This window comes from Streptomyces sp. PA03-5A (assembly GCF_033792725.1).
Classification (GTDB): Bacteria; Actinomycetota; Actinomycetes; order Streptomycetales; family Streptomycetaceae; genus Actinacidiphila.
In genome coordinates this window covers 1-55,162 of record NZ_JARAVL010000048.1, presented here as the reverse complement: position 1 = coordinate 55,162, position 55,162 = coordinate 1, and the positions used below count along the sequence as shown (strand labels likewise).

Annotated in this window: 59 protein-coding genes; 31 read left to right on the top strand and 28 right to left on the bottom strand. The window is 72.9% G+C overall.

Features of this window, described 5'->3' with window-relative positions:
- The first annotated feature begins 149 nt into the window (after positions 1 to 149).
- The gene (locus PV410_RS39315; protein ID WP_500331171.1) at positions 150 to 863 is read left to right on the top strand and encodes a hypothetical protein; all 714 of its coding nucleotides are present in this window, start codon (positions 150 to 152) and stop codon (positions 861 to 863) included.
- A 15-nt stretch (positions 864 to 878) separates the two neighbouring features.
- Here PV410_RS39315 and PV410_RS39310 read toward each other — a convergent pair whose 3' ends face one another.
- The 3 genes from PV410_RS39310 to PV410_RS39300 all read right to left on the bottom strand — a co-directional run bounded on the left by PV410_RS39310 (position 879) and on the right by PV410_RS39300 (position 6,335).
- Positions 879 to 3,767, bottom strand: coding sequence for a helix-turn-helix transcriptional regulator (locus PV410_RS39310; RefSeq protein ID WP_500331170.1), 2,889 nt, complete (start codon positions 3,765 to 3,767; stop codon positions 879 to 881).
- 224 nt (positions 3,768 to 3,991) lie between these two features.
- Complete coding sequence (locus tag PV410_RS39305; RefSeq protein ID WP_500331168.1) at positions 3,992 to 4,954, bottom strand: zinc-binding dehydrogenase; 963 nt, start codon at positions 4,952 to 4,954, stop codon at positions 3,992 to 3,994.
- A gap of 133 nt (positions 4,955 to 5,087) precedes the next feature.
- On the bottom strand, positions 5,088 to 6,335 hold the full coding sequence (locus PV410_RS39300; RefSeq protein ID WP_500331167.1) for an NAD(P)-dependent malic enzyme: 1,248 nt from the start codon (positions 6,333 to 6,335) through the stop codon (positions 5,088 to 5,090).
- A gap of 499 nt (positions 6,336 to 6,834) precedes the next feature.
- On the opposite strand from PV410_RS39300, the gene PV410_RS39295 reads away from it, so the two are divergent.
- From PV410_RS39295 to PV410_RS39285, 3 genes are read left to right on the top strand one after another with little or no spacing between them, the layout of a single operon-like run.
- Positions 6,835 to 7,776: an ABC transporter substrate-binding protein gene (locus PV410_RS39295; protein WP_500331165.1), complete on the top strand. Its 942-nt coding sequence runs from the start codon at positions 6,835 to 6,837 to the stop codon at positions 7,774 to 7,776.
- A gap of 26 nt (positions 7,777 to 7,802) precedes the next feature.
- Complete coding sequence (locus PV410_RS39290) at positions 7,803 to 8,753, top strand: amino acid ABC transporter permease (protein ID WP_500331163.1); 951 nt, start codon at positions 7,803 to 7,805, stop codon at positions 8,751 to 8,753.
- Positions 8,750 to 9,538 carry an amino acid ABC transporter ATP-binding protein gene (locus PV410_RS39285; RefSeq protein ID WP_500331162.1) on the top strand — a complete coding sequence of 263 codons (789 nt, stop codon included), beginning with the start codon at positions 8,750 to 8,752 and terminating at the stop codon, positions 9,536 to 9,538. Before PV410_RS39290 ends, PV410_RS39285 begins: the two co-directional genes overlap by 4 nt.
- 69 nt (positions 9,539 to 9,607) lie before the next feature.
- Here PV410_RS39285 and PV410_RS39280 read toward each other — a convergent pair whose 3' ends face one another.
- Positions 9,608 to 10,372, bottom strand: coding sequence for a methyltransferase domain-containing protein (locus tag PV410_RS39280; RefSeq protein WP_500331160.1), 765 nt, complete (start codon positions 10,370 to 10,372; stop codon positions 9,608 to 9,610).
- A 79-nt stretch (positions 10,373 to 10,451) separates the two neighbouring features.
- Between PV410_RS39280 and PV410_RS39275 the strand changes: the two genes are divergently transcribed.
- Positions 10,452 to 11,081: a CGNR zinc finger domain-containing protein gene (locus PV410_RS39275; protein ID WP_500331158.1), complete on the top strand. Its 630-nt coding sequence runs from the start codon at positions 10,452 to 10,454 to the stop codon at positions 11,079 to 11,081.
- Here PV410_RS39275 and sodX read toward each other — a convergent pair.
- The gene (gene sodX / locus PV410_RS39270; RefSeq protein WP_500331157.1) at positions 10,985 to 11,419 is read right to left on the bottom strand and encodes a nickel-type superoxide dismutase maturation protease; all 435 of its coding nucleotides are present in this window, start codon (positions 11,417 to 11,419) and stop codon (positions 10,985 to 10,987) included. The two genes, PV410_RS39275 and sodX, sit on opposite strands and share 97 nt — an antisense overlap.
- Before the next feature lie 138 nt (positions 11,420 to 11,557).
- Here sodX and sodN point away from each other — a divergent pair, with 138 nt between their 5' ends.
- From sodN to PV410_RS39255, 3 genes are all read left to right on the top strand, one after another.
- Positions 11,558 to 11,953 (top strand): superoxide dismutase, Ni, encoded by a 396-nt coding sequence (sodN, locus tag PV410_RS39265; RefSeq protein ID WP_018563636.1) that lies wholly within the window; start codon positions 11,558 to 11,560, stop codon positions 11,951 to 11,953.
- Between the two features lie 133 nt (positions 11,954 to 12,086).
- Positions 12,087 to 12,305 carry a hypothetical protein gene (locus tag PV410_RS39260; RefSeq protein WP_500331156.1) on the top strand — a complete coding sequence of 73 codons (219 nt, stop codon included), beginning with the start codon at positions 12,087 to 12,089 and terminating at the stop codon, positions 12,303 to 12,305.
- 290 nt (positions 12,306 to 12,595) lie between these two features.
- Positions 12,596 to 12,970 (top strand): helix-turn-helix domain-containing protein, encoded by a 375-nt coding sequence (locus PV410_RS39255; RefSeq protein ID WP_500331154.1) that lies wholly within the window; start codon positions 12,596 to 12,598, stop codon positions 12,968 to 12,970.
- Here PV410_RS39255 and PV410_RS39250 read toward each other — a convergent pair.
- The 8 genes from PV410_RS39250 to PV410_RS39215 all read right to left on the bottom strand — a co-directional run bounded on the left by PV410_RS39250 (position 12,965) and on the right by PV410_RS39215 (position 17,666).
- A complete protein-coding gene (locus PV410_RS39250) occupies positions 12,965 to 13,189 on the bottom strand; it encodes a hypothetical protein (RefSeq protein ID WP_500331153.1) in 225 nt (74 codons plus the stop codon). The two genes, PV410_RS39255 and PV410_RS39250, sit on opposite strands and share 6 nt — an antisense overlap.
- A 1-nt stretch (position 13,190) precedes the next feature.
- On the bottom strand, positions 13,191 to 13,436 hold the full coding sequence (locus tag PV410_RS39245) for a hypothetical protein (RefSeq protein WP_500331151.1): 246 nt from the start codon (positions 13,434 to 13,436) through the stop codon (positions 13,191 to 13,193).
- The gene (locus PV410_RS39240) at positions 13,433 to 14,116 is read right to left on the bottom strand and encodes an IS3 family transposase (protein ID WP_500331149.1); all 684 of its coding nucleotides are present in this window, start codon (positions 14,114 to 14,116) and stop codon (positions 13,433 to 13,435) included. The genes PV410_RS39245 and PV410_RS39240 overlap by 4 nt, the downstream gene beginning before the upstream one ends.
- The gene (locus PV410_RS39235) at positions 14,116 to 14,415 is read right to left on the bottom strand and encodes a transposase (protein ID WP_499513905.1); all 300 of its coding nucleotides are present in this window, start codon (positions 14,413 to 14,415) and stop codon (positions 14,116 to 14,118) included. The genes PV410_RS39240 and PV410_RS39235 overlap by 1 nt, the downstream gene beginning before the upstream one ends.
- 99 nt (positions 14,416 to 14,514) lie before the next feature.
- Positions 14,515 to 15,201, bottom strand: a complete 687-nt coding sequence (locus tag PV410_RS39230) for a hypothetical protein (protein ID WP_500331147.1) — start codon at positions 15,199 to 15,201, stop codon at positions 14,515 to 14,517.
- Between the two features lie 83 nt (positions 15,202 to 15,284).
- Complete coding sequence (locus tag PV410_RS39225; protein ID WP_500331186.1) at positions 15,285 to 17,057, bottom strand: zinc metalloprotease; 1,773 nt, start codon at positions 17,055 to 17,057, stop codon at positions 15,285 to 15,287.
- Between the two features lie 133 nt (positions 17,058 to 17,190).
- Entirely contained in the window at positions 17,191 to 17,403 is a 213-nt protein-coding gene (locus tag PV410_RS39220) for a hypothetical protein (RefSeq protein ID WP_431969350.1), read from the bottom strand.
- Positions 17,404 to 17,450: 47 nt separating this feature from the next.
- Positions 17,451 to 17,666: a hypothetical protein gene (locus PV410_RS39215; RefSeq protein WP_179280271.1), complete on the bottom strand. Its 216-nt coding sequence runs from the start codon at positions 17,664 to 17,666 to the stop codon at positions 17,451 to 17,453.
- 361 nt (positions 17,667 to 18,027) lie between these two features.
- Between PV410_RS39215 and PV410_RS39210 the strand changes: the two genes are divergently transcribed.
- Both PV410_RS39210 and PV410_RS39205 read left to right on the top strand, forming a co-directional pair.
- Positions 18,028 to 18,288 carry a hypothetical protein gene (locus tag PV410_RS39210; RefSeq protein WP_499513901.1) on the top strand — a complete coding sequence of 87 codons (261 nt, stop codon included), beginning with the start codon at positions 18,028 to 18,030 and terminating at the stop codon, positions 18,286 to 18,288.
- 295 nt (positions 18,289 to 18,583) lie between these two features.
- On the top strand, positions 18,584 to 18,910 hold the full coding sequence (locus PV410_RS39205) for a hypothetical protein (protein ID WP_500331145.1): 327 nt from the start codon (positions 18,584 to 18,586) through the stop codon (positions 18,908 to 18,910).
- Between the two features lie 87 nt (positions 18,911 to 18,997).
- On the opposite strand, the gene PV410_RS39200 is transcribed toward PV410_RS39205, so the two are convergent.
- Positions 18,998 to 19,258, bottom strand: coding sequence for a hypothetical protein (locus PV410_RS39200; protein WP_499513901.1), 261 nt, complete (start codon positions 19,256 to 19,258; stop codon positions 18,998 to 19,000).
- Positions 19,259 to 19,545: 287 nt separating this feature from the next.
- Positions 19,546 to 19,947 carry a helix-turn-helix domain-containing protein gene (locus tag PV410_RS39195; RefSeq protein ID WP_500331143.1) on the bottom strand — a complete coding sequence of 134 codons (402 nt, stop codon included), beginning with the start codon at positions 19,945 to 19,947 and terminating at the stop codon, positions 19,546 to 19,548.
- 618 nt (positions 19,948 to 20,565) lie between these two features.
- Here PV410_RS39195 and PV410_RS39190 point away from each other — a divergent pair.
- Positions 20,566 to 21,042 carry a hypothetical protein gene (locus PV410_RS39190; RefSeq protein ID WP_500331142.1) on the top strand — a complete coding sequence of 159 codons (477 nt, stop codon included), beginning with the start codon at positions 20,566 to 20,568 and terminating at the stop codon, positions 21,040 to 21,042.
- A 16-nt stretch (positions 21,043 to 21,058) separates the two neighbouring features.
- On the opposite strand, the gene PV410_RS39185 is transcribed toward PV410_RS39190, so the two are convergent.
- Positions 21,059 to 22,495, bottom strand: a complete 1,437-nt coding sequence (locus tag PV410_RS39185) for a polysialyltransferase family glycosyltransferase (RefSeq protein ID WP_500331184.1) — start codon at positions 22,493 to 22,495, stop codon at positions 21,059 to 21,061.
- A 205-nt stretch (positions 22,496 to 22,700) separates the two neighbouring features.
- On the opposite strand from PV410_RS39185, the gene PV410_RS39180 reads away from it, so the two are divergent.
- Positions 22,701 to 23,066, top strand: coding sequence for a YciI family protein (locus PV410_RS39180; protein WP_499513898.1), 366 nt, complete (start codon positions 22,701 to 22,703; stop codon positions 23,064 to 23,066).
- A gap of 51 nt (positions 23,067 to 23,117) precedes the next feature.
- Positions 23,118 to 24,419, top strand: coding sequence for an RNA polymerase sigma factor (locus PV410_RS39175; protein ID WP_500331140.1), 1,302 nt, complete (start codon positions 23,118 to 23,120; stop codon positions 24,417 to 24,419).
- Here PV410_RS39175 and PV410_RS39170 read toward each other — a convergent pair.
- Positions 24,409 to 24,675: a hypothetical protein gene (locus PV410_RS39170; protein WP_500331138.1), complete on the bottom strand. Its 267-nt coding sequence runs from the start codon at positions 24,673 to 24,675 to the stop codon at positions 24,409 to 24,411. The two genes, PV410_RS39175 and PV410_RS39170, sit on opposite strands and share 11 nt — an antisense overlap.
- Positions 24,676 to 24,971: 296 nt before the next feature.
- Here PV410_RS39170 and PV410_RS39165 point away from each other — a divergent pair, with 296 nt between their 5' ends.
- Together PV410_RS39165 and PV410_RS39160 are read left to right on the top strand one after the other, a co-directional pair.
- Positions 24,972 to 25,598 (top strand): histidine phosphatase family protein, encoded by a 627-nt coding sequence (locus PV410_RS39165; protein ID WP_500331137.1) that lies wholly within the window; start codon positions 24,972 to 24,974, stop codon positions 25,596 to 25,598.
- 175 nt (positions 25,599 to 25,773) lie between these two features.
- On the top strand, positions 25,774 to 28,491 hold the full coding sequence (locus PV410_RS39160; protein WP_500331135.1) for a SpoIIE family protein phosphatase: 2,718 nt from the start codon (positions 25,774 to 25,776) through the stop codon (positions 28,489 to 28,491).
- Between the two features lie 12 nt (positions 28,492 to 28,503).
- On the opposite strand, the gene PV410_RS39155 is transcribed toward PV410_RS39160, so the two are convergent.
- A complete protein-coding gene (locus tag PV410_RS39155) occupies positions 28,504 to 29,484 on the bottom strand; it encodes an acyl-CoA dehydrogenase family protein (RefSeq protein WP_500331133.1) in 981 nt (326 codons plus the stop codon).
- 187 nt (positions 29,485 to 29,671) lie between these two features.
- Entirely contained in the window at positions 29,672 to 30,823 is a 1,152-nt protein-coding gene (locus tag PV410_RS39150; protein WP_500331131.1) for an acyl-CoA dehydrogenase family protein, read from the bottom strand.
- A 47-nt stretch (positions 30,824 to 30,870) separates the two neighbouring features.
- On the opposite strand from PV410_RS39150, the gene PV410_RS39145 reads away from it, so the two are divergent.
- From PV410_RS39145 to PV410_RS39135, 3 genes are read left to right on the top strand one after another with little or no spacing between them, the layout of a single operon-like run.
- Entirely contained in the window at positions 30,871 to 31,656 is a 786-nt protein-coding gene (locus tag PV410_RS39145) for an SDR family oxidoreductase (protein WP_500331130.1), read from the top strand.
- A gap of 16 nt (positions 31,657 to 31,672) precedes the next feature.
- A complete protein-coding gene (locus PV410_RS39140) occupies positions 31,673 to 32,320 on the top strand; it encodes a TetR/AcrR family transcriptional regulator (RefSeq protein WP_500331129.1) in 648 nt (215 codons plus the stop codon).
- Between the two features lie 46 nt (positions 32,321 to 32,366).
- Positions 32,367 to 33,524 carry an acetyl-CoA C-acetyltransferase gene (locus PV410_RS39135; protein ID WP_500331127.1) on the top strand — a complete coding sequence of 386 codons (1,158 nt, stop codon included), beginning with the start codon at positions 32,367 to 32,369 and terminating at the stop codon, positions 33,522 to 33,524.
- An 84-nt stretch (positions 33,525 to 33,608) separates the two neighbouring features.
- On the opposite strand, the gene PV410_RS39130 is transcribed toward PV410_RS39135, so the two are convergent.
- Both PV410_RS39130 and PV410_RS39125 read right to left on the bottom strand, forming a co-directional pair.
- Positions 33,609 to 34,553 carry an SDR family oxidoreductase gene (locus PV410_RS39130; protein ID WP_500331182.1) on the bottom strand — a complete coding sequence of 315 codons (945 nt, stop codon included), beginning with the start codon at positions 34,551 to 34,553 and terminating at the stop codon, positions 33,609 to 33,611.
- Positions 34,550 to 35,335 carry an SDR family oxidoreductase gene (locus tag PV410_RS39125; RefSeq protein ID WP_500331125.1) on the bottom strand — a complete coding sequence of 262 codons (786 nt, stop codon included), beginning with the start codon at positions 35,333 to 35,335 and terminating at the stop codon, positions 34,550 to 34,552. The genes PV410_RS39130 and PV410_RS39125 overlap by 4 nt, the downstream gene beginning before the upstream one ends.
- 54 nt (positions 35,336 to 35,389) lie before the next feature.
- On the opposite strand from PV410_RS39125, the gene PV410_RS39120 reads away from it, so the two are divergent.
- The 9 genes from PV410_RS39120 (at position 35,390) to PV410_RS39080 (ending at position 43,933) form a co-directional block, all read left to right on the top strand.
- Positions 35,390 to 36,169, top strand: a complete 780-nt coding sequence (locus PV410_RS39120) for an enoyl-CoA hydratase family protein (protein WP_500331123.1) — start codon at positions 35,390 to 35,392, stop codon at positions 36,167 to 36,169.
- A complete protein-coding gene (locus PV410_RS39115; protein WP_500331121.1) occupies positions 36,166 to 36,996 on the top strand; it encodes a CoA transferase subunit A in 831 nt (276 codons plus the stop codon). The genes PV410_RS39120 and PV410_RS39115 overlap by 4 nt, the downstream gene beginning before the upstream one ends.
- Positions 36,993 to 37,724, top strand: coding sequence for a CoA-transferase subunit beta (locus PV410_RS39110; RefSeq protein WP_500331119.1), 732 nt, complete (start codon positions 36,993 to 36,995; stop codon positions 37,722 to 37,724). Before PV410_RS39115 ends, PV410_RS39110 begins: the two co-directional genes overlap by 4 nt.
- Positions 37,724 to 38,785: an NAD(P)H-dependent flavin oxidoreductase gene (locus PV410_RS39105; RefSeq protein ID WP_500331118.1), complete on the top strand. Its 1,062-nt coding sequence runs from the start codon at positions 37,724 to 37,726 to the stop codon at positions 38,783 to 38,785. Before PV410_RS39110 ends, PV410_RS39105 begins: the two co-directional genes overlap by 1 nt.
- 592 nt (positions 38,786 to 39,377) lie before the next feature.
- Positions 39,378 to 40,895 carry an ArnT family glycosyltransferase gene (locus PV410_RS39100; protein ID WP_500331116.1) on the top strand — a complete coding sequence of 506 codons (1,518 nt, stop codon included), beginning with the start codon at positions 39,378 to 39,380 and terminating at the stop codon, positions 40,893 to 40,895.
- A 16-nt stretch (positions 40,896 to 40,911) separates the two neighbouring features.
- Positions 40,912 to 41,802 carry a 1-aminocyclopropane-1-carboxylate deaminase/D-cysteine desulfhydrase gene (locus tag PV410_RS39095; protein ID WP_500331115.1) on the top strand — a complete coding sequence of 297 codons (891 nt, stop codon included), beginning with the start codon at positions 40,912 to 40,914 and terminating at the stop codon, positions 41,800 to 41,802.
- Between the two features lie 10 nt (positions 41,803 to 41,812).
- Positions 41,813 to 42,322: a GNAT family N-acetyltransferase gene (locus PV410_RS39090; RefSeq protein WP_500331113.1), complete on the top strand. Its 510-nt coding sequence runs from the start codon at positions 41,813 to 41,815 to the stop codon at positions 42,320 to 42,322.
- Between the two features lie 206 nt (positions 42,323 to 42,528).
- The gene (locus PV410_RS39085; protein ID WP_319138557.1) at positions 42,529 to 42,942 is read left to right on the top strand and encodes an ATP-binding protein; all 414 of its coding nucleotides are present in this window, start codon (positions 42,529 to 42,531) and stop codon (positions 42,940 to 42,942) included.
- A 22-nt stretch (positions 42,943 to 42,964) separates the two neighbouring features.
- Entirely contained in the window at positions 42,965 to 43,933 is a 969-nt protein-coding gene (locus PV410_RS39080; RefSeq protein WP_500331180.1) for an RNA polymerase sigma factor SigF, read from the top strand.
- Positions 43,934 to 43,975: 42 nt separating this feature from the next.
- On the opposite strand, the gene PV410_RS39075 is transcribed toward PV410_RS39080, so the two are convergent.
- Positions 43,976 to 44,398: a hypothetical protein gene (locus tag PV410_RS39075; protein ID WP_500331111.1), complete on the bottom strand. Its 423-nt coding sequence runs from the start codon at positions 44,396 to 44,398 to the stop codon at positions 43,976 to 43,978.
- Between the two features lie 74 nt (positions 44,399 to 44,472).
- On the opposite strand from PV410_RS39075, the gene PV410_RS39070 reads away from it, so the two are divergent.
- Positions 44,473 to 45,441: a diacylglycerol/lipid kinase family protein gene (locus PV410_RS39070; RefSeq protein ID WP_500331110.1), complete on the top strand. Its 969-nt coding sequence runs from the start codon at positions 44,473 to 44,475 to the stop codon at positions 45,439 to 45,441.
- Positions 45,442 to 45,758: 317 nt separating this feature from the next.
- Positions 45,759 to 46,016 (top strand): WhiB family transcriptional regulator, encoded by a 258-nt coding sequence (locus PV410_RS39065; protein WP_018563321.1) that lies wholly within the window; start codon positions 45,759 to 45,761, stop codon positions 46,014 to 46,016.
- 164 nt (positions 46,017 to 46,180) lie between these two features.
- Here the strand turns inward: PV410_RS39065 and PV410_RS39060 are convergent, their stop codons facing one another.
- From PV410_RS39060 to PV410_RS39035, 6 genes are all read right to left on the bottom strand, one after another.
- A complete protein-coding gene (locus PV410_RS39060) occupies positions 46,181 to 47,629 on the bottom strand; it encodes a sensor histidine kinase (RefSeq protein ID WP_500331109.1) in 1,449 nt (482 codons plus the stop codon).
- Positions 47,630 to 47,995: 366 nt separating this feature from the next.
- A complete protein-coding gene (locus tag PV410_RS39055; RefSeq protein WP_500331107.1) occupies positions 47,996 to 49,066 on the bottom strand; it encodes an SIS domain-containing protein in 1,071 nt (356 codons plus the stop codon).
- Between the two features lie 47 nt (positions 49,067 to 49,113).
- A complete protein-coding gene (locus tag PV410_RS39050; RefSeq protein WP_500331105.1) occupies positions 49,114 to 50,637 on the bottom strand; it encodes a glycoside hydrolase family 3 protein in 1,524 nt (507 codons plus the stop codon).
- Entirely contained in the window at positions 50,634 to 51,521 is an 888-nt protein-coding gene (locus tag PV410_RS39045; protein ID WP_499513874.1) for a carbohydrate ABC transporter permease, read from the bottom strand. The genes PV410_RS39050 and PV410_RS39045 overlap by 4 nt, the downstream gene beginning before the upstream one ends.
- 5 nt (positions 51,522 to 51,526) lie before the next feature.
- A complete protein-coding gene (locus PV410_RS39040) occupies positions 51,527 to 52,492 on the bottom strand; it encodes a carbohydrate ABC transporter permease (protein WP_499513873.1) in 966 nt (321 codons plus the stop codon).
- Between the two features lie 98 nt (positions 52,493 to 52,590).
- Positions 52,591 to 53,868, bottom strand: a complete 1,278-nt coding sequence (locus PV410_RS39035; RefSeq protein ID WP_500331103.1) for an extracellular solute-binding protein — start codon at positions 53,866 to 53,868, stop codon at positions 52,591 to 52,593.
- 225 nt (positions 53,869 to 54,093) lie between these two features.
- On the opposite strand from PV410_RS39035, the gene PV410_RS39030 reads away from it, so the two are divergent.
- Together PV410_RS39030 and PV410_RS39025 are read left to right on the top strand one after the other, a co-directional pair.
- Positions 54,094 to 54,873 carry a GntR family transcriptional regulator gene (locus tag PV410_RS39030; RefSeq protein ID WP_500331179.1) on the top strand — a complete coding sequence of 260 codons (780 nt, stop codon included), beginning with the start codon at positions 54,094 to 54,096 and terminating at the stop codon, positions 54,871 to 54,873.
- A 132-nt stretch (positions 54,874 to 55,005) separates the two neighbouring features.
- Positions 55,006 to 55,162: DUF3311 domain-containing protein (locus PV410_RS39025; protein ID WP_500331178.1), on the top strand; the 157-nt coding region annotated here is incomplete at its 3' end.

Here is a 55,162-nt window from a genome sequence, read left to right as displayed (position 1 = left end):
GCCCGGCGGCGGCCCGGCCGGTCGACTTCCCGGTGGCCACAGTGCCGGGGGCGGTGTCCGAGCGGCGGGAATCCCGGTGACCCGATGACGACGGCCGTCCCGCACGGTGCGGGGCGCAGTTCCTGCCCGATCGGACGGAGGCGGTGCCCGTGACGCTCAGGAACGCCCATGAACCCCGGAGGACCCAGGGCGGCGCCCGGAACGGCGGACGCGAGACGGCCACCGCCGGAACCGGCTCGGGCACGCTCCGCGGGACCGTCGTCCGGCTCGTCGGCATGGTCGCCGAAAGCCTCAGGGGCACGGCAGCCGAGGCACCCGAGGTCGTCGACCTCGACCGGCCGCCCCGCTCCCGCTCGGAGGTCGCCTTGCGCAGGTCCGCCGTCGAGGAATCCCCCCGGGGCAGGATCGCCGGGCGCATGGTGACTCCCCCGACACTCCCCCGGCGGGGCGCACCCGCGGCCCCGCCCGTGCCCCCGCCCGTGCCCCCGAAGGCGACCGGGACGCACGTCCCCCTCCCCGACGGCATACGCCTGACGGCGTGGGTCACCGGCGACGGGCACGGGGTCACGGTGATCATCCGCAATCCCCACCCGGCCCGTTCCCTGGCCGGGGCCGCGTGGCGGTCCGCCTTCACCGCGGACGGGTCCGCGTCACCGGTGCTCCGCGTCACCGTCCACGGGGTGCCGTACGCCTGGAAGCCGTCCGCCGGGGAGAGCGCCTTCCCCGAGGACGCCGAACTGGCGTGCCGCGCGCAGGGCGGCGACCCCGTCCCGGGGCCCCCCGAGGCCGGGCAGCCGGTGGAGGTCACGCTGCGGGAGGGGCGGCCACCGGTCACCAAGACGCTGTGGACACCGCTGAGCTGACCGCCCGGAGCCTGCTCACCGCACCATGCCGGCCGCCGCCAGCGTACGGGCGAGGTCGGAGCGCGACCGGATGCCGAGCTTGCGGTACACCCGCGTGAGGTGCGCCTCCACGGTCTTGCGGGACAGGAACAGGGTCGAGGCGGTCTCCAGGTTGCTCAGCCCCCCGGCGACGGCGCGGGCTATCTGGAGTTCCTGGGCGGTCAGCAGGTCGGCGAGGGAGACCTGCGCCCGCTGCGGCGCGACGCGGTGTCCGGCCGCCGCCAGTTCGGCCTCCGCCCTCGCGGCCCAGGGACGCGCGCCCAGCGCGCTGAAGGTGGTGAGGGCCGCGAGCAGCGGGACGCGGGCCTCCGCGGGGCGGCGCAACCGCCGCATCACCTCCCCGTGCACCAGAGCCGTCCGCGCCTGGTCGAAGGGCATCTCCCGGCGGGCGTGCGCCCGGTCCGCCGCGGCGAACAGCCGTACCGCCTCGTCCGCGTCGGTCGCCAGCAGACCGCGGCAGCGTGCCGTCGCCGCCTCGGGCCAGGCCAGGCCGGTGGCCCGGGCCCGCTCGTCGAGCCAGTCGGCCAGGCCGGCCGCCCGGTCGCGGTTCCCGCCGCGGACGTGCGCCTCCGCCAGGTCGGCCACGAAGGTCAGCATGTTGGGATTGCCCAGCCCGCAGTCCTCGGCGAGCGCGAAGGCCCGCTCCAGATGGCGAACGCACTCGTCCGGGTCACCCGCGGTGAGTGCCGCCGAGCCGAGGGCCCCGAGAGCCAGGACTTCCAGGCCGTGCGTCACCGGCCAGCCGTTCCGCTCCCGATAGGCCGCGATGTGCCGCTCGCAGCCCTGGCGGTCGCCGCGGCGCCCGTCGATACGGGCGAGCAGGATGGCGGCGTAGCTGCCCATGGTGACCTGGCCCAGCTCGCGTGCCCAGCGGACGGCCTCGACGGCGTCGGCCCTCGCCGCCGCCCAGTTCCGCCAGCTCTCGGCCTCGCACCGGCCGGCCAGGGCGTAGGCGAGCAGTCCCACCGAGGCGCCGCGCCGGATCCGCTCGACGACCTCGCCGAGCAGGGAGGCCGCGGCAGCGTCCTCGTCGGCCCAGGAGAGGGCCTCGCCTATCTGCACCGTCAGTTGCTGCAGCTCGGGGGTGACGGCCTCGGGAAGGGCCGCCCGCTCCCGCAGCAGCAGTTCCCTGCCTTCCCGCACCTGGCCGGCCAGCGCCATGGTGGCACCGAGCAGGGCACCGCCCAGTCGTGGCCGCCGTCCCGGTGCGCCGTGCCCGTCACCGCCGGTTCCGGAGGGGGCCGTCCCGGCCGTCCCCTCGGTGAACTCCGCGCAGCGGCGGGCGAGATCGAGCGCGAGGCCGGTCTGCCCGGACATGGCGGTGGGCAAGGTGGCTGCGCCGTACAGCACACCGGCGCGGTGCGGGTCGACGGCGCGCACGCTCTCGGCGGCCGACACCAGGACGCGGTGCGCGCGCCCGGGATCGCCCAGCCAGGCGTGCGCCTGTCCGCGGACCAGGTCGATGTCCGCGGTGAGGCGGAGGTCCGGACTCCACCGCAGCGCCTCCTCGCACCAGTGGACGGTCTTGCGCGCGGCGCCGCTGTGGAAACCGTCGACCGCCGCGTTGAGCAGGCGCACCGCCCGGTCGGACGGCGCCGGAGACAGCTCGGCGGCCCGGTGCCAGGTCTCCGCGGCGCTGCCCGGCGCACCACGCCGCCTCGCCTGTTCGGCCGCGTCCGCCAGTGCCCTGGCCACCTGTTCGTCGGGCCCCGTGGCGGCCGCCGCGAGATACCAGGCCCGGAGCTCGGGAGGAGCGCAGTCGGCCAGGACCCGGTACATCCGCAGCCGTCGCGCCGGCGGGCATCCGTGCAGCACCAGCCCCCGCAGCACGGGGTGGCGCAGCCGGTACCCGGATCCCGGTTCGAGGACGACGAGGCCGGCGACCTCGGCCGGCTGCAGCGCTGCCGTCGACAGACCCACCGAGGCCAGCACCGTCTCGAAGACGGTGCCGTCCCCCGAGCGGCTCGCCGCCAGGTAGGTCAGCGCCTCCCGGGCGGCCGGGGGCAGTGCCCGCAAGGGTCCCCGCCAGGCGCGTTCGACCAGCGGGCGGGGGCTGGACCAGGCACCGGCCAAGGGGTCCTCTGCCTCGTCCGCCGACGGATCCGGAGCGTGCCTCCTGTCCCGCAGCAACGCGGCGTACTCGACCAGTACGAGGGGGTTCCCGAGGCTCAGCTCCACCAGCCGGGCCACGGCGGCGTCCTCCGGATCGAGCCCCATGCCCAGGAGCAGCTCCGCGCAGGCGGCGCCGTCCAGGCCGGACAGGGCCAGCCCGGGCACGCCGGCCCAGCCCGTCTCCGGTTCGGCGCCGTGCCGGGTCGCCATGGCCAGCAGCACGCGCTCCCGCTCGAGCCGGCGGGCCACGAACTGCAGCACGTGCCGGGAGGACGAGTCCGCCCACTGCAGGTCGTCCACGAGGACGAGCAGCGGTTCGGCATCCCCGGCCGCGGCCAGGACGCCGAGGGCACCCGAGCACACCGCGTACAGGGTGGGCTCCGCCGGCTCCGACAGCGCCAGGCAGCCTTCGAGCGCGCGCCGCTGAGGCGGCGGCAGCTCCGCGAAGTGTGCGCGCAGTGGGAGCAGGACGTCGGCGAGTACGGAGTACGGAAGCACCGCCTCGGACTCCACGCCGCGCGCCCGCAGGACCCGCCCCGCGTGACCGCGCGCCGCGTAGGCCAGCAACTCGCTCTTGCCGACCCCCGGCTCGCCGGTCAGCAGGACGGCCCCGCCCCGTTCCGGGAGCCCGGCCAGCAGACCGTCCAGCTCCGCGCGCTCCCGCGCCCGGCCGAACAGCCGCAGTCCACCCGGTGCGTCATCCCCACCGGTCCCCCCGGCACTTCCGGTCCCCACCGCGTTCTCCGTGTCCATCGCCCCACCCCGAAGTCTCCGGCCACCACGTCGCGGACCAGATTGCCGCAGTCCTTGTGATGCCGCAGCCACCGGGATGGTGGGCCCTGGCATGCGGTGACGATCGGGGACGTCCCGGGCGGCGCCGCGCCGGTGTGGCTGCCGGCGCACGTACTGCTCTCCCGGCGTTCCCAACGGCCTTGGGCCCGGGGCCCGCTGAGGCCCGCGGACCCACGCGCCGGGCCTCAGACCGTCAGGACGACCTTCCCGAACAGGTCCCCGCCCGCCATCTTCTCGAAGCCCTCGCGGGCCCGGTCCAGCGGCAGCACGGTGTCGATGACCGGGCGCACCCCGGTGACGGCGCAGAAGCTCAGCAGATCCTCCAGCTCGTCCTTGGTGCCCATGGTCGAGCCGACGACCTTGAGTTCCAGGAAGAAGATCCGGTTGAGCTCGGCGGCCTTCGGGTTGGGCCCGGAGGTCGCGCCGGAGATCACCAGCGTGCCGCCGGGGCGCAGGGACTTGACCGAGTGGGACCAGGTCGCGGCGCCGACGGTCTCGATGACCGCGTCCACGCGCTGCGGCAGCCGGGCGCCCGGCTCGAAGGCGGCGTCGGCGCCGAGGTCCTCGGCGCGCCCCCGCTTGGCCTCGTCGCGGCTGGTGGCGAAGACCCGCAGGCCCGCGGCCTTGGCCAGCACGATCGCGGCCGTGGCGACGCCGCCGCCCGCGCCCTGGACCAGGACCGAGTCACCGGGGCGCACCCCCGCGTTGGTGAAGAGCATCCGGTAGGCGGTCAGCCAGGCCGTGGGCAGGCAGGCGGCCTCCTCGAAGGAGAGCTCCTTCGGCTTGGGCAGCAGGTTCCAGGTGGGCACGGAGACCTTCTCGGCGAAGGTGCCCTGGTACTTCTCGGTGAGGATGCTGCGCGGCTCGTCGGGGCCCACCCCGTGCCCGCTCAGGCCGACGACGGGGTAGACGACGACTTCGTTGCCGTGCTCGTCGATCCCGGCGGCGTCGCAGCCGAGGATCATCGGCAGGCTCTCCTCGCCGAGCCCCACCCCGCGCAGCGACCACAGGTCGTGGTGGTTCAGGGAGGCGGCCTTGACGGTGACGGTGCTCCAGCCGGGCCGTGCCTCCGGCTCGGGGCGCTCCCCGAGTTCGAGGCCGCTCAGCGGCTGGTCGCGGTCGATTCGGGCGGCGTAGGCAGCGAACATGACCTTGACGCTAGCGCCGCGCGGTGCCCCGGCGTAACCGCACGGGGATGTGACACGCGCCGCGCGGTGCGGTGCCCCCGACCGGCGGGCACCGCGCCGCGCGGGCGGCGTGGTCTGCGGGCGTACGGCGCGCTCAGCGCCGGGCGACGCCCTCGGCGCGTGCGGCCGCGGCCACGGCGGCGGAGACCGCGGGGGCCACGCGCTCGTCGAAGGGCGAGGGGATCACGCAGTCGGCGGACAGTTGGCCGTCCACGACGGCGGCCAGCGCCTCGGCGGCGGCGATCTTCATGCCCTCGGTGATCCGGGAGGCCCGCACCTGCAGCGCGCCCGCGAAGATGCCGGGGAAGGCGAGCACGTTGTTGATCTGGTTCGGGAAGTCGCTGCGCCCGGTGGCGACGACGGCCGCGTACCTGTGCGCCACGTCGGGGTGGATCTCCGGCGTGGGGTTGGCCATCGCGAAGATGAAGCAGCCCTTCGCCATGGTGGCCACGGCCTCCTCCGCCACGGTGCCGCCGGAGACGCCGATGAAGACGTCCGCACCCGCGAGCGCCTCCTCCAGGGTCCCGGTGAGCCCGGCCCGGTTGGTGTACGTGGTGAGCTCGCGCTTGGCGGAGTTCAGGTCCTCGCGGCCCGCGTGCACCACGCCCTTGCGGTCGGTGACGGCGACGTCCCCGATGCCGGCCTCGACGAGGATCTTGGCGATGGCGACGCCCGCGGCACCGGCCCCGGAGATCACCGCGCGCAGTTCGCCCAGCGCGCGCCCGGTCAGCCGGGTGGCGTTGCGGAGCGCGGCGAGCGTGACGACGGCCGTGCCGTGCTGGTCGTCGTGGAAGACCGGGATGTCCAGGCGCTCCTGCAGCTTGCGCTCGATCTCGAAGCAGCGGGGGGCGGAGATGTCCTCCAGGTTCACCCCGCCGAAGGAGGGTGCGAGGCGCACGACGGTGTCGACGATCTCGTCCACGTCGGTGGTGGCGAGCGCGATCGGGACCGCGTCCACGCCGCCGAACTGCTTGAAGAGGATCGCCTTGCCCTCCATCACCGGCAGGGACGCCTCCGGGCCGATGTCACCGAGGCCCAGCACCGCCGTACCGTCCGTGACCACGGCCACGACCTGGGACTTCCACGTGTAGTCGTGGACCAGCTCGGGCTGCTCGGCGATGGCGGTGCACACCCGGGCCACGCCCGGCGTGTAGGCGAGCGACAGGTCGTCGGCGTTCCGCACCGGGACGGTGGCGGTCACCTCCATCTTGCCGCCGCGGTGGAGGGCGAACACCGGGTCCACGGGGCTTTCCGGGCCGTCGCTGTCGGCGCTCTCCGCGTGATCGGTGCTGTCGGTGCTGTCCGTGCCGTCGGTGCGAGGATTGACAATCTCCGCTGCCACTGTTGACCCCTTTGTCCGAATTGTCTATGAGGGTACTACCCCCTACAACAGGGGATAGGTGGGCTCGGCTTCCGTACACCCGGACTCGAGTGGTCCCGGGCGCGACGGAGGCCAGGCGCGCCGCACGCACGCCGAGGGGCCCCCGGTGAGGGGTAAGGGTCTGTTGTACCGGAAGACGGTTTCCGCTGACGAGTCTGTGCGCCGCACCACGGTGTCGCACATCGGGAACTTCTGCGCACAACGCAACAAGTCGTCCGAATAGCGGGACAAGGAAAGTGATGCACGCAACTTCGCAGCACGGCCCCATCACGGTCCGGCCTTGGTGTACCGGCCTGGTGGGGGGCCAGGGGATCGCCCGTTATGCGATTTTGACACATCCGGACACCCAAGAGGACGTGTCCGGATGGCAAGATGCGGAGATCACACGCGTTCACGACACCCGAACGTGTGTACCCGGAAGATCGGCTGCTCCCAGGATTCCCCGCAGGAGGAACCAGCAATGACCGCACGTACCACCCGTCGCTCGACCGTGACGAGCCGCTTCGCCGCGGTCGGAGCGATCGCGGTCGCCGGCGCCCTCGTCCTCACCGGTTGCGGCGACCAGACGGACAAGGGCGGCTCCTCGTCCGCGTCGAGCGACGCGTCCAAGGCGCCCCTCTTCGACAAGCTGCCGAAGTCGGTGCAGTCGGCGGGCGTGCTCAAGGTCGGCTCGGACATCGCGTACCCGCCGGTGGAGTTCGTCAAGGACGGCAAGAACGTCGGCATCGACCCGGACCTGGCCGACGCGATGGCCAAGCAGCTCGGCGTGAAGGTCGAGTTCAACAACGGCACCTTCGACACCCTGCTCACCGGTCTGCGCGCCAAGCGCTACGACATGGTGATGTCCGCGATGAGCGACACCAAGGACCGCCAGGAGGGTGTCGACTCCTCCACGGGCAAGAAGGTCGGCGAGGGCGTCGACTTCGTGGACTACTTCACCGCGGGCTCCTCGATCATCGTGAAGAAGGGCAACCCGGAGGGCGTCAAGTCGCTCGCCGACCTGTGCGGCAAGAAGGTGGCCGTGCAGCGCGGCACCACTTCCCAGGACCTGCTCAAGGCCCAGAAGTGCGACAAGCCGATGTCGATCCAGGCCTTCGACACCGACACCGAGGCGCAGACCCGCCTGAAGGCCGGCGGCGTCGTCGCCGACGTCTCCGACTTCCCGGTCGCCGCGTACGCCGTGAAGACCTCCGGCGGCGGCAACGACTTCGAGCTCGCCGGCGAGCAGGTCGAGGCCGGCCCGTACGGCATCGCGGTCGCCAAGACCAACACCGAGCTGCGCGACGCGCTGCAGGCCGCGCTGACCGCCGTCATCAAGGACGGCTCCTACACCAAGGTCCTGGAGAAGTGGGGCGTCACCGACGGCGCCGTCACCGAGGCCAAGATCAACGGCGGCTCCTGAGTCACGACAGCAAGAGGCTTCCCTCCATGTCCGAAGCGAATGACAAGGTCCCGGCCGGCACCCCGGCCGGGACCCCGCCCGCCGAGGCCTCCCGCCCGGAGGCCATCAAGGCGATCCCCGTACGGCACTACGGCCGCTGGATCTCGGCGATCCTGGTGCTCGCCGTGCTCGGGCTGCTGGTCAACGCGTTCGCCAACGCGAACGTGAACTACGGGGCGATCCCGGACTTCCTGTTCGATTCCGCGGTGCTCAAGGGCCTGCGGAACACGGTCGTCATCACCGTGGTCTCGATGGCGCTGGGCCTGGTCCTGGGCATCGTGCTCGCGGTGATGCGGCTGTCGAAGAACCCCGTGACCTCCTCGGTGGCCTGGGGCTACATCTGGTTCTTCCGCGGCACCCCGGTCTACGTCCAGCTGCTCATCTGGTTCAACCTGGCGCTGATCTTCCCGGTCATCAATCTCGGCTTCTACAAGGACGAGATGAACCAGTTCATGACCCCCTTCATGGCCGCGCTGCTCGGCCTGGGTCTGAACGAGGCCGCGTACATGTCCGAGATCGTGCGGGCCGGCATCCAGTCCGTCGACGAGGGCCAGACCGAGGCGTCGCACGCGCTGGGCATGACCCAGGGCCAGAACCTGCGCCGTGTGGTGCTGCCGCAGGCGATGCGGGTGATCGTCCCGCCGACCGGCAACGAGTTCATCAACATGCTGAAGACCTCGTCGCTGGCCGCGCAGGCCGCCCAGTACGCCGAACTGCTGCGCTCCACCACCGACATCGGCAACACCACCGGTGCCACCGTGGAGATGCTCTTCCTCGCCGCGGTCTGGTACCTCGTCCTCACCTCGGTGTTCTCGGTGGGCCAGTACTACCTGGAGCGCCGTTACGCCCGCGGGACGACCCGCAACCTGCCGCCCACCCCGTGGCAGCGGGTCAAGGCCAACCTGGGCACCTTCCGCCGCCCGGAGGTGGCACGATGACCGACTTCAGCAAGGGCACCGGCGCCCACCCGATGGTCAAGGCCGAGGCGGTGCACAAGCACTTCGGCCTGGCCCACATCCTCAAGGGCATCGACCTGGAGGTCGCCCCGCGTGAGGTGTTCTGCCTGATCGGCCCGTCGGGCTCGGGCAAGTCCACCTTCCTGCGGTGCATCAACCACCTGGAGAAGATCAGCGGCGGCCGGCTCTCGGTCGACGGCGAGCTGGTCGGCTACCGGCAGAAGGGCGACAAGCTCTACGAGCTCAAGGACCGCGAGGTCGCCGCGAAGCGCCGCGACATCGGCATGGTCTTCCAGCGCTTCAACCTCTTCCCCCACATGACCGCGATCGAGAACGTGATCGAGGCTCCGGTGCGGGTGAAGAAGGAGGCCAAGGCCGTCGCCCGCGAGCGCGCGCTGGCCCTGCTGGACCGGGTCGGCCTGCGCGACAAGGCCGGGCACTACCCCGCCCAGCTCTCCGGTGGTCAGCAGCAGCGGGTGGCCATCGCCCGCGCGCTGGCGATGGAGCCGAAGCTGATGCTCTTCGACGAGCCCACCTCCGCGCTCGACCCGGAGCTGGTCGGCGACGTCCTGGACGTCATGCGGGGCCTCGCCGAGGACGGCATGACGATGATCGTGGTCACCCATGAGATGGGCTTCGCCCGCGAGGTCGGCGACGCCCTGGTCTTCATGGACGACGGCGTCGTCGTCGAGTCCGGCCACCCGCGCGACGTGCTCACCGACCCGCAGCACGACCGCACCAAGGCCTTCCTCTCCAAGGTCCTCTGACCGCGCGTGCGTGAGGGGCGGCGCCGATCGGCGCCGCCCCTCACGCGTTCCCCCGCTGCGGGGTACGGATCACTTCAGCCCGAGGACGATCGCATCCGACACCGAACGCCAGACCTCCCGGGCCTCGCCGAAGCCGGCCTCCCGCAGGGCCGCGGCGTGCCAGGCCGGGGGCAGCTCGTCGCCGTCGGCGTGGGAACCGTAGATCACGAACCGCTCCTCGGTGGGACCGGCCAGCACGGGGTCGGCCTTGGCAGTGGCCCACCACTGCTCCCAGTCCAGCACGCCCTCCGCCCTCCGCCGCTCGCGGCGGGCCCGGTCCAGCTCGCGCACGGCCGCGTTGAGCCGCGGCGTCGAGGCGTCGGGCATGTGGTCGGCGTTGAGGAACACCCCGCCGTCGAGCAGCAGGCCGGCCAGCGTCCCGTACAGGGCCTCGAGCGGCCCGGGCTTCAGCCAGTGCAGGGCGGTCGCGGTGAGCACGGCGTCGTAGGTGTCGTACGGCAGGGCCTGCGGCCAGTGCGGGTCGCGCAGGTCGGCGGTGACGAACTCGATCCTGCGCTCGCCGGCGAAGTGGCCGCGGGCGATCGCCAGCAGCGCCGGGTCGAGGTCCACGCCGGTCGACACGGCGTCCGGGAAGCGCCGCAGCAGCCGGTCGGAGATGCTGCCCGTGCCGCAGGCCAGGTCCAGCACCCGGGGTGCGGGGCCGATCAGCGCCTCCACCATGTCGAGCATGACCCGGAACCGCTCCTCGCGGTTCGGCAGGTACCACTCCTGCTGCCGGTCCCAGCTGTCCTGCCAGGCCTGCCAGTCGGTCACCGCCGCAGTGGTGTCGGACATACGGTTCCCCTCCAGTCGTAATACCCTTAGAGCAAGAGCAGTCATTACCGACCTTAGAGCGCACGCGTAAGGACTACAAGTGGAACTCGCCTATTACTCCGACTACGCCGTGCGCCTGGTGAACAGCGAGGAGCCCGAGCGCGGCATCGACCATCTGACCTCGGTCGATGCCGTGCGCGAGCTGTTCGGTCCGGCCAGCCAGGCGGCGGGCCGCGTGGGCGACGCCGACGTACAGCGGCTGCGCACCGTCCGGACCCGGCTGCGCGGCGTCTTCGAGGCCGCCTCCGAGGGCGACGAGGTGCGCGCCGTGGACCTGCTGAACGCACTGCTGCTGGAGTTCCCGGTCAGCCCGCAGATCTCCGGCCACGAGTACCTCGACGAGAGCGGCCGGCCGGACTGGCACATGCACCTCGCCGAGCACGCGGCCACGGCGACCGCCTCCTACGCCGCGACCGCCTGCATGGGCCTGGCCTTCCAGCTCACCGACCTCGGTGTGGACCGGCTCGGCATCTGCCAGGCCACCACGTGCCGCAACGCCTACATCGACACCTCGACCAACCGGTCCCGCCGCTACTGCTCGGACCGCTGCGCGACCCGCGCCAACGTCGCGGCCTACCGCGCCCGCAAGCGCCTGGAGAACGAGCGGTCCGCCCTGAGCGGCCTGACGCAGGTCACCAGCCAGCCCGCCACGCCGGCCGCCGACCGCTGAACCTCGCGCGGCGGCCGGAAGCGCCCGCGTCCCCGGGCGAGCACCAGCTCGTCCGGGACGGTGCCGAACTCCCTGCTGTCGTTCTCCACGAAGGTGTTGTCGCCCAGCACCCACCAGCCGCCCTCGCGCCGCTCCACGGCGCGTTTGACGATCAGCAGGTCCTGCTGGAGCGGATGGCGCAGCACCACCACGTCACCCTCGCGGACCTCCGCGGCACTCCTGACGTGCTGCACCAGCAGCCAGTCGCCGTGCTGCAGCGTCGGCACCATCGACGGACCTGTCACCTCGACCAGCTGGTACGGCACTCTCCTCCTCTGCCCAAGCCCGGGCTCACGCATGCTCAGCCTCCTCCTCCATGCTCCACCAGCCCAGGGTGACACCAGACTTTTGTCCTAAGCACCAAGGGGCACCCGAGAAAACCACTCGACAGGGGAGTAATCTCCCTGGTGGAAAGACGATCACGAGGAAGGACAGTCATGCTCGCTCGCCTGTTCGCGCCCAAGGTCAAGGTCAGCGCCCACTGCGACCTGCCCTGCGGTGTCTACGACCCGGCCCAGGCCCGCATCGAGGCGCAGTCCGTCAAGGCGGTCCAGGAGAAGTACCAGGCCAACGAGGACCCGCACTTCCGGGCCCGCGCCATCGTCATCAAGGAGCAGCGCGCGGAGCTCGTCAAGCACCACCTGTCGGTGCTGTGGAGCGACTACTTCAAGGCGCCGCACTTCGAGAAGTACCCGCAGCTGCACCAGCTCTTCAACGACGCGCTGAAGGCGGGCAGCGCCGCCAAGGCCTCGACCGACCCGGCGACCGGCCAGAAGCTGCTCGACCTGATCGACCAGATCGACGCCATCTTCCAGGAGACGAAGAAGGCCTGACCTGGCGTCGGCGCACCGCGCCCGGTCCGGGCGGCCCCGCAGGGGCCCGCGCGGACCGGGCGCGGTCGTACGCGCCCCCCGATCGGACCGTGACCTCAGGACAGCGCTTCCCGGCGCGCTTTGAATGGGCGCCATGCCGCTGCGCTCCCCCCGGACCTCACGCCCCCGCGCCCTGGCCGCACTCGGCCTGGTGGCCGCGCTGACCGCCGGTGGTCTCGCCGACGCGGTCGCCCTGGCACCCTCCGCGCACGGGGCGGACCCGCCCCTCCCCCTCCGGCGGCGCCGGCACGCTCCCGGACGCACCGCCCGCCCAGCCGCCGCCGTACGGACCCCCCGGGCCGGAGGCAAGTGACGGCCCGGGGGGGCGCTTCCGCGGGGTACCGGCGCGCCACCCCCGAGCCGTCACTCGCGCTCCCGCGTGCGCGAAGGCACGCGCTCCGGAAGGGCGGGGCAATACCGCGGAAGTCCGTGTGCGGGGGGACCGGGCTTTGATGGACTCGCCCCCGTGGCGGTTCCGCTCCCGAGGCCCGGGGTGAAGGTGCAGGTGAGGGGGTGTGGGTCCGGGTCGGGTGGGTGGGGCCGCTGTAGACTCGATCTCACTCGTACGGGTCAACCGACGTGCTAGCAGGAAGAATCCATCCCGTGGTGAACGCACTGCAGGAACTGATCAAGCGCCGGCTGGAGCAGCGGGGCTGGTCGTACGGTGAGGTGGCGCGGCGCGGTGGCGTCCCGCGGTCGACGGTGCATCACCTGGCGACGACCGCGCGGGTGGCCCGGATGCCGCAGCAGTCCACGCTGGAGGGCCTGTCGCGGGGGCTGGAACTGCCGCTGGAGGCGGTACGCCGCGCCGCGGCCGAGGCCTGCGGGATCCACCTGTACGTCGAGGACGGCACCGGCACCACCCCCGACCCCGAGGTGGCCACCCTCATCGCCAGCGTCCAGCAACTGTCCGAAGCCGACCGCCGCCACGTCGCCGCCCTCGTCGAATCCCTCCTCCGCAGCCCCACCCGGTCATAGTCCGCCCGCCGCCGAGCCGTCCGGCGCCGCGCCGTCCGGTGGTCCTGCGCCGCGTGCGGAGCGGCAGCGGTACAGGAAGTCGTCCTGGTCGAGGCCGCACAGCGCCGCCATCGGTTCGACGGGCGGTGGCTCGAAGCGGTACGCCGTCAGCGCGCCGAGCAGCGCGCGGCCGTACGCCGGGCGCGGTGTCCTGCGCTCCGGAGGGGCGGTCCGGAACACGTCAGCACGCCGCCGGTCTGACGACGCGCAGCCAGCCGATGACCGCGTTGACAGTGGCGTAGTCGAGTTCGGCGATCCTGGCGACGGCGTCCGCGTCGTCCCGGCGGACCGGGACCCCGGCGGCGTCGAGGGCGCAGTGCAGCATGACCTGGTGCGCCTGCGTGGGCGGCAGGGTCTGGCCCGCACGGATCTGGGTGCGCAGCAGGTAGGAGATCGGCAACGGGGGCGTCGGTCTGTCCACGGTCATGCTCGGGTTCCCTCGAAGTAGTCGGACAGGGCTGTGGTGAGGTCGAGCCGGCTGTGCCATGTGCGGTGGTCGAGGAGCTCGGTCTGTGTCCGGGCCCAGAAGGCGCCGACCACGGCGTGGTCGTTCCGGTCGGCGACCAGGCCGGTGGGGGGCGCCAGTCCGCGGGCGTGGGCGCGTTCGGTGAAGACGAGGGTGGTGAAGCGCCCCTCGGGCCGGGGCCCGGGGTGGACGGAGTGCCGCAGCACGGCCCTGCTCAGGGCGTCCGCCGCCACGGCGGCGGCCGGCGCGGAACCCGTGCTCCAGCCCATCAGCCGGCGGGCGTGGGCGTCGAGCACGATCACGCAGAGCAGCTCGCCCTGGCGGGTGGCGAGTTCGACGGCGTCGGTCACCCAGAGCCGGTCGGGCACGCCGGGGCGGCCCTGGAGCCCGGCACGCCGCATGAGCAGTTCTACGGTGCCGTGGCTGATGGGGATGCCGTGCCGCAGGGTGAGCTCCTCGTGGATGCGCCGGTACCCGAAGGTGCCGCGCGAGGCGGCGTGGATGGAGCTGATGAGGTCCGTCAGCCACAGGTGCCGGGTGGAGCGGGGCGAGGGAGGCCGGCCGCGCCAGGTGAAGTACCCCGATTCGGAGATGCCGAGGACGCGCGTGGCGGTCCGGATCGGGAGCCCCTCACCGGCCATCACCTGCACGGCCTCAAATCGCCTTTTGGGGACACCACATCGCGCAGCAGCTCGGTGACCCGCCGGTGGACGGCGAGTTCGGTCTCCAGTTCGGTGATGCGCCTGCGGGCCGCGGTCAGCTCTGCGGTGCCCATCGGTGCGCGCCGCGGCCTGCCCAGATGCGGCAGGTGCGTGCGCCGCCATTGGTAGATCGTCTGGTCGCCGAGGCCGAGGTCCAGGGCGACCTTCTTCACCGGCTCGCCCGCGACCAGCAGGTCGAGGGCCTTGCGGCGCAGCTCGGGCGGGTATCGCTTGGGCACTTCGTCCTCCGGAAGGCCGGTCGTGGTCCCGGGCCGGGGACCCGTCTGGGGGTTTGGGGAGGTGAGGGACGTGCCCCCGGCCCGGAAGCGGTGGGGGCGTCAGCTGACGTGGCGGTGCATGGTCACGGTGGGCCGGAACTCCCGCAGCGTGCTCGTTCCGGCTCCGGCCGGGACGGCGGCCGCCGCGCGGTCGAGGACGGCCCTGACCTCGGCGGCGAGGGCGTCCGCGCGGCGCTCGATCTCGGAGATCGGGTCGCCGCACCGCCTCAGCTCGGCCACCCGGCGCCGGATGTCGGCGAGCCGGTCCCGGTCGCGGGCGCTCAGGGAGAGCGGCCGCGGGGTCGCCACGATGAACTGGTAGGCGCCCGCGAAGGTCTGGCATCCGCTGCAGTGCTGGTTGACGGCACGGCTGATGTTCGTCGCGTTGATCCGCCGGAGGTCGACACCGGAGGTGGTGACGATCTGGAAGGAGAGGGCGATCGAACGGCACGGACGGGAGAGCGAGCAGCCGACGGAGGCGGCGACCGCCCGGTTGTGCGCCGCGGCGGCGACGAGCGGCCCGAACTGGTGGATCGAGAACTCCTCGTCGTACTGGACGGGGTGCGCCCGGTTGGCGAGGGTGTGCGCCTCGTCCACGGCGGCGCCGACGCTGCGGGGGATGTGCGACCCCGATGCCGCGCCGGCCGGGGCCGCGGTGGCGAGGGCGACGAGGCCGGCGGTGGTCAGCATGCCCAGCCGGACGGCCTTGCGGCCCACCGTGCTGGTGTGGGGCTTTCGGTGCGTCACGGACTTCTCCTGTACCGATGGAAGGGATGTCGGGGGAAGGGGGAAGGGGAAGGGGAAGGGAAAAGAGGGAGGGCCGGCCCGCGTCAGGTCGGCAGGGGCGCGGGGAAGGACACGGTGAAGCTCGGGATGGGGGGCTCCGAGGGCGTCGCGGAGTCCGACGGTGTGGCGGAGGGCGAGCCGTCGGACGGGCTCGGCCCTGCCGTGGCCGTGGTCCGGGTGCTGCTCGGTTGCGGTTCGCTGCGCGAGGCCCGCGGGCTGGGCGAGCTCGACGGCGAGGGGCTGCCGCTCGCCGAGGCGGAGGCGTCGGCCGAGCCGGACTCCGAGGGTGCGGCCGAGGACGCGGTCGCCGACGGCTCGCCCACCGCCACGGTCACCGGGGGTGTGGTGACGCTGGGCAGCGGTGCGGGGGCGACCGGGCGCAGGGGCCTGATCTCGGGCACTCCGGGCTGCAGGATGGGCGCGATCGGCGGCTGCGGCGGCAGCGGCTTGGGGGTCACCCCGCCCACCCACGCGGCGCACAGCGCCGCAGCTCCGGCCAGTGCGGCCCCGCCGATGAGGAGCCTCAGCCGGAGATTCCCCTCCGTGGCGCGGACGACGTAGCGGACGAGCCGGCCCCCGAGGCGCACCGACAGGTACGCCGCCCCCGCCAGGGGGAAGATCAGCATCAGGCTGCCGATGACCCCGACCGTCCCGGCGGCGAACTGGCCCTCGGCGAAGGCGCAACCGGTCCCGCTCAGCTGCTCGACCAGGGACCGCAGGCTCGTCTCGAGCAGGCGCGGCAGGTTCCACAGCACGTAGCCGAGCTCGGCCAGCAGCAGGGGCACCATCGTCAGCACCCAGGTGGTGACGATGATCCGGGCGGAGCGCTTGAGGTCGGAGACCTCGGGGGGCACCGGACGGCCCGGCAGCATGCTGCGCAGGATCGGCTTGATCTTGCCGAAGAGGTCCGGGACGCCGGCGAGGTCACCGAGGATGTAGTAGCCGTCCAGCCGGACGGCCGGCATCAGCTGCTCGATGATCTCGAAGTGGGCCAGGTAGATGGCGGCGAGGAAGAAGGACTGCCCGGTGGCGAAGTAGCCGCCGGCCAGGGCCAGTATGAAGACGACGTTGAAGTAGACGCCGCCCAGGTCGGTGCGCATGCGCCCGCCCCGGCCGATCCGGTAGACGTCGGTGACGTCGGTGTACATCGACGGCCAGATGAGGAAGATGCCGCAGCCGATGGCCCCCGGGCGGGCCCCGCCGTAGCGGCACGCGGAAGCGTGCCCGAACTCGTGGAAGACGAGCGAGGCCACGGTCAGCGCGAACACCACGAGCATCAGCACCGGCTGCTCCAGCACCTGGAGCACCGGGGTCATCGCCCCGTGGACGGCGAACAGCCAGATCTCCATGGCGACCGCCGTCGCGAGCACCAGCGTCACCGCCAGCGGACGATGCAGCCAGGCCAGGGAGCGGGCGATCCGGGCGACCTGCCGCTCGCGGAAGATGACCCGGTGGCCCTTCAGGACGAGCAGGAGGTCCGCGGTGGGCCCGGTGACCTCGTCGTCCTCCTGCCCGAAAGGGACGGTGACGCCCAGCGGCTGGAGCTTGTTCTCGATCAGGTAGTGCACGTTCTCGGCGCTGACCTCACGGCCGAAGCGCCCGCTCACCCGGTGCGAGATGGCCTCGGTGTCGCGCCGTCCGTCGATGGCGCGGGCGACCAGGTACAGCAGCCGGCTCAGCTGGACGACCTGCCCGTCCCCCCGGCGGACGATGTACCGGGGTTCGGTGGTCCCCGAGCCCTTGTACTCGCCCAGGAGTTGCAGGCCCGCGCCGAGCCGCGGGACGGGGAAGCCCGTGTCGTGGAAGGGAGGTTCCATCACGTCCGCGCCGTACACCGCCGTTCCCGTGGGGCCGGGGCCGTGAGCAATGTGACTTTCCGTCACCGTCCTGCTCTTCCTCCCGAGACGGACCGCGCCACGACGGGCGCGGTCCGCACACGTACGGGTGTTGTTACTGGCGGATGTTGATGGCCTGGACGGCCTCGGACTGGGCGACCGCGAACGGGGAGAACTGGTTCGCCGCGAGCGACTCGTTGTGGGCGTCGACGTGCGCGATGTTCTTGGTCACGTGCGTGGTCTTGACGAAGCTGAACTTCAGCTTGCCCAGGGCCTCGCGGCCGGGCAGCAGCTCCGCGGACTCGGCGTCGAGCTGGTCCATGTTCATGGGAGGGGGATACCTTTCTCGGTATGCGGAAGGAGGTGGAACGCCGACTACTGCTTGATGTTGATGGCCTGGGTGGCCTGCGACTGGGCGACCGCGTACGGCGACCACTCGTTGGCCGCGAGCGACTCGTTGTGGGCGTCGACGTGGGCCACGTGCTTGGTCACGTGCGTGGTCTTGACGAAGCTGAACTTGAGCTTGCCCAGGGCCTCGCGGCCGGGCAGCAGCTCCGCGGACTCGGTGTCCAGCTCACGCATGTCGAGCATGGGGGATCCTTCGTACGAGGGGTGCGGACGGGGGCCGGGTCCCAGAACCCGTCCATCCACACCGGACGATCTGTCTGACGGCGTTGGACAGTAGTCGGGCGCCACGGGCCCGGCAAGCGATTCGGATCCATGACTGTCCGTCAACGCGGCGGCTGCACAAGGGAAACGACAGGTGGGAGCACCGGCGAGGGCACCTCGGGCACCCGGCCCCACCCCCCGGATATCACTCGAACGGGTCAATCCGCCCCCTGCCCGATGTGGGGAAGTCCCGGCAGAGGGGGCGAAGCACGACGAACCGGTGGCTATCCTCTCGATCCCCGAGGCGCTTGGGCCGACCAAGCCTCCGGTGAGAGGGGTGCACGTGCTTGTCGTTCAAGGGGCGACCGCCACCGCCGTCGTCCGCCACCGGACCGGAGAGCCGGTGGTCCTGCTTTCCGGCGAACTCCCCGCGGTCCTCACGCCGGCCGCCCTGAACGAACTGCTGAATCTGGCCGCGGCCGTCCTCACGGCCGAGGAGATGACCCTCTTCCGCAGTTGCCTGACCGCACTGCGCTGCGGGGAGAAACTCCAGGAACGCCGTATCGAGGTCAGCGGCGCCGTCCTCACCGTCTACAGCAGCTGACCGGAACCGAATTCCACCCTTTTTGGATTGCATTTCCCGGGGCATTTTCAATACGTCCCGAGTGGGCGACATGCCGAATGCAGATCACCCTGGAGGGTGTTTCCCCGGCCTCTCCCGAGGGATACCCGAGCATCAACTCCCGAAGCTCAGGAGCGGTTTTTCCCCGGAAGCGAGGGCAAGCCGAAGGGTCGCCCGTTCGGCCGCGCGTCACCGATCGGCGGAATGAATGCGGCACAAGTCCCGAGTAACGTCTGGCGGGCCATCCGGCAATTCACCGAGTTTGAGGAGAAATGCGGTGAGAAAATTCGTTCGCGCTGCCGCAACGGCGGCACTGGCCACGGTCGCCCTGGCGGTCCCCATGACGGCGACGGCCTCCGCAACCCCGTCCCACTCCGCGTCCGGCCACTACCGGAACGCCGGGCACGGCAACTGGGGCGGGGACTACGGCCGCTGCGGGCCACGCCAGTGGGGGTACGGCAGGTGGGACGATCGCTGGGACCGCGGCCGGGGCCACGGCCACGGTCGCGGCCACGGTCGCGGCTTCGCCCACCAGCGGTACGACCGCTTCGGGTTCGGCCGGTACTGGCAGGACCGCGACTGCGACTGCCGCTACCGCTACTGAACCCGCCGGCCATGACGTGGGCCCCCGGGAAGGGGACTTTCCCGGGGGCCCACCCCTGTGCGCATTCCGTTCCGCCCGCCCCGCCGCTCAGCTGCTGTAGACGGTGAGGACGGCGCCGCTGACCTCGATACGGCGTTCCTGGAGTTTCTCCCCGCAGCGCAGTGCGGTCAGGCAACTGCGGAAGAGGGTCATCTCCTCGGCCGTGAGGACGGCCGCGGCCAGATTCAGCAGTTCGTTCAGGGCGGCCGGCGTGAGGACCGCGGGGAGTTCGCCGGAAAGCAGGACCACCGGCTCTCCGGTCCGGTGGCGGACGACGGCGGTGGCGGTCGCCCCTTGAACGACAAGCACGTGCACCCCTCTCACCGGAGGCCCCGGGTCCACGAACTCGTCGTCCCGAGACTGGAGAGAATATCCCCGTGCTCCCCACTCTTTGTCCGTTCTGGGTTACTTCACCACCACACGCCCCGTCAGGCACGGCATGGGCATGGCCAATCGAACGGCGGGTACCGGTCAGCGGACAGCAGCAAGGGCCAAATCAGCACGCTGCTGCACCAGATGGACCGGGCCGTCCGCAGTAGACGCCGAGCGGCGTTTGGCGTTGCGATGTTCCCTGCGCCGGCGCGCGCCCCCAAGGGTCAGCCGGACTCCGGACCGGACGCCGACCGGGGCTCGGTGGGGCTGCGGAGGAGGGATTCGACGAGGGCGGCGACGTGGCGGCGGTCGGCTTCGGACAGTTGCTGGACGCTGGCGATGAGGGTGGCCACCTCGGGGTCGGGGGTGGTGCCGGTGCCGTCCTCGACGTACAGGTGGATCCCGCAGGCCTCGGCCGCGGCGCGGCGTACCGCCTCCAGCGGCAGTTCCAGCCCCCGCGACAGGCCCTCCAGCGTGGACTGCTGCGGCATCCGGGCCACCCGCGCGGTCGTCGCCAGGTGATGCACCGTCGACCGCGGGACGCCACCGCGCCGCGCCACCTCACCGTACGACCAGCCCCGCTGCTCCAGCCGGCGCTTGATCAGTTCCTGCAGTGCGTTCACCACGGGATGGATTCTTCCTGCTAGCACGTCGGTTGACCCGTACGAGTGAGATCGAGTCTACAGCGGCCCCACCCACCCGACCCGGACCCACACCCCCTCACCTGCACCTTCACCCCGGTGTGCCACGCCGGCCGGACCGAACTGCCGCGAAATGCTTGCCGCGGGGCGCGCCAGGGGCTAGCGTCCAATGTCATCAGACAACTCGTCCGATGGCCATGGACAACGCGGTGCGGACCCGCTTCCGCCCGACCGCCCCACCGGGCTCCCCTGCGAAGGCGGTCCGCACCCCGGAATCCCGACCGTGATTCTGCGCTTCCCCGGGCGGTTTCATCCGGCGTCGCCAAAACTGCCCTCCCTCCTCCGAAACCCGTACGTTCAACGCTCCGGGACGCGGTGCGTCACGCCCGGCGCCGGTGACGTCGGACGGAATCTAGGGGTGATCAACGCCCCCGAAACCCGGTTGCCCAAAACTGGCCGCTTTTGCCCCATCCGATCAAGTGATTCAACGTCATGGGCATTGCTCTCCGCACATGCCGACAGCAGATATATGCATGCTTCGTCGGCTCCCCCGGCCGGACGGTGTCCGTGCGCCGATCACTCGCAGCAGAATCCGGGAGTGGTATGTGCGACGAATTCTGCGGGCCCGCCCTCGCGGCATGGCTCGCCCGAGGAGCCGGTGACCCACGGCGCCGCCTGGACGAGTGGGCCCGCGCCAGGAACCGGGTGACGCTGCTGCCGGCCGGCCACCGGTGGGACGCCGTCAGGATCCCCGAACGACCGGGCCACGAGGTCCTGGCACGACTGCAGGACAGCGCCGCGCCCGTGGGACCCGTCATGTGGGACCGGCGCTGCGGCTTCCTGTACTTCCTGGTGCCGCCGCGCGCCGAGGACGTCTGGTCCCCGCTCGGGCTGCGCTTCCTCGCCCTCGGCGGGTGGCTGGCCGCCGCCGACCCGCGCAGGCCGGCCCGGCACCCGGCCCTGTGGATCCACTCCAGGAACGCCGTGGAACTCACCGGCCCGGCATATCTCTACATCGCCTGCCTGGAGGTGCTGACCGCCGGCGCCCGCTCCCTGCCGCGCGTTCCCGCGCCCCTGTGAGACGGCCGTCGGCCCGTCACACCCGCAGCGCCCGCCCGCGGCGCACGGCACGTACGCCCCGCACGGCGCGCACCACCCGGCGCACGGCGCGGTGACGGCGGAGGGCCTCGGCGCGGACCGGGCTGCCCCCGGGCAGGCGCAGACTGGTGAGGCGGCGCCGCTTGAAGTACTGGGGGTGGCGCGGCAGATGACGGCGGAGCCACTCCTCGGCCTCCGGGCGCAGCCCGGGGTGGAGACGGGCCTGCATGCAGTAGCCCACGGTCCGCAACAGCGGGGCGAGGGTCCCCTCCACCACCTCCGCGGTGAGGGCCGGCGGGCGGCCGACGAGGGCGGCGTCCCGCTCCAGGTCCGGGAGGGCGGCGTCGACGAGGGTGAGCGGGATGCGGTCCTCGCTCTCGTACGGGGCGACCCGGTCCAGCAGCGGCCCGGTGCCGACGCGTGCGGCGGGGATGCCGTGCAGGGCCGCGGCGGTGAACAGGGCGGTCGAGGAACAACCGACGACCAGCGCGGGGCGGAACCGCGCGAGCAGGGCCTCGGCGGCGACGGGCCCCTCCAGGACCGCCAGTTCCACGCCGAGCCCGGCGGCGGCCCTGCCGAGCGAGGACGTCAGGTCCTCGGGCGCGCCGGGATCGGGGGCGTAGACCAACGAGGTGTGACCGGCCGCGACCGCTCCGCAGAGCATGCGCACGTGGAGCCCGGCCTCCTCCCGCCCGTCGACGAGGCCGCTCGCGCTCAGGTGCTCGCCGAGCAGGAGTGCGGTGTGCCGCTCGGGAACCGGCGGGACGAGGGCGGCCATGCCCTGGAGCGTGCTCAGCAGCACGTCCTCGGGGACGGCCACGGGCTCCACCGCGTGCTCGGCGAGCAGCAGCGGGCGCAGCCCCGGCAGCAGGTCGACGTGGAGCAGCCGCGCGATACGGCAACCGAGGCCGGCCGGCAGCCGGTCGGCGGTGGGTCCGTAGCCCTTCAGGCCGGCGGCGTACACGTGGACCGGGCTCTCGGCGAAGATCTCGGCGACCGAGCGGGCGGGCGGCGAGTGCGGCGCCTCACAGACGATCTCCACGGGTCCCTCGCCCAGCTCCCAGGCGAGCCGCAGTGCCCGCTCCCACAGGGTGAGGTCCTCCTCGCGGGGCGACCAGTCGGCCGGGTGGTGCGGGGCGATGGCGGCGTTCCAGGAGCGCACGGCGTCGAACTCGGGCCGCAGCGCCGCGAAGCCCGGCGTGCGGTCGAGGGGCGTGGCGAGCTCGGGGACGGCCGAGACGTCGCTCACCACGAGGAGACGGCGGCGGCCCCCACGGGGTCCGAACAACCCCGCCCGGATGGCCGCCGTGACGGTCGCCGCCGCGTAAGGGGTGGCGGCGAAGAAGATCTGGGTCATCCACTCGTCCTTCGTGTCGCCGCGCGCCCGGCGCGGCATCCGGTCCGGGGCGCGGCGCTGCCGCTCGTGGCCCAGCATCACGGACCGGTTCGTCCCGGTCCAAGCCGTGGCGCCGGATGTCACCGGTCCGAGTGAGCGGGGCCCGGAACGGCCCCGGAGCACGTCCGCGGGAAAAACTTCCTCCGACGTGTCGAGCCGCGCGCCGCCCGTTCGACGCGTAGGCAGGAGCGGGGAGGATCCCCACCCGTGCCTGAGGAACCCGTACCTGAAGAAGGAGAACGCGATGCGTTTCATGTCCCTGATCCGGATCAACGAGGACAACGTCCCCGAGGGCGGCCCCGACGAGCGGCTGATGGAGGAGATGGGCAAGCTCATCGAGGAGATGTCCAAGGCCGGCGTGCTGCTGGACACGGCCGGTCTGCGGCCGACCTCCGAGGGGACCCGGCTGCACTGGGACCACGGGAAGCTGTCCGTCGTCGACGGGCCCTTCACCGAGTCCAAGGAGTTCATCGGCGGCTACGCGATCGTCCAGGCGAAGTCGAAGGAGGAGGCCGTGGAGTGGACCAAGCGCTTCCTGCAGGTCCACGGCGACGCCTGGGAGATCACCTGCGAGCTGCGGCAGGTCGAGGAGGCCCCCGAGCTCTCCTGAGGCGCCCGGAGCGCCGCCGGTTGCCCTCGCCCGGAGCGGCTGCTCTGATGGGTGGCTGTGACGGCTTCGGCTCCAGGTACCGATGACGCCCGCCGCGCGATCGAGGCGGTGTGGCGGATCGAGTCGGCCCGGGTGATCGCCGGTGTCGCGCGGATCGTGCGCGACATCGGCGTCGCCGAGGAGCTCGCGCAGGACGCCCTGGTCGCCGCCCTCGAACAGTGGCCGGGCGCCGGCGTCCCGGACAACCCCGGTGCCTGGCTGACGACCACGGCGAAGCACCGGGCGATCGACCTCGTCCGCCGCAAGGAGGTCTTCGCGCGCAAGCTCCGGGAACTCGGCCACACCCTGGAGGGCGGCCAGGCGTACGAGCCCGACTTCGCGGCCGCCGAGGCGGCCGCCGACGGCGACATCGAGGACGACCTGCTGCGGCTGGTCTTCACCGCCTGCCACCCGGTGCTGTCCACCGAGGCCCGCGTGGCGCTCACCCTGCGGCTGCTCGGTGGTCTGACCACCGCCGAGATCGCGCGCGCCTACCTCGTCCCCGAGGCGACCGTCGCCCAGCGCATCGTGCGGGCGAAACGGACGCTGGCGAAGGCGGACGTGCCCTTCGAGCAGCCGCACGGGCCCGACCGGGTCGAACGGCTCTCCTCCGTCCTGGAGGTCATCTACCTGGTCTTCAACGAGGGCTACTCGGCGACCGCGGGCGACGACTGGATGCGCCCGGCGCTGTGCGAGGACGCGCTGCGCCTCGCCAGGGTGCTGGCGGGGCTGATGCCCAAGGAGCCCGAGGCCCACGGCCTGGCCGCGCTGCTGGAGATCCAGGCCTCCCGTTCTGCCGCCCGCACCGGCCCGGACGGGCAGCCCGTCCTGCTGGCCGACCAGGACCGGCGGCGCTGGGACCAGCTGCTGATCCGGCGCGGCTTCGCCGCACTGGCGCGCGCCGAGGCGGCGGGCGGCCCGCCGGGCCCGTACGCGCTGCAGGCCGCCATCGCCGCCTGCCACGCCCGCGCCCTGCACGCGCGGGACACGGACTGGCGGCGGATCGCCGAGCTCTACGCGGCCCTGGCACAGCGCGCGCCGTCCCCGGTGGTGGAACTCAACCGGGCGGTCGCGGTCACCATGGCGTACGGACCGCAGGAGGGGCTCGCGCTCGTGGACGGGCTCACCGACGAGCCGTCGCTGCGCGGCTACCACCTGCTGCCGAGCGTCCGCGGTGACCTGCTGGAGCGGCTCGGCCGGTACGCCGAGGCCCGCGAGGAGTTCCTGCGCGCCGCCTCCCTGACGCGCAACGAGCGCGAGCGCGCCCTGCTGGTCGAGCGCGCCGCCCGGGCGAGCCTGGCGGCTAAGGGGTAGGCGGCCGGGCGCCGGGTCCCGGGCCGCGGCGGCGGCCGGCGGTGCCGTCGATGGCCTCCACGACCGGGTGGCGGTGCGCCTCGGACCCGCGCAGGGCGTGCAGCATGACGAGCATCATCAGCGGGCACATCAGGGCCACGGCGAGGATGAAGATCGCACCGATCGGCACACCGAGCCCCACCGCGACCACCACCGCGGCCGCGGCGACGAGCCCGTACAGCCCGTAGTGCCGGCCGGTCGCCCTCGTCCTGTCCATCGCGGCCTCCCGCGGTCTCGCCGACGGCGTGGATTTCATCGTACGGCCGCGGGCGCGTGCCGCATCCGGACGCCGACGGCCCCTGCGCGGGGCCCGGGTGACGGGCGGGCCAGGGGGACGGCGCGCGCCCCCGCAGTCACCCGCGGACTCCCGCGCGCCCTCACCGAGGGGTGCCGGGCGGGTGGACATACGTCCCGCTCATGGGATCATCCTGCGGTGCGCCGCCCGCCGCGCGGCGGGAACCGCGGCCCGCACGCGGGACACCCGACGTCGTCGACACCCGAGAGGGACAGGGCATGACCGGAACGGCGAGCCGCTACCTCTACCTCACCCGGCACGCAGAGGCGCTGCCGGACGGGAGCGGCCTGACGGAGAACGGCTTCCGGCAGGCCGGACTCCTCGGCGAGCGGCTGGGGGGCTCCCCGGTCTCCGCCGTCCACCACGGTCCGCTGCCCGGGGCAGCGCAGTCCGCGGCGCTGATCGGCGAGCGGCTGGGGAACGGGGTGCCCGTGACGCCCAGCGAGCTCGCGGGGGACTACCCGCCGTACTTCCCCGCGGAGTCCGAGCTGCCGCCGGACAGCGCGTACTACCTCTCCCGCTTCCTCGACCACTTCTCCGCCGAGGAGCGCGCCTGGGGACCGCACTGGGCCGCCGGGGCGCTGACCCGCTTCGCCGGGCCGATGGCGGCGGGCAAGGCGGCGCACGAGCTGGTCGTGACCCACAACTTCCTGATCGGCTGGCTGGTCTCGGCGGCGCTGGACGCGCCCCGCTGGCGCTGGCTCAGCCTCAACCACGCCAACGCCGCCCTGACGGTGATCCGCTACACCCCCGGCCGGCCGAACTCGGTGCTGCTCCTCAACGACATGCGGCACCTCCCGGAGGAACTGCGCTGGACCGGTTTCCCGGCCGAGCTGCACTTCTGACGGCGGTCGCCCGGCTCCTCGCCGGCCACCCGACACCGGGCCCCGCGCCGCGCCGTACGCCCCGCGCGCAGGCCCACACCCGGTCCGGGGACCTTGTGGCCTATGGCAACCTCAAACCGGGCAGTGTTAGAAATGTCGGCATGGTCGACGTTTTCGACCGATTCGGGGCGTCACAATGCGGTCACTGACCGAGAAGAGCCCGCGGAGCGTCGCCGGACAGGTCTTCATCCTGCAGGTGGCGATCGTCGTGCTGCTCGTGGCGGGCGGCGTGTTCGCGCTCGTCGTGCAGTCCCGGCACGACAGCGAGCGCGAGGCCGTGAACCGTTCGATCGCGGCGGCGAGCACCTTCGCCCGCTCCCCCGGCCTGGTGGACGTGCTGAAGGAACCGGACCCCTCCAAGACCCTCCAGCCCATCACCGAACTGGCCCGCAAGGAGGCCGGGGTCGACTTCATCGTGGTGATGGACACCAAGGGGATCCGCTACACGCACCCCATCCCCGGCCGGATCGGCCAGCAGTTCGTCGGCACCATCGGGCCGTCCCTGCAGGGCAGGGTCTACACCGAGAGCGTGCAGGGCCCGCTCGGCCACGAGGTCCAGGCGGTCGTGCCCGTCTTCGACCCCGTCGACGACCCGCACGGCCAGGTCGTGGCACTGGTGTCGGCCGGCATGAAGGTGAAGAACGTGACCGGCGTGGTCGCCAAGCAGCTGCCGATCATCCTCGGCGCCGGCGCGGCCGCGCTCGCCCTGGCCATGGGCGGCACCGCCCTGGTCGCCAGACGGCTGCGCCGGCAGACCCACCGCCTGGACGCGGCCGAGATGACCCGCATGTACGAGCACCACGACACCGTGCTGCACTCCGTGCGGGAGGGCGTGCTCATCGTCGACGAGGACGGTCGGCTGCTGCTCGCCAACGACGAGGCCAAGCGCCTGCTCGACCTCGCCCCCGACGCCGAGGGCCGGCGGATCACCGACCTGCACGGGCTCGACCCGGGCACGGTCGAGCTGCTGACCTCCCAGCGGGTGGCCACCGACGAAGTGCTGCCGGCCGGCGACCGCCTGCTGGCGGTCAACCAGCGTCCCACCGACGGCCACGGCGGCCCCAAGGGCACGATCGTGACCCTGCGCGACTCCACGGAGCTGCAGGCGCTGTCCGGCCGTGCCGAGGACGCCAGGCAACGCCTCAAGCTGCTCTACGACGCGGGCCTGGGCGTCGGCACGACCCTCGACGTGGTGCGCACCGCCGAGGAGCTGGCGCAGGTCACCGTGCCGCGCTTCGCCGACTTCGTCACCGTCGACCTGGCCGACCCGGTGCTGCGCGGCGAGGAGCCCAGCGGCACCGCCGGCTCCGACATGCGCCGCACGGCCGTCAACGGCATCCGCTCCGACGCCCCGCTCTACCCGCTCGGCAGGCTGATCGACTTCCTGCCCTCCACCCCGCAGGCGCGCGGCTTCGGCAGCGGCCGCGCGGAGATCGTCGCCGACCTCTCCGCGGACGCAGGCTGGCTCGCGCAGGACCCCGAGCGCACGGACCGGGTCGTGGGGTACGGCATCCACTCGCTGATCGCAGCCCCGCTCAAGGCCCGCGGCGTGGTGCTGGGCATCGCCAACTTCTGGCGTTCGGAGAAGCCGGAGCCGTTCGACGAGGAGGACCTCTCGCTCGCCGAGGAGCTCGTCGCCCGCGCCGCGATCAACATCGACAACGCGCGCCGCTACACCCGCGAGCACGCCTTGGCCGTCACCCTGCAGCGCAGCCTGCTGCCGCGCGCGCTGCCCGAGCAGAGCGCCCTGGACGTGGCCCACCGCTACCTGCCCGCGCAGTCCGGCGTCAGCGGCGACTGGTTCGACGTGATCCCGCTCCCGGGCAACCGGGTGGCGCTCGTCGTCGGCGACGTCGTCGGCCACGGCCTGCACGCCGCCGCCACGATGGGGCGGCTGCGCACCGCGGTGCACAACTTCTCCACCCTCGACCTGCCGCCCGACGAGCTCCTCGGGCACCTGGACGACCTGGTCGGCCGCATCGACCAGGACGAGTCCGGCACCGGCGTCGGGGCCGGCGTCATGGGTGCCACCTGCCTGTACGCGATCTACGACCCCGTCTCACGGCGCTGCGTGATGGCGCGGGCCGGGCACCACCCGCCCGCCCTGGTCCGCCCCGACGGCGGCGTGGAGTTCCCCGACCTGCCCGCCGGGCCGCCGCTGGGCCTGGGCGGCATGCCGTTCCAGACGGCGGAGCTGGAGCTGGCGGAGGGCACGCAGCTGGTCCTGTACACCGACGGGCTGATCGAGGACCGCAGGCGGGACCTCGACGTCGGCATGGAGATGCTGAAGCAGGCCCTGGCCGCCCACCCGGACCGGCCGCCCGAGGAGAGCTGCCAGGCCGTGCTGGAGGCGCTGCTGCCGGGCCGTCCCAAGGACGACGTGGCGCTGCTCATCGCCCGCACCCGGTGCACCCCCGCCGATCACGTCGCCGAGTGGGACGTGCCCCTCGATCCCGCGGCCGTGTCCGGGATGCGGGCCGCCGTCGCGGAGAAGCTGGACGAGTGGGGCCTGTCGGAGCTGGCGTTCGGCATGGAACTGGTGCTCAGCGAACTGATCACCAACGCGATCCGCTACGGTTCCGCGCCCATCAGGGTCCGGCTGCTGCTGGACCGCACGCTGACCTGCGAGGTGTCCGACGGCAGCAGCACCTCGCCGCACCTGCGCTACGCCGCCACCACCGACGAGGGCGGCCGCGGGCTGTTCCTGGTCGCGCAGGTCGCCGAACGCTGGGGCACCCGCTACACCCCCGAGGGCAAGGTGATCTGGGCGGAGCAGCCGCTGCCCGCCTGGGCGGACCGCGCCCTGGACGCGGGCGCCCGGCTGACGGGCGCGGTCGACGCCTCGACGCGGTGAACGCCCCGGGGCTCAGCCGGACGTCTGCGCCAGCACACGGGCCCGGCACCGGGCCGGCGTACCCCAGGCGGAGCGCAGCGCGCGGGCCTTGGTGAGCCACAGGGACAGGTCGTACTCGGCCGTGTAACCGAGGGCGCCGTGCAGTTGCAGCGCGGTCCGCGCGGCCCGGTACGCGGCCTCGCCGCAGGCCACCTTCGCGGCGGCGACGTCGGCGCCGGTCCCGGTCACGGCAGCGCCGTGCAGCAGGGGCCGGGCGAACTCCAGGGCGATCAGGGTGTCGGCCAGCCGGTGCTTGACGGCCTGGAAGGAGCCGACCGGCACCCCGAACTGGTGGCGCCGCCGCACATGGTCGACCGTACGGACCAGCAGCGCGAGCCCGACGCCGAGCGCCTGGGCCGCCGTGACGAGCGCCGCCCGGTCGGCGGCCCGGGCGGCCGCGGCCGCGACGGCGGGCCCGGCGGCCAGCACCGCCGCGGTGCCCTCCTGCGGGACGGCCAGACGCCGGACGGGGTCGAGGGAGGCCAGGACCGGGCCGTGGTGGCGGGCCAGGAGCAGCCGGTCGCCGCTCACGACCAGGACGGCGTCGGCGGCGTCGGCGTCGAGGGCGTGGCCGCCCTCCGGCGCGGCGAGGCCCAGCACGGCCCGTCCCGCGGCGACGCGGGGCAGCCACTCCTTGGCCGGCCCCGGGTCGGGCAGCGCGTCCAGGAGCGCGGCGGCGGCCACCGTCTCGACGACCGGGCCCGGTACGGCGTGCCGCCCCAGCTCGACGAAGGCGAGGGCGAGCTCGACGGAGCGCGGGCCGTAGCCGTCGTACGCCTCCGGCACGGCGAGCGCGAAGAGACCGGCATCGGCCAGCCGGGCCCACAGCCGCCGCCCCGGTGCGTGCTCCCCCGCGGCCCAGGCACGCGCCGCCTCCGGCGTCCCGGCGGCGCCGAGCATGCGGTCCAGGGCGTGGGCGAAGTCCGCCTGCTCCACGGTCGGCAGGAACCTCATCGGCGACGCTCCCTCGGCAGCCCGGGCAACCGCTCGGCGACGATGTCGCGCTGCATCCCGCTCGCACCCGCACACGCAGGACGACGCGAGCCACCAGCGCCGTACGCCCCGGCACGGCCGGCGCCAAGCACCCGGCAGCAGCAGGCCGGACCGTACTCCCCCACGCCCCGGGCGCCCGGCGGGAACCTCATCCGCGACGCCCCCTCGGCAGCCCGAGCAACCGCTCGGCGACGATGTCGCGCTGGATCTCGTTCGTACCGGCGTAGACGGGCCCCGCGAGCGCGAACACCCAGCCCTCGGCCCAGGGGCCCCCGGCCGCTTCCCCCGGCGGCCCCAGGAGGTCCAGCGCGGTCTCGTGCAGGGCGATGTCCAGCTCGGACCAGAAGACCTTGGTGAGGCTGGACGCGCCTGCCTCCGGTGCGCCGCCCTCGGCGGCGCGGGCGGCGCCCGCGTAGGCGGCCAGCTGGTACGCACGGGCGCCGATCAGCGCGTCCGCGACACGGTCGGCGGCGGCCGGGTCCGCGTCCTCGCCGCAGGAGTGCCACAGGGCCGCCAGGCGGCGGGCGGCCGCCGTGAAGCGGCCGGGGCTGCGCAGGGTGAGGCCGCGCTCGTCGGCCGCCGTGCTCATGGCGACCCGCCAGCCGTCGCCGGGGGCGCCGACCACGTCGGCGTCGGGCACGAAGACGTCGTCCAGGAAGAGTTCGGCGAAGGCCGGCTTCCCGTCGAGGCGGGCGAGCGGCCGCACGGTCACCCCGGGCGCGTCGAGCCCGAACATCAGGTAGGTCAGTCCCTGGTGCGGCCGCGGCGCCCCGGGGTGGCTGCGGAACAGCCCGAACGCGCGGTCGGCGAAGGCGGCGCGGGAGGACCAGGTCTTCTGGCCGCGCAGCAGCCAGCCGCCCTCGGTGCGGGTGGCCGTGGAGCGCAGCGACGCCAGGTCGGAACCCGCCTCCGGCTCGGACCAGGCCTGCGCCCAGATCACCTCGCCGCGCGCCATGGGCGGCAGGACGCGGTCGCGCTGCTCCTGGGTGCCGTGCTCCAGGAGGGTCGGGCCGAGCAGGCTGATCCCGTTCTGGCCGACCCGGCCGGGCGCCCCGGCGGCGTGGTACTCCTCCTCGAAGACCAGCCACTGGAGGAGCGTGGCGTCCCGCCCCCCGTAGGCGGCAGGCCAGGAGACGACCGACCAGCGGTCGGCGGCCAGCCGGCGCTCCCAGGCGCGGTGGGCGGCGAAGCCCTCGGCCGTCTCCAGGGAGGGCAGCGGGACGGCGGGGACGTGCGCGGCGAGCCAGTCCCGGGCCTGGTGCCGGAAGGACCGTTCCTTCGCGGTGAAGTCGAGATCCACCCGCTCCCCCTTCCCTAACAAGTGTTTGGTAGATTAACGTCGACGGCGTGACTCCACCACCCCCGTACCACCCGGGCCACGCGCTGCTGGCGGACCGCACCGCGGTCGTCACCGCGGCGGCGGGCACCGGCATCGGCGGCGCGACGGCCCGGCGCCTCCTGGAGGAGGGCGCCCGGGTGGTGATCGGCGACGTCCACCAGCGGCGGCTGAAGGAGTGCGCGGCCGCCCTGGCGGACGAGTTCGGGCCGGACCGGGTCGCCGCGCTCCCCTGCGACGTCACGGACGAGACCCAGGTCGCGGCGCTGCTCGACCTCGCGGAGCGCCGGCACGGGCGGCTGGACGTCGTGGTCAACAACGCTGGCCTCGGCGGCACCGCCGAACTGACCGAGATGACCGACGGGCAGTGGGCGGAGGTCCTCGACGTCACCTTGACCGGCACCTTCCGCTGCACCCGCGCCGCACTGCGCCGGATGAAGGCCTCCGGTGCCGGCGGCGTCATCGTCAACAACGCCTCCGTCGCCGCATGGCGCGCCCAGGCCGGGCAGGCGCACTACGCCGCGGCCAAGGCCGGGGTCATGGCGCTCACCCGCTGCGCGGCGGTGGAGGCGGCGGCGTACGGGGTGCGGGTCAACGCCGTCTCTCCCAGCCTCGCCATGCACCCGCACCTGGTGAAGGTCACCACCGCCGGCCTGCTGGCGGAACTGACCGCGCGCGAGGCCTTCGGCCGCCCCGCGGAACCCTGGGAGGTCGCCAACGTGATCGTCTTCCTCGCCTCCGGCTACTCCTCGTACATGACCGGGGAGGTCGTCCCGGTGAGCAGCCAGCACGCGTGAAGCGAGAATGATCCCCGTGCCGAAGACCACTCCGAAGACCACGCCGAGGACCGCGAAGAGCCCCGCGGGGGCCACGGCCCCCTCCGACGGGCGCCGCGCCGAACTCCTCGCCATCGCCGCCAGGGTGTTCGCCGCCCAGGGCTACGACGCCACCACCGTCCGGCGGATCGCCGACGAGGCGGGGATGCTCGCGGGCAGCCTCTACTACCACTTCGACTCCAAGGAGTCGATGCTGGACGAGATCCTCTCGGCCTTCCTGGACGAGCTGTGGGCCGGGTACGAGGACGTGCTCGCCGCCGGCCTCGGCCCACGGGAGACCGTCGAGGCCCTGGTCACCGAGTCCTTCCGGGAGATCGACCGACACCTGGACGCCGTCGCGATCTACCAGCGGGAGGCCCGGCAGCTGGCGTCCTCCCAGCCCCGCTTCGCCTATCTCGGCGATTCGCAGCGCAGGTTCGAACGGCTCTGGCTCGGGACGCTGGAACGCGGCGCCGCCAACGGGGTGTTCCGCGCCGACCTCGACCTGCGGCTGGCCTACCGCTTCATCCGCGACACCGTCTGGGTCGCGGCGTCCTGGTACCGGCCGGGCGGGCAGCACAGCCCCGAGGAGATCGCCCGGCAGTACCTGTCCATGGTGCTGGACGGCGTCACCGTCAGGGAATGACGCAGCCGCACCCGGTCCACCACCCGGTCCCCACGGAGGAGCAGTCATGGCCGAGGCCTACATCGTCGAAGCGGTCCGCACCCCGGTCGGCCGGCGCGGCGGCGGGCTGTCCGCGGTCCACCCCGCCGACCTCGGCGCCCATGTGCTGAAGGCGCTGGTGGAACGCTGCGGGGTCGACCCGGCCGCGGTCGAGGACGTCGTCTTCGGCTGCCTCGACCAGGTCGGCCCGCAGGCGGGCGACATCGCCCGCACCAGCTGGCTGGCGGCCGGGCTGCCCGAGGAGGTCCCCGGCGTGACCGTCGACCGCCAGTGCGGCTCCTCCCAGCAGGCCGTCCATTTCGCCGCCCAGGGCGTGCTGTCCGGCACCCAGGACCTCGTCGTGGCGGGCGGCGTCCAGAACATGTCGGCCATCCCCATCGGCTACGCCAACCACCGGGCCGTCGAACCGCTCGGCATGACCGCGGGCCCGTTCTCCGGCTCCGAGGGCTGGCGCGCCCGCTACGGGAGCACCCCGGTGAGCCAGTTCCACGGCGCGGAGCTCATCGCCGCGAAGTGGGGCATCACCCGTGAGGCCATGGAGGAGTTCGCGCTGCGCTCCCACCGGCGGGCGGTCGCCGCCATCGACGGGGGCCGATTCGACCGCGAACTCGCCCCCTGCGCCGGTGTGACCGCCGACGAGGGCCCGCGCCGCGACACCACTGCGGAGAAGATGGCCGACCTCAAACCCCTGGTGGAGGGCGGGCGGCTGACCGCGGCCCTGTCCTCCCAGGTCTCGGACGGGGCCGCCGCCATGCTCATCGCCTCCGAGCGCGCGGTCCGCGAGCACGGGCTCACCCCTCGGGCGCGGGTCCACCACCTGTCGGTGCGCGGCGAGGACCCCATCCGCATGCTCTCCGCACCCATCCCGGCGACCGCGCACGCCCTGAAGAAGACCGGGTTGACCATCGACGACATCGACCTGGTCGAGATCAACGAGGCCTTCGCCCCCGTCGTCCTGGCCTGGCTCAAGGAGACCGGCGCCGACCCCGGCCGGGTCAACGTCAACGGCGGCGCCATCGCGCTGGGCCATCCGCTCGGCGCCACCGGCGTGAAGCTGATGACCACCCTGCTGCACGAACTGGAGCGCACCGGCGGGCGCTTCGGACTGCAGACGATGTGCGAGGGCGGCGGCCAGGCCAACGTCACGATCATCGAACGGCTCTGACCCGCCGGCCGGACGACCGGGAAGCCGAGCCCGGCATCGGCGCGACCGCACCGCGACGCGGGGGCCCGTGTCACCGCCCCCGCGTCACTCCCCCGCCGCCCGCGCCCCGTACACCCGCCCGGGGGGCTCCGCCGCCGCGAGCAGCTTCACGGCGGCCTCCCCCGCCTCCGCGGGCGTCCAGCGGGCGCCCCGGTCGGCGGTGGGCCCCGGCCGCCAGCCCTCCATGACCGTGATGCGGCCGCCCTCGGCCTCGAAGACCCGCCCCGTGACACCGGCCGAGGCGGCCGACCCGAGCCAGACGACGAGCGGCGAGACGTTCCCCGGCGCCATGGCGTCGAAGCCGCCTGCCCCGGGCGCGGCCATGGCCTCGGCGAAGACCGCCTCGGTCATCCGGGTCCGGGCCGCCGGGGCGACGGCGTTGACCCGTACCCCGTACCGCGCCAGTTCGGCGGCGGCCACCAGGGTCAGGCCGACGACGCCCGCCTTGGCGGCCGCGTAGTTGCCCTGCCCGACGCTGCCCAGCAGCCCGGCACCGGACGTGGTGGTGACGATCCGCGCGTCAGGGGTGCGGCCCGCGCGGGTCTCGGCCCGCCAGTGCGCGGCCGCGTGCCGCAGCGGCAGGAAGTGGCCGGTGAGATGGACCCGCAGGACGGCGTTCCAGTCGTCCTCGTCCAGGTTGACGAGCATCCGGTCACGCAGGAAGCCCGCGTTGTTGACCAGGGTGTCCAGCCGCCCGAACGCCTCCAGTGCGGTGGCGACGAGGGACGCCGCCCCCTGCGGGGTGGCGATGTCGCCGTCGTGCACGACGGCCTCACCGCCCCGGGCGCGGATCTCGGCGGCCACCTCGTGGGCGGGCGCGGCCGAACTCCCGGCGCCGTCCGGCCCGCCGCCGAGGTCATTGACCACGACCCGGGCGCCCTCGGCGGCGAACGCCAGGGCGTGCGCCCGGCCCAGCCCGCGTCCCGCACCGGTGACGGCGACCACGCGCCCGGCGCAGATGCCCGTCGTGGCGCCGCCCTGCGCGGTCATCCCGCCCATCCCGCTCCCCTTCCGTCCCCGGCCGCGGCGAGGAACGCCGGGGCCTCGCCGCCGCCGTGCAGGTGCAGGCTGGCGCCGCTGATGTAACGGGCCCGCTCGGAGGCGAGGAAGACACAGGCGTCCCCCACCTCCACCGGTTCCGCGAGCCGCCCGAGCGGCACCGTGCGCTCCACGGCGGCGACGCCGTCCTCGTCCCCGTAGTGCAGGTGCGACGACTCGGTGCGGACCATGCCGAGCACCAGGGTGTTGACGCGGATCAGCGGGGCCCATTCGACGGCCATGGAGCGGGCCAGGCTCTCCAGGCCCGCCTTGGCCGCGCCGTAGGCCGCCGTTCCCGGTGAGGGGCGACCGCCGCTGACGCTGCCGATCATCACGACCGCACCGCCCCCCGGTTGACGGGCCATCACCTGGTGGACGGCGAGCGAGGCGTTGAGCGGCGCCAGCAGATTGAGCTCGACGACCCGCGCGTGCCGTTCGGGTCCCGCCTCGCCGAGCAGCCGGTAGGGCGTCCCACCCGCGTTGTTGACCAGGACGTCGATGCGCCCGTACGCCTCCGCCACCGCGCGGAGGACCTCCGCGGTGGCGCCCGGATCGCGCAGGTCCACCGCGCGGAAGTCGGCTCCGTCGGGCGGCGGCCCGGGCGGCGGGCGGCGGGCGCAGACCACGACGCGGGCGCCGGCCTCCGCGAACGCACGGGCGATGCCGGCGCCGACCCCGCGCGTGCCGCCGGTGACGACGGCGACTCGGCCCGACAGATCGACAGTCATGCTCACGCCGGAGTACCTTTCCCCTAACAAACGTTTGGTGGAAAGGTAGCTGATCCACGGATGACTGTCTCCACCGCGCACCCCGAACCCGGCGTCGCCGCCGTCACCGTCGACCACCCGCCGGTCAACGCCCTGCCCGTAAGCGGCTGGTACGAGCTGGCGGACGCCCTGCGCGCCGCCGGCCGCGACCCGGGCACCCGCTGCGTCGTCCTGCGCGCCAAGGGCCGCGGCTTCAACGCGGGCGTCGACCTGAAGGAGATGCAGCACACCGCGGGCCACACGGCCCTGATCGGCGCCAACCGCGGCTGCTACGAGGCCTTCGCCGCCGTCTACGAGTGCGAGGTGCCGGTCGTCGCCGCCGTGCAGGGGCACTGCCTGGGCGGTGGCATCGGTCTGGTCGGCAACGCGGACGCCGTCGTCGCCGCCGAGGACGCCTCCTTCGGCCTGCCCGAGCTGGACCGCGGCGCCCTGGGCGCGGCCACCCACCTCGCGCGGCTGGTCCCCCAGCACTTGATGCGCACGCTCTACTTCACCTCCCGCACCGTCACCGCCGCCGAACTCCACCGCCACGGCTCGGTCTGGCAGGTCGTGCCCCGCGGGGAGCTCGACGCCGCGGCCCTCGCCCTCGCCCGCGAGATCGCGGCCAAGGACGGCGAGCTGCTCCGCCTCGCCAAGGCCGCCATCAACGGCATCGACCCCGTCGACGTCCGCCGCAGCTACCGCTTCGAACAGGGCTTCACCTTCGAGGCCAACCTCAGTGGCGTCGCGGACCGGCACCGCGACGCCTTCGTGTCGGGGTCCGGGTCCGGATCCGGGTCCGGAACCGGGGGGCGACGATGAGCGGCAAGGTCATGACCGCGGACGAGGTGGCGGCCGAACTCCGCTCCGGGATGACCGTCGGCATCGGCGGCTGGGGCTCCCGCCGCAAGCCGATGGCCCTGGTGACGGCCGTCCTGCGGTCCGGCGTCACGGACCTGACGGTCATCTCCTTCGGGGGCCCGGACGTCGGCCTGCTGGCCGCGGCGGGCCGGATCCGCAGGCTGGTCACCGCCTTCGTCACCCTGGACTCGATCCCGCTCGAACCGCACTTCCGCGCCGCCCGGCAACGCGGCGCCCTGGAACTCACCGAGCTGGACGAGGCCATGATGATGTGGGGCCTGACCGCGGCCGCCCACCGGCTGCCCTTCCTGCCGGTGCGCGCCGGGCTCGGCTCCGACGTGATGCGGGTCAACCCCTGGCTGCGGACGGTCACCTCGCCCTACGACGACGGGGAGGAGCTGGTCGCCGTCCCCGCGCTGCACCTGGACGCCGCCCTGGTCCACCTCAACCGCGCCGACGCCCGCGGCAACGGCCAGTACCTCGGCCCGGACCCGTACTTCGACGACCTGTTCTGCGAGGCGGCGGACGCCGCCTATGTGTCGTGCGAACGCGTCGTGGACACCGCAGACCTGCTCAAGGCGGCCGGCCCCCAGTCCCTCCTGGTGAAGCGGCAGTTCGTCACCGGGGTCGTCGAGGCCCCGCACGGAGCCCACTTCACCTCCTGCGTCCCGGACTACGACCGCGACGAGGACTTCCAGCGGGAGTACGCCCGGGCCGCCGCCGATCCCGCCGCCTGGACGGCCTTCGCGGAACGCCTGGTGTCCGGCGCGGGGAAGGAGCGGCCGTGAACCCCACCCGCGCCGAGTACGCCGTCGTCGCCTGCGCCGAGGCGTGGCGTGGCGACGGTGAGGTGCTGGCCGCCCCCATGGGGCTGATCCCCTCCCTGGGCGCGCGGCTGGCCCGGCTGACCTTCGCAACCGGCCTGCTGCTCACCGACGGTGAGGCCCTCCTCCTGGACGCGGCGGGCGAGGTGGAGGGCTGGCTGCCCTACCGGCAGCACCTGGCCCTGGTCGCCGGCGGGCGGCGGCACGTCATGATGGGCGCGAGCCAGCTCGACCGGTACGGCAACCAGAACATCTCGTGCATCGGCGACTGGCGGCGTCCCGCACGGCAACTGCTGGGGGTGCGGGGCGCGCCCGTCAACACGCTCAACAACCCGACCAGCTACTGGGTGCCTCGGCACTCGCCCCGCGTCTTCGTCGAACGCGTCGACATGGTGTGCGGCGTCGGCCACGACAGGGCGGCCGCCGCCGGCCCGTCCGCCACCCGGTTCCACGACGTCCGGCGGGTCGTCAGCGACCTCGGCGTCTTCGACTTCGAGACCGCCGAACGCACCATGCGCGTCCGCTCCCTGCACCCCGGGGTGAGCCCGGCCGCGCTCCAGGAGGCCACCGGCTTCCCGCTGCCGGTCCCCGCGCACCCGCCGCGCACCCGCGCGCCCGGCGCCGAGGAGCTGCGGCTGATCCGTACCGTCCTCGACCCCGAGGGGCTGCGGGAGCGGGAGGTGCGGGCCTGATGGAGACCGCGCTGACCCGGCTCATCGGGGTCCGCCACCCCCTTGTGCAGACCGGCATGGGCTGGGTCGCCGGTCCCCGACTGGTGTCGGCGACGGCGAACGCCGGCGCGCTCGGTATCCTCGCCTCGGCCACCATGAGCCCGCAGCGGCTGCGCCGGGCGGTGCGGGAGGTACGGGAGCGCACCGAGGGGGCGCCGTTCGGGGTCAACCTGCGGGCGGACGCGGGGGACGCCGCGGAAAGGGTGCGCATCATCGTCGAGGAGGACGTCCGCGTCGCCTCCTTCGCGCTGGCCCCCACCCGTGAGCTCATCGGCCGCCTCAAGGACGCGGGGGTGGTCGTCATCCCCTCCGTCGGCGCGCGGCGGCACGCCGAGAAGGTCGCCGCCTGGGGCGCGGACGCCGTGATGGTGCAGGGCGCCGAGGGCGGCGGCCACACGGGGAACGTCGCCACCACGGTGCTGCTGCCCCAGGTCGTGGACGCCGTCGGCATCCCCGTGATCGCGGCGGGCGGCTTCTTCGACGGCCGCGGCCTGGCGGCCGCCCTCGCGTACGGCGCGGCGGGCGTCGGTATGGGCACCCGCTTCCTGCTCACCTCCGACAGCCCGGTGCCCGACGCCGTCAAGGCCCGCTACCTGGCCGCGTCCGTGCGGGACGTCGTCGTCACCGACCGCGTCGACGGGCTGCCGCACCGCATGCTGCGCACCGACCTGGTGGCCGCCCTGGAGCGCTCGGGGAAGGCGGCCGCCCTGCTACGGGCCCTGCGGCACGCGGCGGCCTTCCGCCGCGTCTCGGGGATGGGCCCGCGCGCCATGGTCCGCGACGGACTGGCGATGCGGCACGGCAGAAAGCTGACCTGGAGTCAGACCCTGCTCGCCGCCAGCACGCCGATGATGCTGAAGTCCGCGATGGTCGACGGCCGCCCGGACCTGGGGGTGATGGCCGCCGGGCAGGTCGCGGGCGTGATCGGCGACCTGCCCTCCTGCGCGGAACTCGTCGCACGCGTCATGGCCGACGCCGAGGACGCCCTCGCCCGGCTGGCCTCCCTCGCCACGCCCGCCTGAGGGCCCGTGGCGGGCCCCCACGCGGCCGCCCGGTCACGCCGCGGCAAAAGCGGTACCCGCGGACCGCTGACGCCCCCTCGCGGCGACACGTGCCTCCGGCGTGCAGGCCCCCGTGCCGTGTCCGGCCGCCGACGACGACGCCCGGCCCTATCGCGGCTGTAGCCGCATGCCGCAGCCGACTCCGCGACGGCGGCAATGCCCCGGGCACTGTGGGCGCCCGCCGAACTTGCGCAAGAGCTCGTCCTCGCCGCCAAGGGCCTCGCCGAGCAGACCCAGCCGATCCCGGCGATGCTCCCGCCGCGGCTGCCGGCCTATGAGGTCACCGATGCCCACGGCCCGGGGCCCAGACGCACCGCGAGCGCTGCCAAGGCCGAGGGAGGCTCGCTGCGACGGGCACGCCACCCCTCATGGCCCGGCCGAGCGGAGCGGCCCGGCACACGGACCGGCGAAGGCGCCATGTCTCCTGTCGTCCCCGCCGGCGGCGCCACCCGGGCGAACGGGCCCGGCGGCGCTCACCCCACCGGTCGAGCCGCCCCCGGGGAGCGGCGCGCCGCCTTGATCACGTGCGTCACGGCTGTTGCCATAACGCACTATGGCGACGACGCATGAGCTGACGTCACCGGATGCCCGGCCCCGCGCGCGCCACGCCGCACCGCCGCGCAGCCGCCCGCACTCCGAGGTCCATCTGCTCGCCTCCCTGGCGGCGCTCTTCACCGTGGTCCAGCTCCTCCTGGTCGTCGCGCCCGGCATGGGCCTCGGCTGGGACGAGTCGGTCTACGTCAGCCAGGTCTCCCCGGACATCCCCTCGGCGTTCTTCAGCGCGCCCCGCTCCCGGGGCGTGCCGGTCCTCGTCGCGCCGATCGCGCTGCTGACCGCGTCGACCCTCGCGCTCCGGATCTATCTGGCGGTCCTGTCGGGCGCGGCCTTGTTCCTGGCCCTGTGGCTGTGGCGGCCGCTGCTCGGCACCCGGGTGGTGGCGCTGGCCGGGCTGCTCTTCACCGGGCTGTGGGTGACCCTGCTGTACGGCCCCCAGGCGATGCCCAACCTCTGGGTCGCGCTGGTGGCCCTGATCGCGGTGGGCTGCTACCTGCACGCGGCGGCGCCGGGCCACACCGGCCGGGGCGCGCTCGCCGGGCTGGCGGTGGCGTTCGCCGCGCTGACCCTGCTGCGCCCGCACGACGCCGCCTGGCTGGCCCTGCCCCTGGGCGTCGCCGCGCTCTTCGTGCGTGGCCGGCGCCGCCCGGTGCTGCTCGCGGCCATCGCGGCCGGGGTGCTGCTGGGCGGCGCCCAGTGGGTGGTCGAGGCGTTCACCAGCTACGGCGGCATCCTGGCCCGGATGGACCGCGCGAACGCCATCGAGGGCGGCCTCGGCTGGCACCTGGCGTTCGCCGACCAGCTCAGCACCCTGGACGCGTCGCACACACTGTGCCGCCCCTGCGACGCCGTCTGGCAGCACAAGGGTGACGCCGTATGGTGGTTCGCCCTGCCCGCCCTGGTGGCGGCCGGGGTCGCCCTCGCGCCGCGGCGTGAGGGGCAGGCCCCCGGGGCGCGGTTCCTGCCAGCGGTGTGCGGCCTGTCCCTTGCGCTGCCCTATCTGGTGCTCATCGACTACGCCGCACCGCGCTTCCTGCTCCCCGCGTACGCCCTGCTCGCCCTGCCCGCGGCCCAGTGCCTCCTCCTGCTCCCCGCGCGGGTACGGCCGGCGCTGCGCCCGGCCGTCACCGGCGCCGTGGTCGCCGTCGTGCTCGCGCAGCTCGTCACCCAGCAGATCGTGCTCCACCGCGCGGTGCGCAGCTCGACCATCGGCAACGAGGACTACGCCCGCATGGCCGCGGAACTGAACCGGCTGGGGGTGCGCCCGCCGTGCCTGGTGACCGGGCCGATGGCGACGCCCGTCGGCTACCAGGCGCGCTGCGCCTCCGGCCAGACCGCGGGGAACAACGAGAACCTGACCCCGGCCGGCATCCTGCGCCTGGCCCGCACCCAGCCCGTCGCCGTCCTCACCCCGCGGGGCGGGCAGCCGCCCGCGTACGCGCGTGACTGGCCCTCCCGCCCGCTGCCGGACCTGAACTACCACCAGGGCTACCGCGTCCACCTCTCGCCCAGGTGACGGCCACAATGGACGGGTGATCCCGGACGTCCGCCTGCCCTCCCCGCTGGTCGAGCTGCGCGACGACGAACGGCTGGCCGGGCGCGGCGTCCGGATGCTCGTCAAGCGGGACGACCTGATCCACCCCGACCTGCCGGGCAACAAGTGGCGCAAGCTCCACCTGAACCTGCGGGCCGCCCTCGACGGCGGCCACCGCCGCCTGCTGACCTTCGGTGGCGCCTACTCCAACCACCTGCGCGCCACCGCCGCCGCGGGCCGGCTGCTCGGCATCGCCACCACGGGCGTCGTCCGCGGCGACGAGCTGGCCGGACGCCCGCTCAACCCCTCCCTCGCGCGGGCCGCCGCCGACGGCATGCGGCTGCACTTCGTCGACCGGGGCACCTACCGCCGCAAGGACGAACCGGAGGTCCTGGCGGCCCTCCTGGACCGTCTGGGGCCCGCCTACGTCGTCCCCGAGGGCGGCAGCAACGCGCTCGCCGCACGGGGCTGCGTGGCGCTCGGCGAGGAGCTGCGCGGCAGGGCGGACGTCGTGGGCGTGGCCTGCGGGACGGGCGGGACCCTGGCGGGCCTGGCGGCCGGAGTGGATCCGGGGCAGCGGGTCATCGGGTTCCCGGTCCTCAAGGGCGGCGGTTTCCTGGCCGGGGAGATACGCCGGCTCCAGGAGGCGGCCTTCGGCGGGCCGCGCGGGTCCTGGCTGCTGGACGAACGCTTCCACCACGGCGGCTACGCCCGTACCTCGCCCGAGCTGGATGCGTTCGCGGCGGACTTCGGCACGCGGCACGGCTTCGTCCCGGACTCCGTCTACGTCGCGAAGATGCTCCACGGCCTGTTCTCGCTGGCGCAGGAAGGTGCCTTCGCGCCCGGGACGACGGTCGCGGCCGTCGTGACCGGGCGGCCGACCGGTTAGCCTTGCTGGCATGATCCGAGCCGCGACACCTGCCGACGTCACGGAGATCCACGCGATGATCCGCGAACTCGCGGAGTACGAGCGGGAGCCGGACAGCGCGCGGGCCACCACGCAGCAGCTCCACGACGCGCTCTTCGGCCCGGATCCGGCCGTCTTCGCGCTCCTGGCCGAGGACGACGCCCTGGGCGCGCCCGTGGGCTTCGCGCTGTGGTTCCGGAACTTCTCCACCTGGACCGGGACCCACGGCGTCTACCTGGAGGACCTGTACGTGCGCCCCGCTGCGCGCGGCGGCGGCCACGGCAAGGCCCTGCTCGCCGGACTCGCCGCCATATGCGTGGAACGGGGCTACGAACGTTTCGAATGGTCCGTGCTGGACTGGAACGAGCCGTCCCTCGCCTTCTACCGTGCGATGGGCGCCCGTCCCCAGGACGAATGGACGGTGCAACGACTGACCGGCGACCCCCTTCGCGCCCTCGCTGAGCAGGCACGTGTCAACAAAGCGACATCTCTTTCGATTTGACACCGCAGACCACTAGCGACGTTGCGTGCTCGTGCGCCTACTATGGGTGACAGCCATGGGGTGCCGGGTCAGGGCTCATTCATGGCGGCGACCGTGCTCCGTCCGGGCGACACCGGGGTACGGATCGCGATAGCGTCGCTGGCGAACCGAATCAGATCCAGTGCAATGCCGATGTGGGCAGTGCGTGTGCCACCTTGGAGGTGAGGGTGTCCCAGATCGCAGGCGAGCCCGGGTCGAAGGACTTCGTCGAGGTCCGGCTGCCCGCGGCGGGGGCCTACCTGTCGGTGCTGCGTACGGCGACGGCAGGACTTGCGGCCCGCTTGGACTTCACCCTCGACGAGATCGAAGACCTGCGCATCGCCGTGGACGAGGCGTGCGCCATCCTGCTCCAGCAGGCCGTCCCGGGGTCCGTGCTGAGCTGCGTCTTCCGCCTGGTCGGGGACGCCCTGTGGGTGACCGTGTCGGCGCCCACCACTGACGGCCGCGCCCCGGAGCGCGACACCTTCGCCTGGACCGTGCTGTCCGCGCTGGCCGGCGAGGTGGACTCCAGCGTGGCCGACGACAAGACCGTGAGCATCGCCCTGCACAAGAAGCGCGGTGCCGGACCGGGACAGCTGTAACGGGGGAATCGCCGTGAACGATCTGGAAGGCAGCACGCCGGGGGTGCGGGGCCGCCCCGTACCCGCCCCTGCGGCGCGGCGCCAGGAGGCGCGGCCGCATCCCGGTACCGGGCCCGTGTCCGGCCCCGGGAGCAGTGACGCGGCCGGGCAGACGGATCAGGCGGATCGGGCGGATCGCATGGCGCAGGAGCAGCAGGAGCAGGACCACGGGCAGGTGCAGCACGGGCACCACGAGACCCACGACCGGGCCGGGGCCCGGGCGCTCTTCGTGGAGCTCAGCAAGCTCCCCCCGGGCTCCCCGGAGCGCGCCGAGCTGCGCAACCGGCTGGTCCGCATGCACCTGCCGCTGGTCGAGCACCTCGCCCGGCGCTTCCGCAACCGGGGCGAGCCGCTCGACGACCTCACCCAGGTCGCCACGATCGGGCTGATCAAGTCCGTGGACCGCTTCGACGTGGACCGCGGGGTGGAGTTCTCCACCTACGCGACCCCCACCGTCGTCGGCGAGATCAAGCGGCACTTCCGCGACAAGGGCTGGGCGGTCCGTGTCCCGCGCCGTCTGCAGGAGCTGCGGCTCGCCCTCACGACGGCGACCGGCGAGCTCTCGCAGCAGCACGGGCGGGCCCCGACGGTGCACGAGCTGGCCGAGCACCTGAAGATCACGGAGGAGGAGGTCCTGGAGGGCCTCGAATCCGCCAACGCCTACAGCACGCTCTCCCTGGACGTGCCCGACACCGACGACGAGTCGCCGGCCGTCGCCGACACCCTCGGCGCCGAGGACGACGCGCTGGAGGGCGTGGAGTACCGGGAGTCGCTCAAGCCGCTGCTGGAGCAGCTGCCGCCGCGCGAGAAGAAGATCCTGCTGCTGCGCTTCTTCGGGAACATGACCCAGTCGCAGATCGCCCAGGAGGTCGGCATCTCCCAGATGCACGTCTCCCGGCTGCTGGCCCGGACGTTGGCCCAGCTGCGCGACAAGCTCCTGGTCGAGGAGTGACGGTACGGCGGAGGTGACGGCGGCACCCCCGGGCGCCGCGGCTCACTGCTCGGCCGTACGCCCGATCCCGAGGGCGTCGGTGGCCGCGGGGTGAACGAGGAGCACCAGCTCGGCGACGGCGGCCACTCCCAGCGCGGCACCGGCGGCGATCATGACGCCACCCGCCTGCACCATGCTCCAGGCGACGGGGAGCGCGACGAGCTGGATGATCAGCGCGGGGCCGCGGCTCCAGCGGCGCGCGTGCCAGAGCCCGAACGCGGCCGCCAGCGGCATGGCCGCCAGGGCGAGGACGGTCACGCCTCCGGCCTCCGCCTGGCGCGGGCTGTCGGGGTCGCCGAGGATCCCCAGGGCCAGCATCGCGATCCCCCAGGCCGCCAGGGCGGCGCCTTCCAGTGCCGCGACCGCGGCCGCCGCCGCGAGGCGGCGCGTACGGCCCGGCTGCGCGGGCTTCTCGTTGCCACTCACCCCAGCAGGGTAGCCGCCGCGTCCTGGCCACCAGGGGTGCGGCCCGGTACCGCCCGGTAGGTACCCTGGCGGGCATGCGCGCCCTTCTCGTGGTCAACCCAGCCGCCACCACCACCAGCGCCCGGACGCGTGACGTACTCGCGCACGCGCTCGCCAGCGACCTGAAGCTGGAGGTCGCCGCGACCGAGTACCGCGGCCACGCCCGCGACCTCGCGCGGCAGGCCGCGGAGGGCGGGGAGATCGAGCTGGTCGTCGCCCTGGGCGGGGACGGCACGGTCAACGAGGTGGTCAACGGTCTGCTGCACAACGGCCCCGACCCCGACGGCCTGCCGAAGCTCGCGGTGGTGCCCGGCGGGTCCACGAACGTGTTCGCGCGCGCCCTGGGGCTGCCCAACGACGCCGTGGAGGCGACCGGCGCGCTGCTGGACGCGCTGCGCGAGCGCAGCTCCCGCACGGTCGGCCTGGGCCTGGTGAGCGGAACCCCGGGCACGGAGGACGAGGGGGTGCCGGCACGCTGGTTCACCTTCTGCGCCGGGCTGGGATTCGACGCGGGTGTGGTGGGACGGGTGGAGCAGCAGCGCGAGCACGGCAAGCGCTCCACCCACGCGCTCTACATACGCCAGGTCGTGCGCCAGTTCCTCACCGAGCCGAACCGGCGCGCCGGCGCGATCACCCTGGACCGGCCGGGCGAGGACCCGGTGACCGACCTCGTGCTCGCCCTGGTGTGCAACACCGCGCCGTGGACCTACCTGGGCAACCGCCCGATCTACGCCTCGCCGCGCGCGTCCTTCGACACCGCCCTCGACGTGCTGGGACTCTCCCGGCTGACCAGCGCGGCGGTCACCCGCTACGCCACCCAGCTGCTCCGTTCGACCCCGGAGCGCGGGCCGCAGGGCAAGCACGCGACCTCCCTGCACGATCTGACGGACTTCACCTTGCATTCGCAGGCGCCACTGCCGTTCCAGGTGGACGGAGACCACCTGGGACTGCGAATGAGCGCAACCTTCACAGGCGTACGCCGTGCACTGCGTGTGATTGTGTAAGCAGAAGGACATAAAGTCCTTTCACTCGAACGTTTAGGCTGCCCTGCACCCCATGGAAGTACGGCTGTGACGGAGCCGACACCGAGGATTCAAAAAAAACTTTTCGGAAGGGGTTGTATCCGCAGCCCAGGTTTGCGAGGCTCTTCCTGGCGATCGGGACAGCCGCTCATCGGGCGTCCTCGGCAGCCGGAATCCTCACCACACCCCCGCGGGACCGCACCAGGAGACTGGGCGATGTCCCGTGTCGTGTCTGAGGATTCGTGAAAGCGTTCACATTCACAAGCAACTTACATGCAACACAAGGAGATGGAGCAGCCATGGACTGGCGTCACAACGCCGTTTGCCGCGAGGAAGACCCCGAGCTCTTCTTCCCCATCGGCAACACCGGTCCTGCGCTGCTGCAGATCGAGGAAGCCAAGGCCGTCTGCCGCCGCTGCCCCGTGATGGAGCAGTGCCTGCAGTGGGCGCTGGAGACCGGCCAGGACGCCGGCGTGTGGGGTGGCCTCAGCGAGGACGAGCGTCGCGCAATGAAGCGCCGCGCCGCCCGCAACCGCGCCCGCAACGCCAGCGCCTGACGCACTCGCTTACCCCCGAGCCGCAGCGCGCAGCACCTCCGAACCGCGCAGCATCGCGACGCGAAGAGCCCCGGCCGCTCCCCGAGCAGCCGGGGCTTCGGCGTTCCCGGAGCCCGGTCCTGCGAGGTCCCCGCCCCGCCGGACTCGCAGGACCGCGACGGGTTTCAGCCCTCCAGCGGCAGTTCCAGGACGACCTTCGTCCCGCGCTCCTCGGCCGGGACCATGTCGAAGCTTCCGCCCAACTCCCCCACCACCAGAGTCCGTACGATCTGCAGCCCGAGGTTGCCGGCCCGCTGCGGGTCGAACTCCGCGGGCAGGCCGCGCCCGTCGTCCCGTACCGCGATGCCCAGCTTCTGCCCGTGCCGCTCGGCGGCCACCTCGACGGTGCCCTGCTCGCCCGGCCCGAACCCGTGCTCCAGGGCGTTCTGCAGCAGTTCGGTGAGGACCATCGACAGCGGGGTGGCCACCTCGGCCGTCAGGATGCCGAACCGCCCGCTGCGGCGCGCGGTGACCCTGCCCGGGGAGATCTCGGCGACCATCGCCAGCACGCGGTCGGCGATCTCGTCGAACTCCACGCACTCGTCGAGGTTCTGCGACAGCGTCTCGTGCACGATCGCGATCGAGCCGACCCGCCGCACCGCCTCCTCCAGCGCCTCCCGGCCCTTGTCGGAGTCCATCCGCCGGGCCTGCAGCCGCAGCAGCGCCGCGACCGTCTGCAGGTTGTTCTTCACCCGGTGGTGGATCTCCCGGATGGTGGCGTCCTTGGTCATCAGCTCGCGCTCCCGGCGGCGCAGCTCGGTCACGTCCCGCAGCAGCACCAGGGAGCCGTTGTGCGTGCCCTTGGGGCTCAGCGGGATCGCCCTCAACTGGATGACGCCGCCGTTGCCCTCGATCTCGGTCTCCCGCGGCGCCTTGCCGCCGGCGACGGTCACCAGCGCCTCGTGGCTCTTGGTCCGCGAAGGGGCCAGTTCGGCGGAGACCGAGCCCAGGTGGTGGCCGACGAGGTCGGCGGCCAGGCCGAGCCGGTGGTAGGCGGAGAGCGCGTTGGGGCTGGCGTACTGGACGACGCCTTCGGCGTCGAGCCGGATCAGGCCGTCGCCGACCCGCGGCGAGGCGTCCATGTCGACCTGCTCGGAGGGGAACGGGAAGCTGCCCGCCGCGATCATCTGCGCCAGGTCGGACGCGCTCTGCAGGTAGGTGAGCTCCAGGCGGCTGGGGGTCCGCACGGTGAGCAGGTTGGTGTTGCGGGCGATGACCCCGAGGACCCGGCCCGCTCGGCGCACCGGGATGGACTCGACCCGGACCGGGACCTCCTCGCGCCACTCCGGGTCACCCTCCCGGACGATCCGGCCCTCGTCGAGTGCGGCGTCCAGCATCGGGCGGCGGCCGCGCGGCACCAGGTGGCCGACCATGTCGTCCTGGTACGAGGTCGGGCCGGTGTTCGGCCGCATCTGGGCGACGGAGACGTAGCGGGTCCCGTCACTGGTCGGGACCCACAGCACGAGGTCCGCGAAGGAGAGGTCGGAGAGCAGTTGCCACTCCGATACCAGCAGGTGGAGCCACTCGAGATCGGAATCGTCGAGGTCCGTGTGCTGGCGTACGAGATCGTTCATGGAGGGCACGCAAATGAGCGTATCCCGCGCTCATGGAAGGCGCCGTCATCCAGTCCCCACAAAGGTCTCCGACGACCTATGATCTGACTGCGTCACCTTGTGGACAGGCGTTAGTGGTCTAGTCCAGAATTGACGTACAACCGAACTTCCATCCTTCCCGCACAGAAGGGTGGAGCGAGGCCCCGGCGCTCTCTGCCCTGACTGCGCCAGGCCTCATGGTCGGCCCTGACGGGCCGCGGGAACCGCACATCCCGCGTGCCACGGGCCGACGGCAGCTCCGGGCTGCGGTGCTGGGCGGGTTGAGGGTCCCGTCCCGGCGCCGCGGCCCGAAGTGGTGTCAGGGCCCTTTCCGGCCCGCCTTCCGGCTCAGCGCGTCTCGGTCACCTTCGCCAGCGCGCGCGGCGCATCGGGGTCCTGCCCGCGGGCGATGGTGATCTCGTAGGCCAGCATCTGCAGCGGGAGGATCTCCAGGACCGGCTGCACCTCCTCGGCGACGCCCTCGGTGGGGAGGACGAAGCCTGCGGAGGCGGCGTCTACCGACGCCTGGTTGCCGATGACCATCAGATCGGCCCCACGGCCGCGGAGCCGGTCCAGCACCGGCTGGAGCGCCTCGCCGCCCTTGCCCTCGGTGACGATCGCGATGACCGGGGAGACGTTGTCGACCATGGCCAGCGGGCCGTGCAGCAGGTCGGCGCCGGAGAAGGACAGGGCCGGGATGTAACTGGTCTCCATCAGCTTCAGCGCGGCCTCCTTCGCGGTCGGGTAGCCGTAGCCGCGCGAGGTGAGCACCAGGCGCTCGGCGAAGCGGTAGCGCGCGGCGAGCGCCCTGACCTCGTCCTGGCGGGCGAGGATCTGCTCCGCGAGTTCCGGCAGGACCTTGGCGGCGTTGCCGTCGCCGCCCCGCAGCCCCTCGACGAACAGGTAGAGCGCGAGCAGCTCGGCGGTGTACGTCTTGGTCGCCGGCAGCGCCTTCTCCGGGCCGGCCAGGACGTCGATGTGGAACTCGGAGACCTCGGCCAGCGGCGAGTCGGCGTTGTTGGTGACCGCCAGGGTGATCGCGCCGGCCTCGCGGGCGGCCCGGGTCGAGGCCACCAGGTCCGGTGAGCCGCCGGACTGGCTGACCGTGACGACCAGGCAGTCCGTCAGGTCCGGGCGCGCGCCGTAGGCGGTGGTGGTCGACATCGAGGTCAGCCCCGCGGGCTTGCCGAGGACCACCTCCACCAGGTACTTGGCGTACAGGGCCGCGTTGTCGGAGGTGCCGCGCGCGGTGAGCAGGACGAAGCGCGGTCCGCGCGCGGCGATCCGCTCGGCGGTCCGCCGGATCCGGGGGGCGCCCTCCTCGAGGATGCGGCGCAGCACCGCGGGCTGCTCGGCCATCTCGCCGGACATGATCCGGCCGGGCATCGGCTGCTGCTCGGCCGGCGACGGGGCGGACATTCTCGGGGCCTCCAGGTGGATCCGGAACGGATGTGCCGCGGCGGACCTCAGTCGCCGGCCTCCTTGCCAGCGATGACCTCCGCGGCCGCCCGCCCGCACACGCGGGCGGCGCCGTGGGTCGCGATGTGCAGCGCGCCGGACGGTGCCGCCTGGGGAACGCCCATCTCCACCACCACCGTGTCCGGACGGGCGGCGAGCAGCGCGCCCAGCGCCTCGGCCATCCAGGGGTGACGGTGCACGTCACGCACCACTGCGACGATCCTACGAGTCCCCGCCGACCGCAGCACGTGTGCGGTCAGCGCGTCACCTTCGCGAAAGCTCCCGGTCACGGTGCCCGGGAAGATCCGGTCGAGCTCGGCGGCGACGCCCCACGGGGTCTCGTCACCGACGGCGATGTTGGCGACCGGGGTGAAGGCGGCGACGTACGGCGCCTCGGCGACCGGCAGGTACGCGTCGGTACGGGTCACGCGCAGGGCGCGGCGGGCCGCGACCAGGCCGATCCCGGGGTCCGGTGCCGCGAGCGCCGGCGCCGCGGAGCGCTCGGCGGCCCAGGCGGCCAGGCTCCGCACCCGTCCGGCGGCGTCGGCGAGCCGCTCCCGGGTCAAGTCGCCGTCGCGCACGGCGGCGACGATGGCGTCGCGCAGGGCGACCACCGTCTCCTCCTCGGCGAGGCCGCCGCCCACGCAGATGGCGTCGGCGCCGGCGGCGAGCGCCAGGACGGTGCCGCGCTCGATGCCGTACGCGTCGGCGATGGCGCGCATCTCGATGCCGTCGGTGACGATCAGGCCGTCGTAGCCCAGTTCGTCGCGGAGCAGTCCGGTGAGCACGGCGGGGCTGAGGGTGGCCGGGCGGTCCGGGTCGAGGGCGGGCACGAGGATGTGCGCGCTCATCACGGCCTTGCTGCCGGCGGCCAGGGCGGCCCGGAACGGGGCGAGTTCACGGGCGTGCAGGGTGTCCGGGTCGACGTCCACCCGGGGCAGGGCGTGGTGGGAGTCGACGGAGGTGTCGCCGTGACCGGGGAAGTGCTTGGTGCAGGCGGCGACCCCGGCGGACTGCAGGCCCTCGACGTACGCGCCGGTGTGGCGGGCGACCAGCAGCGGATCGGAGCCGAAGGAGCGCACGCCGATGACCGGGTTGCGGGGGTCGGAGTTGACGTCCGCGGACGGCGCCCAGTTGAGGTTGACCCCGCACTCGGCCAGCCGGCGGCCGAGTGCGGCGGCGACGTCGCGGGTCAGGGCGGTGTCGTCGACGGCGCCGAGGGCGAGGTTGCCGGGGAAGGAGGAACCGCTGCGGGCCTCCAGCCGGGTCACGTCACCGCCCTCCTCGTCGGCGGCGATCAGGACGTCGGGCCGTACCGCGCGCAGCTGCGCGGTGAGCGCGGCCAGTTGCCCGGGCGACTCGATGTTGCGGGCGAACAGGGCGACGGAGCCCAGTCCCTCGGCGAGCCTGCGCAGCAGCCACTCGGGTGCGGTGGTGCCGTGGAAGCCCGGCTGCAGGACGGTGAGGGCGTCGCGGACGAGGTCGCCCGGGTCCGCGGTGCCGTCGTGGATCTGGCTCAAGGTCTCGGTCATCCCTTCACCGCCCCGGCGGTCAGTCCGGCGGCGACCCTGCGCTGCACGATCAGGAAGAAGATCACCACGGGCACGCCCATCATGGTCGAACCGGCCATCATCGGCGCGTAGTCCGTGCCCCGCGAGGTGACGAAGTTGCCGAGCCACACCGTCGCCGTCTGGTGCTCCTGGCTCATGATGAGCATCGCGTACAGGTACTCGTTCCAGGCCTGGATCAACGCGTAGATGGAGGTGGCGACGAGGCCCGGGGCGAGCAGCGGCAGGATGATCCGGAAGAACGCGCCCATGCGTGTGCAGCCGTCGACCATCGCCGACTCCTCCAGCTCCTTGGGGATGTTGACGATGAATCCGCGCAGCGTCCACACCGTGAAGGGGAGCACGAAAGTCAGGTACGTGATGACGAGTCCGGAGAGCTTGTCGATCTGGTCGATCTGGTTGAGCAGCAGGAAGACCGGGATGATCATCGCCACCAGCGGCACCATCTGCACGGCGAGGATCGCGACGATCACCGCCTTGCGGCCGCGGAAGACGAAGCGGGAGATGGCCAGCGCCGCCAGCAGCCCGATGACCAGGCCGAGGCCGACGGTGGAGCCGGCGACGATCAGGCTGCGGCCGACCGATCCCCAGAAGTCGCCGACGTCGAGGGCGTCGGAGAAGTTCTGGAAGGACAGGCTGGTCGGGAAGAGCTTGGGGTCGGGGTCGATGGCGTCCTTGGCGGGCTTGAACGCCGTGTTGAGCATCCAGTAGACCGGGAAGCCGGAGACCACCACGACCAGCAGGCCGAGCAGGTTGTAGACCGTCCGCCCCTTGCGCCGGGGCCGCCGGGCGGCGCGCGCCGCCGGAGCGGCGGCCGGCACCCTCTCGGCGGGAGCCGTGTCGAGCATGGCCGTCACTCCACCTCTCCGATCTTCAGCATCTGGCGCATGTAGACGGCCATCACCCCGAGGAGGAGCAGCACGGTGATGACGGCGATGGCCGCGCCCGCGTCGTAGTCGTTGGCGACGAAGGCCTGGTCGTAGGAGTAGGTGGTGAGGACCTGGTACGCGGGCTCGGGGTGGCCGTCGCGCATGAGGAAGACCTGCGGGAAGACGCCCATGTCCCAGATGACCGACAGCGTCGTCAGCATGACGATGATCGGCTTGAGCACCGGCAGGGTGACGTGCCGGAAGACCTTGACCGGCCCGGCGCCGTCCATGCGGGCGGCCTCCTCCAGTTCCTTGGGCACCTGGGTGAGGCCGGCGTGCAGGGTGATGGCGACGAAGGGGATGGCGCCCCACACCACCATGAGGGTGATGACCAGGAAGCCCTGCTTGGTGTCGGTGAACCAGTTGTGGCCGCTGAGGTCCACCCCCGGCAGCCGGCTGAGCAGCCAGTTGAGGACGCCGTAGTCGCTGTCGAACATCCACTTGAAGATGGTGATGGCGACGACCACGGGCATCGCCCAGCTCGCCACCAGCACGATGTTGATCAGCGCCTTGACCCAGGGCGAGACCCGCTGCATCAGCAGGGCCACCCCCATGCCGACGACGAGCGTGAGCAGCACCGCCGCGAGGGTGAAGAGCAGCGTGCGCAGGACGACGCCCCAGAAGACCGAGTCCCCCAGGACGTGGGTGTAGTTGGCGACTCCCTGCCAGTCGCCGGGCAGCCCCTGCCAGAGCTCGGCCTGCCCGTACTGCTTGAACGAGAGGGTGACCAGCCGGACCAGCGGGTAGCCGAGGACCAGCAGCAGGACGCCGATGGTCGGCGCGAGCAGCGTCCACGGGAGCGCGGCTCCGCCGAAGCGGCGTGGCCTGCGGCCCGGTCCCGCCGGCCGCGGGCGCGGCACCTTGTCCAACGGTGTGTCAACGGCACTCATCATGTGCTCCTCGGCTGCTCCAGTCCCTGGCGTCGCGCCGGGGCCGGCCGCCCCGGGGCGGCCGGCCGGCGTCGATCACCGTGTTGCCCGTGTGCCGGTCAGCCGGCGTTGATCACCGCATTGATCTGCTCGTCCGCGGACTTGGTCGCGTCCTCGATGGAGGCCTTGCCGACCGCGATGTCGTTGAGCATGTTCTGCAGGATCTGCTTCTTCTCGACCTGCAGCCAGCCCGGGGCGGTCGGGACGAACCAGGTGTTCTCGTTGGCCCGGGCGGATGCGGCCGTCGCCGGGTCGTCCTTCAGCGGGGCGAGCAGCGACTTGGCGTTGGGCAGGTTGCCCTTGGAGATGAGGACCTTCTGGGCGGCGCTGTTCGTGAAGCCGTTGATCCAGTCGGCGGCGAGGTCCTGCGCGGCGGACTTGGCCGGGATGACCAGGTCGGAGCCGCCGATGAAGTTCGGCAGCAGTTCGCCGTTGGGGCCGGGCAGCGCGAAGGTCTCCAGGTTGTCCTTCAGCTTGCCGGTCTTGTCGGTCTTCGGGTCGGCGGCGGCGCCGCCCTCCCAGCTGGCGCCGTAGATGAGCGCGGACTTGCCCTGGCCGTAGACGATGTAACGGTCGGACTCGTCCTTGTTCTTGTCGCCGTGGAAGTACGCGTCGAGGACGCCCTTCCAGGTCTTCAGGCCCTCGATGGACTTGGGGTCGGAGAGGGTGGCGGTCCACTTGCCGCCGTCCTCCTTGGCGACGTCGCCGCCGGCGTCCTTGACGAAGGCCAGCGCGGTGTACCAGTCGCGGCTGGGCTGGTACCAGGCGGAGAACTTGTCGCCGTTCTTCTTCTGGATCTTGTCGAGCGCGTCGGTCAGCTCGGCCCAGGTGGTGGGGGCCTTGGTGACGCCGGCCGCCTTGGCGACGTCCTTGCGCCAGGTGCCGACACGGGCACCGGCGTAGTAAGGCACGCCGTAGGTCTTGCCGTTGTACGTCACGGAGCCCTCGAGGGCGTCCAGCCAGTCGCCGGAGTTCTCGAACTTGCTCTTGTCGATGGGCGCGAACGCGCCCTTGACCAGGTAGCCGAGGGTCTCGGTGTTGCCCATCTCGACCACGTCGGGCACCTTCTTGGTGGCGAGGACGGCGTCGAGCTTCTGGTTCTTGGCGGTCCACTCGTAGTACTCGTGGTGGATCTTCACGCCCTTGTGCTCGGCCGTGAAGGCGTCGTCCGCCTGCTTGACCAGCTCGGGCCAGTTCTTCTGTGCGTCGACCGTCAGCCAGACGGTGATCTCCTTCGGCGCCGAGGCCTTGTCGGAGCCCTTGTCGTCCGAACCGCAGGCCGCAACGCCGGCGACCATGACGGCGACACCGATCGCCGCGATCAGCTTGCGCTTCACAACACCCTCCCCAGGGCAGTGAGTACCAAGTGGTGTAGACCAGTGCCCGAAGCTTGGCCTAGACCTTTAGGGGTGTCAAGGGTGTATAAGAGCACCGGACGCGTCCGTTACCGGACCGACATCTGGGCTCGTAACGCGATATGAGCCCGGCCCGTGCCACGATGTGAGCCGCGAATGACGGAGGAGCCGGTGACGGCAGCACGACAGCACTCGGGAGCAGAGGCGATGGAGACGGACGGCGAGGCCGGCACAGCGGTGACGGAGACCGCGGAGGCGCCCGGGAGCGTGGCCGGACGGACCGCGCGGGTACCCAAGTACTACGGCCTGAAGCGCCATCTGCTCGAACTGACGCAGACGATGCCCCCCGGCTCCCCGGTGCCCCCCGAGCGCACCCTGGCCGCCGAGTTCGACACCTCGCGCACCACCGTGCGGCAGGCGCTGCAGGAACTGGTGGTCGAGGGCCGCCTGGAGCGCATCCAGGGCAAGGGCACCTTCGTCGCCAAGCCCAAGGTCTCCCAGGCGCTGCAACTGACCTCGTACACCGAGGACATGCGGGCCCAGGGCCTGGAGCCGACCTCACAGCTGCTCGACATCGGCTACATCACCGCAGACGACCGGCTGGCCGAACTGCTGGACATGAAGGCCGGCGGCCGCGTGCTGCGCATCGAGCGCCTGCGCCTGGCGAACGGCGAGCCGATGGCCATCGAGACCACCCACCTGTCGGCCAAGCGCTTCCCCGCGCTGCGCCGCAGCCTGGCGAAGTACACCTCGCTCTACACGGCCCTCGCCGAGGTCTACGACGTCCGGCTCGCCGAGGCGGAGGAGACCATCGAGACCTCGCTCGCCACCCCGCGCGAGGCGGGCCTGCTGGGCACGGACGTCGGGCTGCCGATGCTCCTGCTGTCCCGGCACTCGATCGACACCGGCGGCGAGCCGGTGGAGTGGGTGCGCTCGGTCTACCGCGGTGACCGCTACAAGTTCGTGGCCCGGCTGCAACGTCCGTAACCCCGGTACGGTTCCCCGGCCTTGTAGATCGTTTCCATACCGCAATGCGGGCGGTAGTGACGTGCCGACCGTCCTGACTCTAGATTGCCTGCGCATTACACAGGAGTAAGAGATCAGGACGGAGCCGTAGCAATGTCCGAACCATCCGGAACCTCCGGGCGGCCACCGGTGGTCACCACCACCCGCGTGATCGCCGGTGTCTGCCTCGTCATCCCCTTCGTCGCCATGCTCTGGGTCGGCTCGTACGCGAAGCTGACGCCGGAGTTCATCGGCATCCCGTTCTTCTACT

Bases quoted from the DNA above. Each gene is read 5' to 3' on its own strand.
- PV410_RS39280 (WP_500331160.1), bottom strand. From the start codon at position 10,372: ATGTCCGACACCACTGCGGCGGTGACCGACTGGCAGGCCTGGCAGGAC.
- PV410_RS39305 (WP_500331168.1), bottom strand. From the start codon at position 4,954: ATGTTCGCTGCCTACGCCGCCCGAATCGACCGCGACCAGCCGCTGAGC.
- PV410_RS39260 (WP_500331156.1), top strand. From the start codon at position 12,087: ATGCCGCTGCGCTCCCCCCGGACCTCACGCCCCCGCGCCCTGGCCGCA.
- PV410_RS39160 (WP_500331135.1), top strand. From the start codon at position 25,774: ATGCGGTCACTGACCGAGAAGAGCCCGCGGAGCGTCGCCGGACAGGTC.
- PV410_RS39030 (WP_500331179.1), top strand. From the start codon at position 54,094: ATGGAGACGGACGGCGAGGCCGGCACAGCGGTGACGGAGACCGCGGAG.
- PV410_RS39170 (WP_500331138.1), bottom strand. From the start codon at position 24,675: ATGGACAGGACGAGGGCGACCGGCCGGCACTACGGGCTGTACGGGCTC.
- PV410_RS39130 (WP_500331182.1), bottom strand. From the start codon at position 34,553: ATGACCGCGCAGGGCGGCGCCACGACGGGCATCTGCGCCGGGCGCGTG.
- PV410_RS39240 (WP_500331149.1), bottom strand. From the start codon at position 14,116: ATGGCCGGTGAGGGGCTCCCGATCCGGACCGCCACGCGCGTCCTCGGC.
- PV410_RS39120 (WP_500331123.1), top strand. From the start codon at position 35,390: ATGACTGTCTCCACCGCGCACCCCGAACCCGGCGTCGCCGCCGTCACC.
- PV410_RS39050 (WP_500331105.1), bottom strand. From the start codon at position 50,637: ATGACCGAGACCTTGAGCCAGATCCACGACGGCACCGCGGACCCGGGC.
- PV410_RS39090 (WP_500331113.1), top strand. From the start codon at position 41,813: ATGATCCGAGCCGCGACACCTGCCGACGTCACGGAGATCCACGCGATG.
- PV410_RS39215 (WP_179280271.1), bottom strand. From the start codon at position 17,666: ATGCTCGACATGCGTGAGCTGGACACCGAGTCCGCGGAGCTGCTGCCC.
- PV410_RS39100 (WP_500331116.1), top strand. From the start codon at position 39,378: ATGGCGACGACGCATGAGCTGACGTCACCGGATGCCCGGCCCCGCGCG.
- PV410_RS39155 (WP_500331133.1), bottom strand. From the start codon at position 29,484: ATGAGGTTCCTGCCGACCGTGGAGCAGGCGGACTTCGCCCACGCCCTG.
- PV410_RS39185 (WP_500331184.1), bottom strand. From the start codon at position 22,495: ATGCTGGGCCACGAGCGGCAGCGCCGCGCCCCGGACCGGATGCCGCGC.
- PV410_RS39065 (WP_018563321.1), top strand. From the start codon at position 45,759: ATGGACTGGCGTCACAACGCCGTTTGCCGCGAGGAAGACCCCGAGCTC.
- PV410_RS39190 (WP_500331142.1), top strand. From the start codon at position 20,566: ATGTGCGACGAATTCTGCGGGCCCGCCCTCGCGGCATGGCTCGCCCGA.
- PV410_RS39040 (WP_499513873.1), bottom strand. From the start codon at position 52,492: ATGAGTGCCGTTGACACACCGTTGGACAAGGTGCCGCGCCCGCGGCCG.
- PV410_RS39165 (WP_500331137.1), top strand. From the start codon at position 24,972: ATGACCGGAACGGCGAGCCGCTACCTCTACCTCACCCGGCACGCAGAG.
- PV410_RS39105 (WP_500331118.1), top strand. From the start codon at position 37,724: ATGGAGACCGCGCTGACCCGGCTCATCGGGGTCCGCCACCCCCTTGTG.
- PV410_RS39070 (WP_500331110.1), top strand. From the start codon at position 44,473: ATGCGCGCCCTTCTCGTGGTCAACCCAGCCGCCACCACCACCAGCGCC.
- PV410_RS39245 (WP_500331151.1), bottom strand. From the start codon at position 13,436: ATGACCGTGGACAGACCGACGCCCCCGTTGCCGATCTCCTACCTGCTG.
- PV410_RS39045 (WP_499513874.1), bottom strand. From the start codon at position 51,521: ATGCTCGACACGGCTCCCGCCGAGAGGGTGCCGGCCGCCGCTCCGGCG.
- PV410_RS39135 (WP_500331127.1), top strand. From the start codon at position 32,367: ATGGCCGAGGCCTACATCGTCGAAGCGGTCCGCACCCCGGTCGGCCGG.
- PV410_RS39180 (WP_499513898.1), top strand. From the start codon at position 22,701: ATGCGTTTCATGTCCCTGATCCGGATCAACGAGGACAACGTCCCCGAG.
- PV410_RS39220 (WP_431969350.1), bottom strand. From the start codon at position 17,403: ATGAACATGGACCAGCTCGACGCCGAGTCCGCGGAGCTGCTGCCCGGC.
- PV410_RS39225 (WP_500331186.1), bottom strand. From the start codon at position 17,057: ATGGAACCTCCCTTCCACGACACGGGCTTCCCCGTCCCGCGGCTCGGC.
- PV410_RS39310 (WP_500331170.1), bottom strand. From the start codon at position 3,767: ATGGACACGGAGAACGCGGTGGGGACCGGAAGTGCCGGGGGGACCGGT.
- PV410_RS39055 (WP_500331107.1), bottom strand. From the start codon at position 49,066: ATGTCCGCCCCGTCGCCGGCCGAGCAGCAGCCGATGCCCGGCCGGATC.
- PV410_RS39285 (WP_500331162.1), top strand. From the start codon at position 8,750: ATGACCGACTTCAGCAAGGGCACCGGCGCCCACCCGATGGTCAAGGCC.
- PV410_RS39295 (WP_500331165.1), top strand. From the start codon at position 6,835: ATGACCGCACGTACCACCCGTCGCTCGACCGTGACGAGCCGCTTCGCC.
- PV410_RS39115 (WP_500331121.1), top strand. From the start codon at position 36,166: ATGAGCGGCAAGGTCATGACCGCGGACGAGGTGGCGGCCGAACTCCGC.
- PV410_RS39290 (WP_500331163.1), top strand. From the start codon at position 7,803: ATGTCCGAAGCGAATGACAAGGTCCCGGCCGGCACCCCGGCCGGGACC.
- sodN (WP_018563636.1), top strand. From the start codon at position 11,558: ATGCTCGCTCGCCTGTTCGCGCCCAAGGTCAAGGTCAGCGCCCACTGC.
- PV410_RS39060 (WP_500331109.1), bottom strand. From the start codon at position 47,629: ATGAACGATCTCGTACGCCAGCACACGGACCTCGACGATTCCGATCTC.
- sodX (WP_500331157.1), bottom strand. From the start codon at position 11,419: ATGCGTGAGCCCGGGCTTGGGCAGAGGAGGAGAGTGCCGTACCAGCTG.